Here is a 57,671-nt window from a genome sequence, read left to right as displayed (position 1 = left end):
GTCGCGTTCATTGCGTGGGAACGGTTGTTACCGCTCACCGGGCGCTTGCCAGTAACTTGGCAGACTCGGGACATGTCTATTCTCCAAAAATCAAATCAGCTCGAGCTTCGTATAGGGTATGGCCGCCTCGTCAGGCTTTAGAGCCCATCTCAGCAAACTTCATACTGAGGAGACTCTCGTCATCAGGTCAGAAACCGCACACCAGGTCAGAAACCTGCTGAGATAGGCTCTTAACGCCAAACCCAAGATTCTCAAAGGTGGCGTAGTATACGCTCTGAAGCGTAAGTGCTCAAGTCCCGAACAGCTAAAGATCCCGCAAGGATCGCGAAAAATTTGCCTAAAGCCATCCGCGCTCGGCGAAAGAGACACATTCACCCCGGCCAATCACCAAGTGATCGAGCACTCGGATCTCCAATAATTGACAGGCGTTCGCCACCTGTTCCGTAATCAGACGGTCGGCATGACTGGGTTCGGCCTTACCCGAAGGATGATTATGCGCCAGAATGATCGCGGCCGCATTAGCCTTCAGCGCTTCGCGCACGATTTCCCTCGGGTGGACGACGACGCTGCTGATGGTACCAGTAAACATCTCTTGATGGCGAATGACCCGGTGCTGGTTGTCCAAAAACAACACCAGAAATACTTCGCGCTCGCGGTGAGCCAGCAAACTTTGCAGGTAATGGCGGGTAACCTTTGGGTTCAGCAATGCGTTTTCCTGCGCCAATTGACAGGCAAAACAGCGGAAAGCCAGCTCCGAAATGGCCTGCAGCTGACTGTAAGTGGCGTCACCCACGCCCTTCTGACTGCAAAACTGCGCATAATCCGCGGCAATCAACTGATGCAACGAACCAAACTGGAGCAACATTTGCTCCGCCCGCTGCATCACATGCACCCCGGGCAATCCGGTTCGCAGAAAAATCGCCAACAGCTCGACGTCCGACAAGGCCGCCGCGCCATCACGCAACAGCTTTTCCCTTGGCGCCAGCTCCCCTGGCCATAACGACATATCCTCACAGCTCATCATCGGCCTCCCTGACAGCGCCAAATCATGCCATGCCAACGATGGTGCAACGACAAGTGATTGATAACCTTGCGAGGCAACGCGCAAAGCCAGATGTAACGATTTGCACGCACCGCAGAAGCGCTCACCTGCCCGGCGGTTATGCTAAAATGGCCTATCCTTCGGTTTTCAATCGGACAATGATGATGACGGGACTTTCCGGCAAACGTATTGTACTGGGCATTAGTGGCGGCATCGCTGCCTATAAATGTCCGGAACTGGTACGCCGTCTGCGAGACAGAGGCGCTGAGGTGCGCGTGGTGATGACGCATGCGGCCAAGGCATTTATTACCCCACTGACGCTACAGGCGGTGTCGGGTTATCCGGTGTCGGACGATCTGCTGGATCCCGCCGCGGAAGCCGCCATGGGTCACATCGAACTGGGCAAATGGGCCGATCTGGTGATTCTGGCGCCGGCGACCGCCGATTTGCTGGCGCGCGTTGCCGCCGGTATGGCCAACGATCTGCTGACCACCGTTTGCCTGGCCACCGCCGCACCGATCGCCGCAGCACCGGCCATGAATCAGCAGATGTACCGCGCCGCCGCAACCCAGGCAAACCTGCAAACGCTACAGGCGCGCGGCATGCTGCTGTGGGGGCCGGACAGCGGTAACCAGGCCTGTGGCGACGTCGGCCCGGGCCGCATGCTGGATCCGCTGGATATTATCGATCTGGCGAACGCCTATTTTTCTGCGCCGCAGGATCTGACACATTTAAAGGTTATGATCACCGCTGGCCCTACGCGTGAAGCGCTGGATCCGGTACGGTTTATCACCAACCACAGCTCCGGCAAAATGGGTTTTGCCATTGCCGCCGCTGCCGCCGCGCGTGGCGCGCAGGTCACGCTGATTGCCGGGCCGGTCAGCCAACCGACACCGCCGGGAGTGACGCGCATTGACGTCACCAGCGCGCTGGAAATGGAGCTCGCCGTACAGCAACGTGCGGCAGCACAAAACATTTTCATTGGCTGTGCTGCGGTGGCGGATTACCGCGCCGCCCAGATCGCCGACGAAAAAATAAAAAAACAGGGTGATGACATCACCCTCAAGATGGTAAAAAACCCCGACATTGTCGCCGGCGTTGGCGCAATGAACAAAAATCGGCCTTTTGTCGTTGGGTTTGCCGCCGAAACCCAGAATGTGGAAGAATACGCGCGACAAAAACTGGTGCGCAAGAAACTGGATTTAATCTGCGCCAATGATGTATCGCTTGCAGGGCAGGGTTTCAACAGTGATACCAATGCATTGCATCTTTTTTGGCAGGATGGGGAAAAACGCCTGGCGCTCAGCGATAAGGCACTCCTTGGCCAACGTTTAATAGACGAGATAGTCAGCCGTTATGATGAAAAAAATCGACGTTAAAATTCTCGACCCGCGTATCGGTCAGGATTTCCCATTACCGACCTATGCCACGCCTGGCTCCGCCGGTCTTGATCTGCGCGCCTGCCTGGACAGTGCGGTGGAATTGGCTGCCGGTGAAACCACGCTGCTGCCTACCGGGCTGGCAATTCACATCGCCGACGCCAGCCTGGCTGCGGTGATCCTGCCACGCTCCGGTCTGGGCCATAAGCACGGCGTGGTGCTGGGTAATCTGGTGGGCCTGATTGATTCCGATTATCAGGGTCAACTGATGGTTTCCGTTTGGAACCGCGGGCAGAAATCGTTCACTATTGAACCCGGCGAACGCATCGCGCAGATGGTTTTTGTGCCGGTCGTTCAGGCCGAATTCAACCTGGTGGAAGCGTTCGACGACAGTGAGCGCGGCGAAGGCGGCTTCGGCCATTCCGGGCGCCACTAGGCCCCGTTAGCACGTTACCCGGCAGGGAATGTCGCCAGGAACGTTGGCGTCCAGAGAGTACGATCTCCCTGCGACAGACGTCCTCGACAATGCGGCATCGCATGCCGGGCAACGCGGAGAATACCGGCCCAAAAGGGCCGTTGACCCCACACCGTAAAAAAGCTATCACATAAGCCGCACAGAGTTTGCTCTGGCGCGGCCGGTGCCGGGTTTTCGAAAGTCCAAGCCGTTTTAGCAAGGGTCTAATCAGACATGGCAGAAAAAGAAAATACCAAAAGGAATCGGCGCGAGGAGATTTTGCAGGCGTTAGCCCAGATGCTGGAATCCAGCGATGGCAGTCAGCGCATCACCACGGCAAAGCTGGCAGCAAACGTCGGTGTTTCCGAAGCCGCGCTTTACCGGCATTTTCCCAGCAAGACACGAATGTTTGACAGCCTGATCGAGTTTATTGAAGACAGCCTGATTACGCGCATCAACCTGATTCTTCAGGACGAGAAAGAGACTTTCAGTCGCCTGCGTCTGATTCTGCTGCTGGTTCTCGGGTTTGCCGAACGCAATCCTGGGTTGACGCGCATCATGACCGGTCATGCGCTGATGTTTGAACAGGATCGGCTGCAAGGCCGCATCAATCAGCTGTTTGAACGTATCGAGGCGCAGCTGCGCCAGGTACTTAAAGAGCGCAAGCTGCGGGAAGGCAAAGGGTTTATCGTGGACGAAACGCTACTGGCCAGCCAACTGCTGGCATTTTGCGAAGGCATGCTGTCGCGCTACGTACGTTCCGAATTCCGCTACCGCCCAACGGAAGAGTTTGACGGACGCTGGCCGCTGCTGGCGGCTCAATTGCAATAACACAACGCCGGGCATGCCCGGCGTTTTTTATACCGTCAGCGCCTGAATCAAACGCCGTATTGCTCACGATAGGCGCGTACCGCCGCCAGGTGATCGGCCATTTCCGGTTTTTCTTCCAGATAGGCAATCAAATCCTTCAGCGTAACAATCGAAATCACTTTGCAGTGGTAATCACGTTCAACTTCCTGAATGGCAGAAATGTCGCCACGGCCGCGCTCCTGACGATCCAGCGAAATCAGCACCCCGGACAGGCTGGCGCCGCTGGCGCTGATGATTTCCATCGATTCGCGAATAGCGGTACCGGCGGTGATCACGTCATCCACCAGCATCACCCGACCTTGCAGTGGGCTACCCACCAGCGACCCACCTTCACCATGGGTTTTGGCTTCTTTGCGGTTGAAGCAGTAAGGCACATCGCGCTGGTGGTGTTCAGCCAGCGCCACCGCGGTGGTGGTAGCAATCGGAATGCCCTTGTAGGCCGGGCCAAACAGCAGATCGAAGTCAATCGCGGAATCCACCAGCGCCTCGGCGTAAAAGCGCCCCAACAGCGCCAGATCGCGCCCGGTATTGAACAGGCCGGCGTTAAAGAAATACGGGCTGGTACGGCCGGATTTCAACGTGAACTCACCGAATTTCAATACCTGTTTGTTGAGCGCAAACTCGATAAACTGGCGCTGATAGGCTTTCATTACTGCTTCTCCTCGTTTGGTCTTGATTGATGCTGCGCCCGATCGGCGGGCGTAAAAAAGGCGACCTCTCGGTCGCCTTGAAAATTAGTCTGCCAACGCCGCTTTCTGCGCCTGGAAGATGGTTTCGATGCCTCCTCGAGCCAGCGCCAGCAACGCCAGCAGCTCGTCATGGCTGAACGGCTCGCCCTCGGCGGTGCCCTGCACCTCAATCATACGGCCGTCTTCCATCATCACCACGTTCATGTCGGTTTCGGCGGCGGAATCTTCTACATACTCCAGATCGCACAACGCCTCGCCGTTCACGATACCCACCGACACCGCTGCCACCATGCCTTTCATCGGGTTCGCTTTCAGCTTGCCGGCCGCCACCAGCGCATTCAGCGCATCGGCCAAGGCGACGCAGGCGCCGGTGATCGATGCGGTACGCGTGCCGCCATCCGCCTGCAATACGTCACAGTCGAGGGTAATGGTGAACTCACCGAGCTTTTTCAAATCGACCGCCGCACGCAGCGAACGAGCGATCAGACGCTGGATTTCCAGCGTGCGCCCACCCTGCTTGCCTTTGGCAGCTTCGCGCGCATTACGGCTGTGGGTAGAGCGCGGCAGCATGCCGTATTCCGCGGTGATCCAACCCTGGCCCTGACCTTTCAGAAAGCGCGGAACGCCATCTTCAACCGTGGCGGTGCACAAAACCTTGGTATCGCCAAACTCAACCAGCACTGAACCTTCAGCGTGTTTCGTGTAGTGACGGGTGAGTGTCAGGGGGCGAACGTGTTGTGGTGCTCTGCCAGCAGGACGCATGGGCTTTCTCCGCTTTAATTCATCATTGGCTGCGCATTATACGGGCTTCGTGACGTTATGCCTATCCTGCCTGCGGACGCGACGCTATAATCGATTCATCTTTTCTTCTACGGGTACGCACAAATGATCCGCAGCATGACCGCCTACGCCCGGCGTGAAATCAAGGGTGAATGGGGCAGCGCAGCTTGGGAGCTGCGTTCCGTTAACCAACGCTATCTCGAAACCTATATCCGCTTGCCGGAACAATTTCGCAGCCTGGAGCCAGTGATCCGCGAACGTATTCGCGCCCGGCTGACGCGCGGCAAAGTGGAATGCAACCTGCGTTTTGAACTGGATCCCAGCGCGCAAAGTTCGCTACTGCTCAACGAAAAGCTGGCCAAACAGCTGGTAGAAGCGGCCAACTGGGTAAAAATGCAGAGCGACGAAGGGGAAATCAATCCCATCGACGTACTGCGCTGGCCTGGCGTGATGTCCGCTCAGGAGCAGGATCTGGACGCCATCAGCGCCCAACTGATGCAGGCGCTGGACGGTGCGCTGGATGACTTTATCACCGCACGCGAAAGCGAAGGCACCGCGCTGAAGGCACTGATCGAGCAGCGTCTGGACGGTGTCAGTGGCGAAGTGAGCAAAGTGCGTGCCCAGATGCCCAATATTCTACAATGGCAACGCGAGCGCTTGGTCAGCAAGCTGGAAGAAGCGCAGGTACAGCTGGAAAGCACCCGTCTCGAGCAGGAACTGGTGCTGATGGCACAGCGCATTGACGTCGCCGAAGAGCTGGATCGACTTGACGCGCATGTGAAAGAAACGCACAACATCCTGAAGAAAAAAGAAGCCGTCGGCCGTCGTCTGGACTTTATGATGCAAGAGTTCAACCGCGAATCGAACACCCTGGCGTCTAAATCAATCAATGCCGAGGTCACCACCTCCGCGATTGAACTGAAAGTGCTGATCGAACAGATGCGCGAGCAGATTCAGAACATCGAGTAACCCGCCTCGCGGTTCATATGCCCGCACTGGAAGGTGCGGGCTTTTTATTGCCGCTGGCGCCCCGTCAGAACTCTTGTTGGCTGGGCCGCAATACAATCTCGTTAATATCCACTTCCGCAGGCTGTTCGATCGCATACGCCACGGCACGCGCAACCGAATCCGCCGGGATCGCCTGCTGGTAAAATTCCTGCACGAACTGCGAACTGTCGGCGTCCGAGCTGCCAAACTTCAATTCGGAGTCCACCGCACCCGGGCAAATCGTCGTGGTGCGGATATGCGCTCCTACCTCATGGCGCAACCCTTCAGAAATGGCGCGCACGGCAAATTTGGTGCCGCTGTAAACCGTCCCCCCAGGGCTGAAGACCTTCACGCCGGCCACCGAAGAAACTTTAATGAAATGGCCGCCGTTTTGTCGCTCGAATACCGGCAGCGCCGCCGCGATACCGTACAACACTCCCTTGATGTTGATGGGGATGCCGTTGTCCCTGCCAGGCGGATACCGCGTCGGCTGGGATAAGTGGTTTTATTTATGAAAAACCAAAGAATTCGCACCGGCAATGACAAACGGCGCGGCCTGTGGCCCGGCAATAGTATTTTGTTCTAATTATCACTCAGAGTAATGAAAGGCGGCGCAAGCTGTGGCTAAATATCGTTTTTCTAGCCCGCTTGTTGTACGGACTCTGTATGTCGCAAATTTTGCAATTCCTTTTGGCGCTGGTGGTGATTATTGCCCTGGCGCTGTTGGTCAGTCATGACCGCAGAAAAATTCGCCCACGTTATATTCTGCAATTGTTAGCGATCGAAGGCGCTCTGGCCTATTTCTTCCTGCACTCCGCCAGCGGTTTAAGCGTGATTAAATCCATCGCCGGTTTCTTCGAACTGCTGCTGACCTATGCTGCGCAAGGTTCCGAATTCGTGTTTGGCGGTATGAGCAAGGAAGGACTGTCATTTATCTTCCTGGGCGTGTTGTGCCCAATAATCTTTATTTCCGCACTGATCGGTATTCTGCAGCATTTTCGCATTCTGCCTTTGATTATCCGCCTGGTCGGTACCCTGCTGTCGAAAGTGAACGGCATGGGCAAGTTGGAGTCCTTCAATGCGGTCAGCACCCTGGTGCTAGGCCAGTCGGAAAACTTTATCGCCTATAAAGGCATTATTGGCGATATCTCGCCACGCCGTATGTACACCATGGCCGCCACGGCTATGTCGACGGTGTCGATGTCGATCGTTGGCGCCTATATGGCGATGATCGATGCGCAGTACGTGGTTGCCGCGCTGGTGCTGAACATGTTCAGTACCTTTATTATCCTGTCGATTATCAATCCCTATCAACAGGATGATGAACCCGAACTGAAGCTCAACAAGCTGCATGAAGATCAAAGCTTCTTTGAAATGCTGGGGGAATACATTCTGGCGGGATTCAAGATCGCGATGATTATTGCCGCCATGCTGATCGGCTTTATCGCGCTGATTGCCGCGGTCAACGCCATTTTCGCGGCGATATTCGGCATCAGCTTCCAGCAAATTCTGGGCTATGTGTTCTACCCGTTGGCATGGCTGATTGGCATTCCAGCTCACGACGCCTTACAGGCCGGCAGCATCATGGCGACCAAGCTGGTTGCCAACGAGTTTGTCGCGATGATCGAACTGAAAAAGATTGCGGCGGAAATGAGTCCGCGCGGCGTGGGCATTCTGTCGGTGTTCCTGGTGTCATTTGCCAACTTTGCCTCAATCGGCATCGTCGCCGGCGCCATCAAAGGCCTGAATGAACAGCAGGGCAACGTGGTTTCCCGCTTTGGCCTGAAACTGGTTTATGGCTCTACGCTGGTCAGTCTGCTTTCCGCAGCGATTGCTGGGCTGGTGTTGTAACGCGCAAGTGGCCCGTGAACGATTCACGGGCCAAGCTTGATTAAAATGCCACACAAACCGGCGCATCAACGCGCATAACCGAATCCTGCGAGAATTGCTGTTTATAACTCGTGCGCAGCGCCTCGATATCGCCTTCGCTTACTGTGCCGGGCATATGAATCAACACCAATGCCTTGCTGTTTTCGCGCACCAGTTGTCCCTCGTGACCTAACCATTGACCACGAGCGTCAAATACCGATAACCCCTGCTTGAAGCGCGGCGTCACTTGCCGGTCGACAAAACTCTGCCATTCTTGCCCGCTAAGCGCCGGACCATGCGGTCGGTTGAGACCAAAATACAGCGTGGTTTGCACCATCGGTTCACCCGTTACACAGCGTGCCTGCGAGGAAGGCGCAGACAGCGGCGTGGAGCTGGACGCAACACAGCCAGCAAGTAATAACGCTGCACCGACGGTGGTCAGCCAGGTCAAGGTCTTTACCATCATATTTCCTTATGCGCTAATATTGCTTCACGCGCCATAAAGCACCCTGACAGGGCAGTGCGGCGCAATATAAATAAAATAAACTAATCCGAAATTTAATCAGTTAGAAAAACTCAGTGGCGATATGACGTCGTGCTCGTTACTCTTCAGATTACGACTTACTCTTGTCCTCAGCGAAGCCCTCATGTTATTGAGCATTCTTTATATCATTGGAATCACTGCCGAAGCCATGACCGGTGCACTCGCCGCTGGACGCCGCCAAATGGACATGTTTGGCGTAATCTTTATCGCCTCTGCCACCGCTATCGGCGGCGGTTCGGTACGTGACATGCTGCTCGGTCATTATCCGCTGAGCTGGGTCAAACATCCTGAATACATTGTGATTGTTGCCATCGCCGCGATCGTTACCACCTGGCTTGCCCCGCTGATGCGTCACTTACGCCGCCTGTTCCTGGTGCTGGATGCCGTCGGCTTGATAGTGTTTTCTATCATTGGCGCACAAGTAGCCCTGGATATGGGTCACGGGCCGATCATTGCCGCCATTGCCGCGGTAATCACCGGCGTATTTGGCGGCGTACTGCGTGATATGTTTTGCAATCGCATCCCTTTGGTTTTTCAAAAAGAAATTTATGCCGGCATCGCCTTTGCCGCCGCCTGGCTGTACATCGGCCTGCTTCACCTGAGCCTGCCGCATAATGTGGTGGTGATCATCACGCTGGTCGCCGGTTTAAGCGCCCGTCTGATCGCGCTGCGTTTTCGTCTGGGTCTGCCGGTATTCAATTACCAGCATCACGATCACTGAGGCTGGGAAGAAAAGCCGTCAATCTGCTGTTCGGCCAGCGCGTCGGCCAGTTGCCTGACCGACGGATGCTGGAAGAACGCCCTGATATTATTGGCTCGTTTCGCGCCAATCCCGGCATTTTGCTGCCATGCCTGCGTCGTCAGTTGCAGCGCCGGCACCCAATGCTCAACGCCAAGGCTCTGTGACGGCGTCAAGGGCGCACCCAACGCGATCAGCCAGCGCGCAAAAGGTCGTTGCCGCGCCAGCCTGAATTGTTGATAAATGTCTTGTGCACGTTTGTGGCCGATACCCGGTACCGCCATTAGCTGCTGCGGCGTTAACGTTAACCAGTCCGCCAGATTCTTTACCAGCGATTGTTCAATCAGCGCTCGCCAACTCGCCTCATTCACACCGCGCAGATTTAATCCCTGCGCCCCGCTCAGCCAGACCAGTCGCGCAATCAACTGCTGTCGGCAGCCTGGCTGTAATTCAAAGCAGCTCAAAGCATGGTAACGATTGGCATCGGGTACCGTAAGCGGCTGTCGTTCAACCGCACGCCACACCACGTCGCGCAGATACGGAATACCATGCCCTTGCAGGCTGATGGCGACATGATCGCCAGGCAGCGCGTTCAACTGTTGCCACAACGGCAGGGACCCCACGTTGACTCGGCGAACCCACTTGTCATCCAGACGTATCGGATCCAGCGCCAAAACCACCGCAATCTTGCCGGTGCGACCAATGCGGAAAATAACCTTGTTTACTCGCGCCACCTGCTGCACGGCCGGATACTTCCAGGCTACCGCCCACTCCGCCGGCTTATTACGCCAGTAACGCCCTTGCGGCGGGCTGTCTTGATGAATGACCACGCCATCGGTGACGAAAGGCAGCGGGTTTTGATGCCAGTGACTACGCCAGTGTTCAACGCCGTCGACATCATTGACCGACCGCGTGTAAGCCTGCGCCAGCGGGAAGCCGAGCGTGGCAAGTTGCCGCAGCCGCTCGGCCATGGTTGCCGGGCCATCGGGCCATCCCCAGACAAACAGCCCAATCTGCGCTAATAACGGCGACGGCCGCTGGCGCAACAGCGCACCGGCCACCCTTGAGCGCGCATTCACCCCGCCGGTAAGGTTTTGCTGATGATCGGTCATAATCAGAAACAGCTCTCCCTGCAATACCAACCTTTCCGGCGCATCTGGCAAGCTGGACGGTACCGCAGGGATGGACTTCACTTTTTCCAGCCAGTCTTCACCCTGTTTGCCATCGCCACGGCTAATGGCGCCGATCAGCGTGCCCCGCTGGTACACCAGCGTTACCGCAACGCCGTCCACTTTCGGTTGCACCCAAAGCGCGTCGCGGCCGCGCATCCATTGCACCACTGCCTGACGATCCGCCAGTTTGCGCAACCCGGTATGGGCAACGGGATGTGGCGTCTTCCCCACCGGCAACGCCGGTAATGCGTCGCCGTCACCGCTCCCCGCACAAGATTGCCAAAGACGCAGTTTCTGTCGCAGGCTGTCGTAGAGTTCATCGTCAATCAGCCCCTGTCCCTGCTGATAATAGGCGACATCCCAGCGCGTCAGTTGCTGTTCCAGTGCCGTCATTTCCAACGACAGCCGTTCCTGGCGCCACGCGGGACATGTTTCCGCCCCGGCGGCGGCGCAGCACATTGCCCACCACAACGCGAGGACAAGCCAGGCCCGATATTTCTGCATGCTGCACCTCCCTGATTGACGTCATTAAACCCCCCATGCGCAAACCAGGCCAGCGACCATAAATAACGCTGCAAAATGTCTTCCAAAAGAAATTGTTGTTTGCAGAAAACTACGGAAATATCGCGATACGTTGCGCAGATTTGTTTTTTGCCGACGTTTTCACACAAAGCAATGGGCAAAATGCGCGCAAACGCTGCAACAAGGGCGTTAGCCGTGTATACTGTGCGGAGAAAATACACATCCGCTGTTATTGGCACATCAACCGCTATCAACGAACATCATCATGGCTCAAGGCACGCTTTATATTGTCTCTGCTCCCAGTGGCGCAGGTAAATCAAGTCTGATTCAGGCTTTGTTAAAGACGCAACCGCTGTACGACACACAGGTTTCGGTTTCGCACACCACGCGCGCAAGTCGCCCGGGTGAACAACATGGCGAGCATTATTTCTTTGTCTCGCACGACGAATTCCGTCACATGATCGCGCAGGATGCGTTTCTTGAGCATGCCGAAGTGTTCGGCAATTATTACGGTACCTCACGCGCCGCCATCGAGCAGGTGCTGTCGACCGGCGTCGATGTTTTCCTTGATATCGACTGGCAGGGGGCGCAGCAGATTCGCGCCAAAATGCCGCAGGCGCGCAGCATCTTCATTCTGCCGCCGTCGAAGGAAGAACTGGGGCGCCGCCTGCGCGGACGCGGTCAGGATTCCGAAGACGTGATCGCCAGGCGCATGGCGCAGGCGGTTGCAGAAATGACGCATTATGCGGAGTATGATTATCTGATTGTGAATGATGATTTCGATCTGGCGCTGTCCGATCTGAAAACCATTATTCGCGCTGAGCGCTTGCGTTTAGGCCGGCAAATGCTGCGGCATGACGCTTTAATCAGCAAACTATTGGCAGACTGAAGTCAGTTTCAGTATTATGCCCAGTCTTTTCGTCACCTGTGGAGTAGCACAAATATGGCACGCGTAACTGTTCAAGACGCTGTAGAGAAAATTGGTAACCGTTTTGACCTGGTGTTGGTCGCTGCTCGTCGGGCACGTCAAATCCAGACCGGCGGTAAAGACGCTCTGGTTCCAGAAGAGAACGACAAGTACACCGTGATCGCCCTGCGCGAAATCGAAGAGGGTCTGATCAATAACCAGATCCTGGATGTGCGTGAGCGCCAAGAGCAGCAAGAGCAGGAAGCCGCAGAAATTCAAGCGGTTACCGCGATTGCTGAAGGTCGTCGTTAATTAGACTGCGAGTCTGCCTTTGTACCTGTTTGAAAGCCTGAATCTGCTGATTCAACGTTACCTGCCTGAGGAGCAGATTAAGCGCCTCAAACAGGCATACCTCGTTGCACGTGATGCTCACGAGGGACAGACACGCTCCAGCGGTGAGCCTTATATTACCCACCCGGTCGCCGTGGCCTGCATTCTGGCGGAAATGCGTCTCGATCATGAGACGCTGATGGCCGCGCTGCTGCATGACGTCATCGAAGACACCCCGGCCACCTACCAGGATATGGAACAGCTGTTTGGCAAAAGCGTTGCCGAACTGGTTGAAGGCGTATCCAAGCTCGACAAACTGAAGTTCCAGGACAAAAAAGAAGCGCAGGCGGAAAACTTCCGCAAAATGATCATGGCGATGGTGCAGGACATCCGCGTGGTACTGATCAAACTGGCCGACCGGACGCACAACATGCGCACCCTCGGTTCGCTGCGGCCGGACAAGCGCCGACGCATCGCGCGTGAAACCCTGGAAATCTACAGCCCACTGGCCCACCGCCTGGGTATTCATCACCTAAAAACCGAGCTTGAAGAGCTGGGTTTCGAAGCGCTTTACCCCAATCGCTACCGCGTGATCAAGGAAGTGGTGAAAGCCGCTCGCGGCAACCGCAAAGAGATGATCCAGAAGATTCTTTCCGAGATCGAAGGGCGGCTGACCGAAGCAGGCATCCCCTGCCGCGTCAGCGGGCGAGAAAAGCACCTGTATTCCATTTACCTCAAGATGCACCTCAAGGAACAGCGCTTCCATTCCATTATGGATATCTATGCGTTCCGGGTGATCGTGAAGGAAGTCGATACCTGCTATCGGGTACTTGGCCAGGCACACAGCCTGTATAAACCGCGTCCGGGCCGGGTAAAAGACTATATCGCCATTCCCAAGGCCAACGGCTATCAATCGTTGCACACCTCGTTGATCGGCCCGCATGGCGTACCGGTAGAAGTGCAGATCCGTACCGAAGACATGGATCAGATGGCGGAAATGGGGGTTGCCGCGCACTGGGCTTACAAAGAACAGGGCGAAACCGGCACCACTGCGCAGATCCGCGCCCAGCGCTGGATGCAAAGCCTGCTGGAGTTGCAGCAAAGCGCCGGCAGCTCGTTTGAATTTATCGAGAGCGTCAAATCCGATCTTTTCCCCGATGAGATTTACGTTTTCACCCCGGAAGGGCGCATTGTCGAACTGCCGGCGGGCGCAACGCCGGTCGATTTCGCCTACGCGGTGCATACCGATATTGGCCACGCCTGCGTTGGCGCGCGTGTCGATCGGCAGCCGTATCCGCTGTCACAGTCGCTGAGCAGCGGTCAAACGGTGGAAATCATCACCGCACCGGGCGCGCGGCCGAACGCCGCATGGCTGAACTTTGTCGTCAGCTCCAAAGCACGTGCGAAGATCCGCCAAATGCTGAAGAACCTCAAACGCGATGATTCCGTCAGTCTGGGCCGTCGCCTGCTTAATCATGCGCTGGGCGGCAGCCGCAAGCTGGCTGAAATTCCACAGGAAAACATCCAGCACGAACTCGAGCGCATGAAGCTGACGTCGCTGGACGATCTGCTGGCGGAAATCGGCCTCGGCAACGCCATGAGCGTGGTGGTCGCGAAGAATCTGCAGGGCGATCGTTCCAGCCTTGGCGCCTCTTCCGGCGTGCGCAACCTGGCCATCAAAGGTGCCGACGGCGTGCTGATCACCTTTGCCAAATGCTGCCGACCGATACCGGGCGATCCGATCATTGCCCACGTCAGCCCAGGCAAAGGGCTGGTTATCCACCATGAATCCTGTCGCAATATCCGCGGCTACCAGAAAGAACCGGAAAAGTTCATGGCGGTAGAGTGGGACAAAGAAACCGAACAGGAATTCATTGCCGAAATTAAAGTGGATATGTTCAACCATCAGGGCGCCTTGGCTAACCTGACGGCGGCGATCAATGCGGCCGAATCGAACATTCAAAGCCTGAATACCGAAGAGAAAGATGGCCGGGTTTACAGCGCCTTTATTCGCTTGACCACTCGTGATCGCATTCATTTGGCGAATATAATGCGTAAAATCCGTATCATGCCGGATGTGATTAAAGTTAACCGTAACCGAAATTAGCGCCTATGAGCCCCGAACGCTATGCGCGGATTTGTGAAATGCTCGCAACCCGCCAGCCAGATCTGACGGTCTGCCTGGAACAGGTTCACAAACCGCATAACGTCTCCGCAATTATCCGTACCGCCGACGCCGTCGGCGTGCACCAGGTGCATGCCGTGTGGCCAACCACTCGCATGCGTACGCTGGTTTCTTCCGCCGCCGGCAGCAACAGCTGGGTCAATGTCAAAACGCACCGCACTATCGGCGAAGCGGTCGGTCATCTGAAAAGCCAGGGCATGCAAATTCTGGCGACCAACCTTTCTGCCCGAGCGGTAGATTTCCGAGACATCGACTATACCCGTCCAACCTGTATTCTGCTGGGCCAGGAGAAATCCGGTATCAGCGAAGAAGCGCTGCAATTGGCCGATCGTGACATCATTATTCCGATGATCGGCATGGTGCAGTCGCTCAACGTATCGGTGGCTTCGGCGCTTATCCTGTATGAAGCACAGCGGCAACGGCAAAATGCCGGCATGTATCGTCGCGAAGCCAGCACGCTGGAACAGGAAGAGCAGCAGCGTCTGCTGTTCGAAGGGGGATATCCGGTGCTGGCCAACGTTGCCAAGCGCAAAGGGCTGCCCCGGCCGCAGATCGATCAACAGGGCCAGGTGGTCGCCAGCGCCGAATGGTGGGCAGCCATGCAGGCAACGGTACAAAAATGAAAGGCCGCCTGCTGGACGCCGTCCCACTGACCACGCTTTCTGGGGTTGGAGCCAGCCAGGCGGGAAAACTGGCCAAAATTGGCCTGGAAACCATCCAGGATCTGCTGCTGCATTTGCCGCTGCGCTATGAAGACCGCACTCGGCTATATCCGATTGGCGAGCTGCTGTCAGGTATTTTCGCCACGGTAGAGGGCGAAGTGCTGCGCACCGACATCAGTTTTGGCCGCCGTCGCATGTTGACCTGTCAGATCAGCGATGGCACCGGCATCCTCACCATGCGTTTCTTCAACTTCAATGCGGCGATGAAAAACAGCCTGGCCACCGGCCGGCGCGTTACCGCCTACGGTGAAGTCAAACGCGGCAATCACGGCGCGGAAATCATCCATCCTGAATACCGCATTCAGGGGGAACACAGCGAGGTGGAGCTGCAGGAATCCCTGACACCGGTGTATCCGACCACCGAGGGCATCCGTCAGGCCACGCTGCGCAAGCTGACCGATCAGGCGCTGACCCTGCTGGATACCTGCGCGATTGCCGAACTGCTGCCAACCGAGTTGAGCGGGGGCTTGATGAGCCTGCCGCAGGCGTTACATACCTTGCATCGTCCAGCGCCGGATATCCAGCTGGCCGATCTGGAACAGGGCCGACACCCGGCGCAGAAACGGCTGATCATGGAGGAGCTGCTGGCGCACAATCTCAGTATGCTGGCAGTCCGCGCCGGAGCGCAAAGTTACCACGCGCAGCCGTTGATGCCGGACGATCGATTGAAAAACCAATTTCTCGCCCAGTTGCCCTTTGCGCCTACCGGAGCGCAACGGCGCGTGGTTGCCGATATTGAAGCCGACCTGCAAAAGAATTTCCCGATGATGCGGCTGGTACAGGGTGACGTTGGCTCTGGAAAAACGCTGGTTGCGGCGCTGGCAGCGTTGCGTGCGATTGCGCATGGCAAACAGGTAGCGCTGATGGCGCCCACCGAACTGCTGGCCGAACAGCATGCCAATAACTTCCGCCAGTGGTTTGAACCGCTGGGCATCGAAGTCGGCTGGCTGGCTGGCAAACAGAAAGGAAAAGCGCGGATTGCGCAGCAAGAAGCCATCGCCAGTGGGCAGGTTTCGATGGTGGTCGGTACTCACGCCATGTTCCAGGAACAGGTTCAGTTTAACGGGCTGGCCCTGGTTATCATTGATGAACAGCATCGTTTTGGCGTGCATCAGCGCCTCGCTCTATGGGAAAAGGGCGAAGAGCAAGGCTACCATGCCCATCAGTTGATCATGACCGCCACGCCCATTCCACGCACGCTGGCGATGACCGCCTATGCCGATCTCGATACCTCGGTAATCGATGAGCTGCCCCCCGGCCGTACGCCGGTGACCACCGTCGCCATCCCTGATACCCGTCGCGCCGATATTATCGAACGGGTCAGAAACGCCTGCCTGCAAGAAGGCCGCCAGGCTTATTGGGTCTGTACGCTGATCGAAGAATCCGAACTGCTGGAAGCACAGGCGGCAGAGGCTACCTGGGAAGAACTGAAAACCGCGCTGCCGGAACTGAAGGTCGCGCTGGTACACGGGCGCATGAAAGCCCAGGAAAAGCAGGCGGTAATGCAGTCGTTCAAACAGGGTGAGCTGCAACTGCTGGTAGCCACTACGGTGATTGAAGTCGGCGTGGACGTGCCAAACGCCAGTCTGATGATTATCGACAACCCGGAACGTCTGGGGCTGGCGCAGTTGCACCAGTTGCGCGGTCGTGTTGGCCGGGGCGCAGTAGCCTCGCACTGCGTGCTGTTGTACAAAACGCCGTTGAGCAAAACGGCGCAAAAGCGCTTACAGGTGTTACGCGACAGCAATGACGGCTTCGTTATCGCCCAGCGCGATCTGGAGATTCGCGGCCCCGGCGAGTTGCTGGGCACCCGACAGACCGGCAGCGCCGAATTCAAAGTGGCGGACTTACTGCGCGATCAGGCAATGATCCCGGAGGTGCAGCGCGTCGCACGCCATATTCACCAAAACTATCCTGAACATGCTCACGCCCTGATCGAACGCTGGCTGCCAGAAAAAGCCCGTTACTCCAACGCATAAAAAATGCCGGCCACCCCAAGGTGGCCGGCATGATGCTCATCTGCCCTTCTCTCGCAATTCGCGTTAGCCAACCGCCGGGAAAACAGGCAGCAGCAGATACAGCTTGATGACGATTGCATTGGCGATATCAATGAAGAATGCGCCAACCATCGGCACTACCAGGAAGGCCAGGTGCGACGGACCAAAGCGATCGGTAATCGCCTGCATATTGGCAATCGCCGTTGGCGTTGCGCCCATGCCAAAACCACAGTGCCCGGCAGCCAGTACCGCCGCGTCGTAGTTTTTGCCCATGATACGATAGGTAACGAAAATGGCGTACAGCGCCATTACCAGCGTCTGAACCGCCAGGATAGCCAGCATCGGCAATGCCAGCGAGGCCAGTTCCCACAGTCGCAGACTCATCAGCGCCATCGCCAGGAACAGCGACAGGCTGACGTTGCCCAATACCGACACCGCACGTTCAAATACGGTATAGAAGCCGGTAAACGCCAGGGTATTGCTGAGGATCACGCCGACAAACAGCACGCAGACGAAGGTCGGCAGTTCAAGCACCGAGCCGAGCAACAGACCGGAAATCAACTGTCCCAGACTCAAACAGATGGCGATCATGGCAATGGTTTCAATCATTACCAATGAGGTGATCAGACGGCCGCTTTCCGGCTTTTCAAAACCGCTCGGTTGCTGACTGTCATCCGGCGAACCTTCCGGGGTAGAGGAGTGTTTTACCAGATAGCGCGCTACCGGCCCGCCAATCAGGCCACCCAATACCAGACCAAAGGTCGCACAGGCCATCGCAACTTCCGTTGCGTTTTCAAAGCCATATCGCTCGATAAACAGCTTACTCCAGGCCGCACCGGTACCGTGACCGCCCGACAGGGTGATCGAACCGGCGATCAGACCCATCAACGGATCCAGCCCCAGCATTTTCGCCATGCCAATGCCGATGGCGTTCTGCACCAGCAGCAAGCCCAGCACCACAAACAGGAACACCACCAGCGCCTTGCCGCCAGCGCGCAACCGTGCCAGATTGGCGTTCAGACCGATAGTGGCGAAGAACGCCAGCATTAACGGATCTTTCAGCGACATATCGAAGCTGATTTCCCAGTTAACGGTCTTTTTCATGATCAGCAGCAACAGAGCAACCAGCAGACCACCGGCAACCGGGGCTGGAATGGTGTATTTTCTGAGCAGAGGGATGGTTCTAACGCATTTGCCCCCAAGGAGCAAAACCAGGGTTGCCGCGACTAGCGTGCCATAAGTATCGAGATGAAACATCTAGCTACTCCATGTGAGGGGAAAAGATCCAATTAAAATAATAAGTTATATAAAACCATATCGTTTTTAAACTTGACGAGTGCAGGATTAGAAGAAAATTCCGCTGAAAAAACAAGAAAAAATGAATAAAAATGCGACATAACATAAAAACAGCCTAACATAATATTTAGGCGCAACCGTTTGCTTTTGCTGCCTGGGCGATTAAAATGCGCTCTTTGCCGTTTCTGGAAAATGCCTCACCATGACCATGCCATCCGCCGAGCTTGATGCCGCAAAGTCCGTCTCAACGACTCCCCGCAACAGTGAACTGATTTATCGACTGGAAGATCGCCCACCGCTGCCGCAAACGCTGTTTGCCGCCGGTCAGCATCTGCTGGCGATGTTTGTCGCCGTCATTACTCCGGCGTTGCTGATCTGTCAGGCGCTGGGCCTGCCGGCACAGGACACGCAACACATTATCAGTATGTCGCTGTTTGCCTCCGGATTGGCATCCATTCTGCAAATCAAAACCTGGGGTCCGGTCGGATCCGGCCTGCTGTCGATTCAGGGCACCAGTTTCAATTTTGTCTCGCCGCTGATTATGGGCGGCCTGGCGCTGAAAAATGGCGGCGCCGATGTGCCGACCATGATGGCTGCGCTGTTCGGTACCCTGATGGTCGCCTCCTGTACCGAAATTCTACTGTCGCGCGTATTGCATCTGGCACGGCGCATTATTACGCCGCTGGTATCCGGTATCGTGGTGATGATTATCGGGCTGTCGCTGATCCAGGTCGGCCTGACGTCGATCGGCGGCGGCTATGCCGCGATGAACGATCACACCTTCGGGACGCCAAAAAATCTGCTCCTGGCCGGCGCGGTACTGGCGGTGATTATCCTGCTTAACCGCCAACGCAACCCGTATCTGCGCGTCGCATCGCTGGTGATCGCCATGGCGGTCGGCTATTTGCTGGCCTGGGCGCTCGACATGTTGCCAGCAACCCAGCCGGTGCCGCCGGGCTCACCGATCACCATCCCGACGCCGCTGTATTATGGATTGGGCTTCGACTGGAACCTGCTGCTGCCGCTAATGCTGATCTTTATGGTCACCTCATTGGAAACCATCGGCGATATCACCGCCACCTCTGACGTCTCCGAGCAGCCGGTCAGTGGCCCGCTGTACATGAAGCGTCTGAAAGGCGGGGTGTTGGCCAATGGCCTGAACTCGATGCTCTCGGCGGTGTTCAATACCTTCCCGAACTCCTGTTTCGGCCAGAACAACGGCGTCATCCAACTGACCGGCGTCGCCAGCCGCTACGTCGGCTTCGTGGTCGCGCTGATGCTGATTGTGCTTGGCCTATTCCCGGCGGTAGCCGGATTCGTACAGCACATTCCCGAACCGGTGCTGGGTGGTGCGACCATCGTCATGTTCGGCACCATCGCCGCGTCGGGCGTACGCATCGTTTCACGTGAAAAGCTCAATCGTCGCGCCATCATGATCATGGCCCTGTCGCTGGCGGTAGGCATGGGGGTTTCACAGCAACCGCTGATTTTGCAGTTTGCGCCAGACTGGCTGAAGACCCTGCTGTCTTCCGGCATCGCCGCCGGCGGCATTACCGCTATCGTGCTGAATCTGCTGTTCCCACAAGAAAAAGAATAATCTCCGCGCGATGTGACAAAACGGCCTCCATCGGCCGTTTTTTTATTGCCTATCAGACCATTGCCCTTGAGATGATGGGCCAATTACGGCATAAACAGGGTATCTTTTTTGACCGACGCAGGTATAGGCGATGAAATTTATCGGGAAACTGTTGCTGACGTTGCTGCTGTTGGTAGTGCTCGCGCTAGTGCTGCTGTATGTCATCGGGCAAACGCGTTGGGCCGCCGAGCGGCTCGGCAACTGGGTAAGCGATAACAGCGACTATCGGCTCAGCATAGGCAAAATCAGCCATGCCTGGCGTCAGCCGGCTCAAATCAGCCTGGAAGAGGTGACGCTGACGCGCCGCAACCAGCCGCAGTCGCTGGCCGCCAAACGGATCGATCTCGGCTTGAGTCTGCGCCAAATTACCAACCCGCGCTATTTCCACAGCGTCACGCTGCGCGACGGTACGCTGAACTTGCAGCCGCAGGCCGCGCTGCCATTGCAGGCGGACGTGCTGCAATTGAGCAATATGGCGCTGCAATCCAGCGATACCGATTGGCAGCTCAACGCGCAGAAGGTTAATGCCGGCATTACGCCATGGCAGCCAAAAGCCGGCCATGTACTGGGTGAAAACAACCAGTTCCAGTTCAGCGCCGGTTCACTGTCGCTGAACGGTATCCCCGCCTCCCAGGTGCTGGTACAGGGAGAAATCAAACAAAATCGGCTGTTGCTGAACGATTTCGGCGCCGACCTGGCGCAGGGTGATCTGACCGGCAAGGCCAGCCGCGCCGCCGATGGCAGTTGGCTGGTGGAACGTCTGCGGTTGAGTAATGTACGGCTGCAAACGCCGCAGACGCTGACCCAGTTTTGGCAACGTTTTACCGCCCTGCCGCCGGTCACCGTAAAACGTTTCGATCTGATTGATGCGCGGCTGGAAGGCAAAGAGTGGGCATTTAACGATCTCGATCTGTCGCTGCAAAACGTCAGCTTCCATCAGGGGGACTGGAGCAGCCAGGACGGCTCACTGAACTTCAACGCCGGCGATATGATCAACGGCCGTGTCCACCTGATCGATCCGATCATCAATATGCGACTGTCGCCAGCGGGCATTGCCATCGAGCAGTTCACTTCGCGCTGGGAAGGCGGGCTGCTGCGCGCCTCCGGCAGTTGGCTGCGCGCCAATCATCGCCTGCAGCTGGACGATGTCGCCGTGGTGGCGCTGGAATACACTCTGCCGCAAAACTGGCGCGAACTGTGGCTGCAACCGCTGCCGGACTGGCTGGCGCAGGTGTACGTCACCAAATTGACCACCAACCGCAACCTGATCATTGATATCAATCCCGAATTCCCATTCCAGCTGACATCGCTGGACGGTTATGGCAGCAATTTGCTGCTGGCGAACGATCATCACTGGGGCATTGGTTCAGGCTCGCTGACCCTGAATGCCAGTGAAGCCACCTTTAACAAGATCGACGTCAGGCGCCCTTCTCTGGCGCTAACGGCAGATCCGCAGCAGATTGCCGTTACCGAACTCAGTGCGTTTATGCCGAATGGCTTGCTGGACGCCAAAGCCAGCGTGTCGCAACTGCCGGGCAAGCCGTTCACCCTGGCACTGAATGGCCGTTCGATACCGTTGAATACCTTGCAGCAATGGGGATGGCAGCCGGTACCGCTGGAGGGCGATGGCAATCTGCAACTGCAATTGAAAGGCTTGTTGAACAGCGATGGGCCGTTTAAGGCGTCTTTGAAGGGCCAGTTGCAGGCTACCAGCAAGAATGGGCAGACTCTGGAGCAGCAGGTGCCGTGATAAGAAGGACCGGATACTCCATCAGGGGGGAGATCAAAGCCAGCAGCGGCAGGATTTGGGAGCGGATTGGGTACGGCAGAACGGCGAGGTGATCATCGGTGGGGACTGGATCATAGAGTCCGGGATCACCGATGTGGCACAACTGGAGATCACCGCCGCACCCGGAGTGATCCGGTTACAACGGCGGGAAGTTGAGGGATTTCTGGCGTAGAAGCAAAGATCCCGGCCAGTTGGCCGGGATCTTTTTATCTAACTAAAGAGCTACTGCTTACTGATATATATGGCCTTACACGTATTACGACTTTCGTAACTAACTCATCGGTAATAATTTCAGAGTATAGATACTCGCCTGTAGCATCCTTTTGCAACTTTATCTCGCTAACATTTTCGGAAAGGTACCTAGACACTTCTTTCCCATTAAACGAGATGACCGTTTGTATCCAGCCAGCCGTGGCGCAGAATGAAAAAATAATCTCTAACCCATTATCATCATTGGTTTGATATGCAAAATGTAAATCAGCAACTTCACTAGTTGCCATGGGCAGTGACTCAAAAAAGCCCAATAAATCAATTTCATCTGGGAATGATTTAATAAACATTACTTTTTACCGTCTTTAGGAATAGTTGTGACAAATCTACGAGAGCCATCAGGCATGATCTCAAAAGCAGTTTCTAATTTAGCCGCCTTTCCTGAAGGACCAATAAGCAATGACTCCCGAACTTCAAAGGCTTGATTTCCTTTCGTATAGGTATCTACAACATTACCTTTCGTATTTGCTACCTGCTTTAAGTGTTCGGTAAGTACACTGGCCCCTTTCTCATTGGTTTCTAATCCCAAACGGTTCATTGTCTGAGCTAACTGGGTAGAGCGATCAGCGTTATGCTCACTACTTTTCACATTACCAAAGAGATAATCAAACTTCTTGGGATCAATAACTGTTTTGGTCGCATTTTCAGCGGCATTTGTAGAGCCCGTACTTAATGTCTTCGTTACCGCCAGAACAGCTTTCGCCGCCACATACTGAACTAACTTAGCTTCACTCGTCGGCACACCGCTTGCCACGATCTCCGCCGCTCTTTGCGGCGTCATTTCTCCATCAGCAGTTAATGCACTGACCGGCACCCCAAAGAACTCTCCCCATGCAGTCAACAGACCTTTAACCGCATCTTGGCCTTCCGGCATATCTCCCTGAGAGTTCTTGACTAGCGCTGCTATGATTTCATCCGGTGAAGCACCACCTTGCAGCATGGAGGCACCGAGCGAGGTTTGCGACATGCCGTAATCCGCCATGCCCTTACCGAAGCTACTTCCATTCAGCGCATTATTCTCCACCGCATTCTTGCCGGCCTGAGCACCCGCCAGAGCGTTAGCGGTGCTGTCACCCGTTACACCACCCACCAAGCCTGCCGCCAGCGTCGACAGCGCACTGAGACTCTGCTTCTGCTCCTCACTCAGTTTAGCAATTTTTCCTGGCGTGTCTGCTCCATATAACTTCTCTGCCAGATAACGCGCGGCCAATTCACCACCAGCAGCACCCGCTGCCCCTGCCGCAGCGCTGTTGCCGCTCACCTGCGCCGCTATCGCGCCCCACACCGCGTGGGCAAGCGCGTTGGCCGTTTCATTCGTGCCGGTATACTTCTTGATTTGCTCTGCCGCGTACGGGCTCAAACCACCAGCAAGTGCCTGGGAGATATTTCCTCCTGCCAGCCCCTGCAACGCCGCCGTCACGGCTTGTGCCGCTTTCTGCACGTCACTGCCCGTACCATACTGCTTCATGGCCCCTTTATACGCAGCGGTGTCTTTCAGGATGTTGACGTACCGGTCAATCTCTTCCTGCTTGGCATTTTTTCCCGGCTCCGGCGGCAGTTTGCCATCTTTCGCCAGATCGGCCTTCGCCGCATTCAGCCCGTTTATCTCACCCTGTGTGCGGATGATATCCGCTGCCTGCCCACCGATCTCACCGATCAACTGCGCCTGTTTCAACCGTTTCTGCTCTTTCTCCTTGTCAAAGATCGGCGCAATGCTGCCGTTGGCATTCGCTGTATCCCGGCTCAGGTCGGCGACATTTTGTTGCTGCTTGTCCTGGTCACGAACAGTGATGTTACCTTCGCTCACCGCCGCCTGCGTGGTGCCGCTGGCATGGCCGCTGCCGTTCAGGCCCGATAGCATCCCGCCCGCCAGGTTGCCCTGGAACGCCTTACCACCAAAGTCGCCACCGCCGCTTATCCCGACCCCGACATGTTCAACGTTGTAGTCCGCCTTATTGTGCAGGTCACTGAAGCCCAGCGTCCCGGTATCCAGGCTGTTTTTGTCCGCCGTGCCCGTTGAACTGATTACCGCGCCATCCAGTTGGGTATGCTCGCCGACCTTAACGTCAAAGCCGCCCTTGCCTGCAAAGATCCCGGTCTGCTCCTGCACCGAGTCGTAGTTGCTGTGCATCTTGTCCTGGCTCAGGTTCAGGTAGCCGGAACCGCTCATCGAGCCCCAGGTGAAGCTGCCACCCGCACTGGCGTTCTGCTGCTTCATGTCGTAGAGATCGCTGTCCTGCTGGCTGGAGAGCGTCAGATTACGTCCGACGTCAACATCCACCTTGTCACCGCTGACCTGTGCACCGGCCAGGGTGGTATCGCGCCCGCTGTTCATGGCAAGCGTCTTACCGCTGTCGATGGTTGTCTCTGTCCACTGCGTACCGGTGCCTTTCTCGCTGCCTTTGCCAGCGTTGACGTTGGCGAACACCTTGATACCCGTGTCTTTACCCAGGCTCAGGCCGATACCGATTTCACCGCCGATGCTCTTGTTGCTCCCCGTCTGCTGCTGGGAATTGGCAGCCCCGGCCAGCAAAATGTCGCGAGAGGCATCGATGGTGGTATCGCCACCCGCCTTCAACTGACTACCCGCAATCACCACATCGCCACTGTTGGCACCGCTGCCTTTGCCGCTTGCGGTCACCGACAGATTATTACCCGTCGTCAACGTCGAACCGGTGACATTGTCAGAGACCTGTTTTTGCGTGGATGACGACTTTTGGGCCCCCAGGGAAAGGCTGATACCAATCGCATTACCCGCATCGCCCTTGGTATTATCCAACACTGCGGCCTGCCCTGCCTGCACCCCAGACAACGCGGCTTTGGTGCCTTGCAGGGCGGCCAAACGGCCATCGCTTTCATTTTTGGTACTCTGCGCTGCCGCTATTGCTGAGTTGGCCGCTGCACCTGCCGCACCGGACAACGCCACCGTCAGGCCACTCTGCTTCTGCTCAAACCGCTCTTCTACCGTACGCAGGTCATGCCCCGGTTCGATAACGACGCTGTCGCCAGTAACGCTGAGATTTTTACCGGCAATCAGATCCGCACCGTCGATATGTGCCTTGCCGCCCGCAACGATATTCACATCGCCACCGGTCGAGCCGATAGTGCTGACACTCTGGCTCTGCGTGGTACCGCCTTCGTTCACCTGATGGCGAGAGCTGGAGCTACCAATCGTCACCCCGATACCACCGGTGCCCATCAGCCCGCTCTTTTTCTTCTCATCCAACCGGTAGCTGGACTGCTCTTCCGTCGCCGCCACGATCTCGACGTTGTTACCCGCTTGCAGGTTAACCTTGCCGTCACCCACAACCGAAGACCCCTTCACCGTCAGATCGTTACCCGCAGACAGCGACACGTTGTCGCCGCTCAGCAGCGTGCCTTTTTCCTGCGTGGCGTAATCTTCCCGCACCGTGTGGGTGGTGGTCTTTGACAGGAACCTTTTCTTGGTTTTGGTTTCTTCGAAGAAGGAGTAGTCGCTTTCGGTGGCGCTGTTGAGCGTCAGATCGCGCCCGGCGCTTACCGCCACATCACCGCTGGCCTGCACCTGTGCCGCATTCAAGGTGGTATCTCGATCGGCGCGAATGGTGGTGTTGCCCCCGCTGGCGATCTCCGTTCCTTGCTGACGTATAGACTCATCCACCTGCTGGCGTTTACCTTCCTTGCTTTCGCGGTATTCACTGGTTTGCTGGGTGTTGAGGTTCACGTCACGCCCGGCGTTCAGGTTGACGTTGTTATCCGCCACTATCGCCGCTGCCTGCGAGTTCACATCCCGGCCTGCATCCAGCGTTAAATCGCCGCCGCTAGTGAGGGTAGTGCGCGTGGCATCGTTACTGCGCTGTTCGGTGCCGTTATCTTTCTGCCGGGTGCTCGCTTCCTGCGTTTGCAGGTTGATATCGCGCCCAGCCATCAGGGCAGTATCACTCTGGCTGCCAACCTGGCTGGCCTTCACGTTGACATCACGGCCTGCATCGGCCGTCAGCGGCCCACCAGCGCTAATTTCGCTGCCCTGGCTGCTGTGAGTTTCGCTCTCTCTTACGTTCCGCCAGCCCTGATATTTATCGGCTCTGTAGGTGGTGTTGGCCAGGACGTTGATATCGCCCCCCGCCAGCAGATCCATTGCACCGCCGGAAGTCAATTTGGCTCCCAGAATATCGATGTTGTTGCCAGCGCTCAGGCTCAAGCTGTCCAAGGCCTGGATGGTGCCGATATCACCGATTTCCGTGCGTGACAGCGACAGGCTTTGTGGCATCCAGCCGCCCAGAGAACCCTGGGTATTCCACTGATTCGTCAGCGTCTGGTTGATGATGCTGCCATCAAGGCTTTCCAACCGTACCGTTTTGCCGCTGATGATTGAGCCGATATTGTTGATATCGCCAATCGCGCTCAGTTGCAGGTTACCGCCCGTATTGAGCAGGCCTGCATTGAGGTTGCTGATGCTGTTCTGGCTATCGAGCGTCAGCGCGTTCTGTGCGGTCAGCGTGCTGCCACTGTTGGTGATGTTACCGGCGGTGAGCGAGACATTTTTCCCTGAAATCACGCTGCCGTTATTGATCGTCACATCTTTTGGTGACAGGTAGAGCTTCGGCACCATCACCGTCTGGCCATTGATGCTGGTCGCTTCCCACCACAAGATGCTGTGATCCAACGAGGCGATCTGCTCCGCCGTTAACGCGACCCCGAACTTCAGTCCCAGCGACTGTTGCGCCCTGGCGGCGTTGTCCATCAGGGTTTGCATCTGCTCCAGATCTGAACCCACGCCGTTCAGATAACGGCTCCCCGTTTGATTGAGCATGGCATTGCTGACGTAACGGGTATCAAAGGCCGCATCCCCCAGGAAACGGTAGTCGTAATCCGGGTGGAGGTTCAGGCGGTCCAGGAAATAGGAGGAGCCGATAAATTTGTCTTCTACCGTGAACTGTTCGTTGGTTTCACGTGGGCTCTGACCTGGGTTGCTCCCCAGTAACGCGTAGAGATCGCCAAACAGGTTCGGATCGAGTTGCCCCAGGCCGTTCAGTTTCGGGTTGGTGGCGATCAGATACGGGCTGTCCGGATCGGTGGACGCCACAAAATAGCCGTTCTCGCCCGTAGGCAGAGGATACGCGCTGGTATCGACCGTTTTGCCTTGATACCGGTTTAAGCCTTTGCCATCCGTGCCGACCAGATCTTGGCCATCGGTGGCAGTATTTTGTAACTGGGTTCCATCCCCCAGATTGGCACTGCCCTGGCCAGCGTCGCTATATTTTTCTAATCCGGTGAGCTCAGGCGTGACGCTATCCAGGCCGCTGCCCCCGTTAATCTGCTGCAGGGCATTCTGTAGGCTGTCTTGCCATTCAGGGGAATTGACCGCCGCTTTATCACCGGCTGACAGCGACTGTTTCTCTACGGCACCGCCAATAGTCTGTTGGCTCAGGGTACTGAGCGTCGGGGCATTGAGAGTGTGACTTACACCACCTGCGTTGGGTGAGGTGGTGGTATTACTCAGATCGTTGGCAAAGTTGGCCACAACGTTACCACCCGCCTGAATAACAGCGCGGTAGAGTGTGATATCACGGCTCTCATACTCCGGCTGTCCGGTTAAGTAATATTGAACAATCGTGTCCACGTCCTGTCGTATATAACCGTTTTTATGTGGCTTCTTAAAGAAATCCAAGCCTAGTGTCTTGCTAAATTCTCCCTTTGCCGTTTTACCATCATAATGATAAGTAAGATATTTTCCCTGAGTCCCTGCCGTTGCACTGACGTTATTGAGCGTTTCACCCGTCAGCGACACATTGCCACCAGCCAGAATATTGCTGGCAATATTATCCAACCGAGCAATTCCCCCTGTCATATCACGCCCAGCAGCAATCTGGCCCGCACCACCACCAGCACTTACGGTTACAGTAGAGGATGAAACCAGGATCTTTTTGTCGACTGCAGAAACCTTGGGAGCCAGATAGTAGTAATTATCAATTGAGCCGTTACCGTGCCCAAAACTGCCGCCAGTCCGTACCGTCTTTACGTAATATCCCAGCTCATCCACTGGCAAGTCACCCAGTTTAAGTGCGACAACCGAACGGCCATTCCAAAGCGTATCCTGCGTTACGGCCTGTTGTTCTTCATTGACCAACCACCCATCGCGCTGATTCAGCAAATGGGCGGTGTTAATGGTGATATCACCATTTTGTGTCTCGATAGTGCCGGAACTGTTCACCACTTCAGCGTTGGCATTGCCTGCCATATCACGCTGCATCCACAGGCTGTTGCCCGCCAGGATGTCACCGCGCAGGTTTGTGATGCTGTTGGCCAGCAGGTACAGGTTGTTACCGGCATACAGCAAGGCAGTATTAATCAGGCTGCCAGCCGCATTCAGCGTCATTGAGCCCAGCGTGCCGGTAAACCCGTCAACGGTGATATCGCTCTGGCTGTTCAGGGTCACGTCGCCCCCTGATTGCAGGGTTCCGGCCGCGTTCATGGCAATGGCGTTGCCACTGAGGATGCTGGCCCCACTTCCGCCGGTGATTTGCCCGTTGTTGGTCAAGATGCCGTACGCCGTGAGGTTGATGCTCTGCCCCTGCAGAGTGCCTTGGTTGGTCAACGCCCCTTGGCTGTCAAGGTTCAGGCTCTGGCCTGCGGCAATCACGTTCTGGTTAGTAAAGGCGTTCACCAGTTGCAGCGTCAGGTTGCCCAACGCCACGACCTGGCCACGCTGGTCAAAATCGCCACTGCTCAGCAGTAAATCGCCCCCGCTGAACATTTTCCCTGTCTCTTGAAGCGCCACCTGACCGGCATTGATGCCAAGCCCGGAGGTACCAAGCAGCGTGCCACCGTTAGTCAGTTGCTGGGTATTCAACGCCAGGTTGTTTCCCTGGATCGTGCCCTGAGTGTTCAGGCTACCTGCGGTCAAGGTTCCCTGCAGTTCTGCCAGCAAGGTACCGCTGTTGTCCAACGCATCCGCATTCAGTAACAGGGATCCTGCCTGTAGCCAACCGGTGTTGGTAAATTGCGAGCCATGGAGTGACAGATCGGAACCAGCAAGCAGGCTACCGTCATTACGCCCTGATATCGTCCCTTTGAACCGGGTGTCAGCACCGCTTTGCATCAAGCCGCTGTTGATCCAGTACGGCGAGGTAATGGTGAGTGCGTTCTGGCTGAGAAGGGTACCCGTGGCGTTATTGGTCAACCCACCGCTAAGGTTCAGCGCTAAGCCTGTTTCACCTTGTACGCGTCCGCTGTTGGTTAGCGTACCGCTGTTAACCCATACGCCGTTCCCCTGGATACGCCCAAGGTTGGTGACCGAGGCCGCATCCAGTTTCAGGTCCCCCGCCGTCAGCAGGGTTTTATCTTGCTGCTGGGTGAAATCTCCGGTTAGCTCGACCATCAGGCCGTCAACGCCGCTGATTTCGCCCTGATTATTCAGGGTGTCAGCGCGTAGGGTGAGATTTTTTGCCAGCCACTGCCCGGCGTTGGTCAACGACTTTGCCTGTAAAACAGCTGCACCATTGGCGGTAATTTTGCTGCCAGCCGTCGAACTCAACGCCCCAGACAGAGCCATTTGCAGCGCATCCGCACTGTGGATTGAGCCGCTGTTATTCAACGTCTGAGCATTCAGCAGAACCTGTTGCCCCTGCCAGCGACCGTCATTGGTCACCGTTCTGCCATTAACAGAAAGCGTTCCCTGCGTCAGAAGTGAGCCCTGACTGCGGTTCACCAGCGTCAACAACGGGACGGAGAATGCCTGAATGCCTAACGTCAGCGACTGCAGGCCGATCAGCGTACCGGCGTTATTCACCAAGTTCTGCGTCAGGTTGAGGATGTTACCCTGTACGGCACCTTGGTTGTTCAACGTAGCGCCCACCAAAGACAGATTTCCATCGCTCAGAACGGCACCGTCATTGGTCAGCGTCTGCGTCTGTATTTCACTGTTACCCTGGCTAAGCAGTGACCCTTCATTCACCAGTTCATCGGTGACGTTGACGGCCAGAGAATCACTCCCCAGCAGGCTGCCACTGTTCATCCAGCCCGTGGCCGTGACGTGGGTTTGTCCCCCCTGAACCAACCCTTCTGAGGTCAGTTGCCCAGCATTCAGCGACAACGCGCCCCCTGCCAACGTACGGCTTGACGCCCCCAGCGTCAGCGCATCACCGTGGGCATTCAGCCACTCGCTACCTTGCCATAATCCCGTGTTATTCAGCGTGGCGGCATCCAGCGTCAACCGGTTGGCAACCAGCTTGCCGCTGTTGGTTAGATAGTCGCCGCTCAGGTTCAGCGTCCCCAGGCTGCCCATCTGCCCGCTATTTTGCATCGTGTTAGCCACGGTGCCGGTCAGGCCCGTAACCGCGTTTATCGATCCGCTGTTATCCAAGCTATCGACGCCAAAGGTCAGGCTATTCCCCTGCCAGGATCCAGCGTTGGTAACTGCGCCACCGTTGAGTGTCAGTTCACCACCGCTCAACAGTTGTGCACCGGCCAGCACGTTCAGCGCGGTGCTGTTCAGAGTCAGCCCGGCATTGCCCTGCATGATGCCGCTGTGAGTCACGGTGCCGCTGTCCACCGCCAGCGTATTACCCGCCAACACCCCGGCATTGTTCACCGATTGGCTGCGGAAGGTGGCATTTTCACGGGCCACCAGTTGGCCGCCTTGCTGGTTTACCAAGCCTCCCTGTACATCAAGGTTCAGGTTGTTCGCCAGGATGCTGCCCTGGTTGGTGAATTGCAGGCCGGTGAGAGACAAATCATCATTCACCTGCAATAGGCCAGCGTTATCCAGTTGTTCGAGCGCCAGCTTCAGCGCACCTCCGCTGACTAGCTTCCCGCTGGCAAGGTTACTGATATTGGGGATAGCCAGTTGCAGATGGCTGTTGCCCTGTAGCAAACCACTGTTGGTCAGCTGTGGCGCGGTCAATACCACCTTGTCTGCCGCCAGAGTGCCCTGATTGAGAATCTGGGCCGCCGTGAGATCAAAACGATCCTGGCTCAGTAACTGGCCACTGTTGAGCATGTCCCCGATCAGGTCTGCCGTCAGGCGATCTTGCGCCTGGGCACTGCCCCTGTTCTGCCAGGTCTGGGCTTTCACCGCCAGTTGTTGCCCCTGCAGAGCACCCTGGTTGACCAACTGTTGGCCTTCAAGGTGCAACGTCCCACTCGATAACATCTGGCCTGTGGCTGCATTATTGAGATGAGTGCCGGAAAGTTGCAGGGATTGGCTACCCTGCACCAGCCCCTTGTTGATAACGTCGCCCACGACGGCGAGCAGGTTGGCCGCCAGCCATCCCGTGTTGTCCACTGAGCCCGCAGAGACGGTCATCTCTTGCTGGCCGAGGATCTTCCCTTGGTTGGTCAACGTATTGGCGACTGTCAGGCTCGCCGTTTGTTCACTCAGCGCATTGCCGTTGTTAAGCCATTCTTGGGTGGACAGATCCAGTGTCTGGCCCTGAAGCAATCCGCTATTGGTCAGCGAATCTGTCCGTAATGTCAGTGCTCCGCCACTGAGTAAAGCGCCACCGAGCTGGTTGTCTAACGTGGAGGTGCCGAGATTGAGTTGACGGCTGCCTTGCAGAGTTCCCGTATTGAACAGGGTCGTGGTATCCAAGGTCAGCGTCGTTGCAGCCAGCAGGCCGTCATTACTAAACTGAGGGGTGGTCAGCACCAGGGAGCCGCTCGCGTTGACGGAGCCGTTTTGCTGGTTGCTGAACTGTTTGGCCAGTGACAGGACCATCATGACCGCCTGCATCGTCCCGGCGTTAGTCAAGGTGTCTGCAATCAGGTTTAGTGAACCGCCGGTGAGTACACGCCCACGGTTGGTGGCTTCCGCAGCCTTGATAGCAAGAGTGCTGTCGCCCTGCACCGTGCCGCTATTGGCGATGCTGTTGGTGTTCAGGGTCAGTTGATCGGCAGCCAGTTGCCCGGCATTGGACAACCCCATACCGTTTAGTGAAAGCTTATCTTTCGCCAGCAGTAAACCGCTCTGCTGGTTATCGACCCGCTGGATTTTGGCCGTCAGGTTCACGGCATTGATTTCACCGCTGTTGAGCAGTTGATCGCCACTGAGCACCAAATCCCGATCGGTGGTGATCAGTCCGGCGTTTTTCAGCATCGGGATGGCCAGCGACAGGGCGTTGGCCGTATACACGGTGCCGCCCTTCTGGTTGTCCATCAGGCGGGCAATAAGCTCCAGGGTCTGGCTGCCTTGTAGCAAGCCGCTGTTGGTCAGCGTCTGGCTGTTAATCTTCAAGACGGGAGCGACCAGCGTGCCCTGGTTGGTCAGGGTGTCCGCCTTCAGGGCCAGGGTTGCGGCATGGCTTTTACCCCTGTGCAGCAGTGAGCCAGCCTCTACCGTTAATGCCCCTTTCGCCGTTTGGGTACCCGCCAGCGTGGCTTGTTGTGCCTGGAGGGTGAGATTGCCCCCGCTTTGTATCTGAGTACCCGGCTGCGTGTTCAACGTCGTGCCATGCCAGGCCAGATCGCCACCCGCATTCCATTCCCCGCCTAACGTGGCGTTACCCGCGTTAACCGCGATCCTGCCTTGGCTGGTGGTGAGGGAATCTGCCGCCGTGGCCAGCGTATCGCTGTTGAGGGTTAACCCCGTCGCGCCGGAGATCAGGCCATTCTGTTGCAGGGTTCCAGCCCACAGCATCAGGCTGTCGTCGCTCAGCAACTCGCCGTAGCGGCCATTTCGCAACGTATCTTTAACGGTAAGATCGGCTTTGCCTTTGGCGCTCAAGGTGCCGTCTTGATCCAACGTCTGGCTGGTAAGGGCCAGCGCTCCTCCACTCAGTATCCTGCCGCCGTTGGCGAGTGACTGGCCGCTCAACGACAGGTTGCCCTGGCTCTGAACGGTTCCACTGTTTGCCAGGTTGGAAAGGGTGCTTTGTATCGCCCCATTGGCCGCCAGCGTGCCGCTGTTGACCAAGCTAGTGCCGCTGAGGGTGAGGTTTTGCCCGGCGGTCACTTGCCCCTGCGTCATACCGCTGTTGAACAACGTCATGTCGACATGGCGGGCAGCATCAATCTGGCTCGAACTGTCCACCCGCGCGTCACGAGCCCGCAGGCTGACATCGTTGCCAGAGATCAGCTTGCCGCTGCTCATCTGCAACGTACCACCGCTGGTGAGAGCGATATTCTGGTCACTGACCAGCCTCCCCCCCTGCTGGGAAAGGTCCCCCTGGCTGTTTAACGTGATGGAGCCGGTGGCCTTGTGGTCACCCAACATGCTGATACTTTGCCCTGTCGCCGTTAATGTACCGCCTTGCGCCAGCGAATTATTGAGCGTCAATTTGCCGTTGGCATCCAGGGTGATATCCCCGGCACGGGCATTGAGGTTACCGAGGTTGACGCCTACGCCTTTGTCGCTGGAAACCAGATGAATACGGTTGGCATACATGCCGCCCAGCGCACCGGCATCGACCGCCACTTTAGGCTCCTCTCCCTGGCCCGCGATCGGGGTCGCATTGCCCTGCGCATCCACACGGTTGGCCCCCAGCGTGAGGGTGGCATCCTGGGCATACAGCTGGGCGTTGATCTCGGTAGCACGGGCGATCAGGGCAAATTTCCCGCTCTGGCTGGCATCCAGTCCTTTGCCCTGAATGCTGATGGCCCCTTGCGTGACTTCCAGCGCCTGCAGTTTGCCGTCCGGCCCTAACACCGGTTTACCGGTGGTCAGCGTCGCATTCGGGGTGTTGATGAAGCCGCAGCCGGCGCAGGTGATGCCGTAAGGGTTGGCAACCATCACGTTGGCCTGTTTGCCCGCCACCTCCATATAGCCTTGCAGCTGGGAGCGGTTCGGGGCGACAACCTCGTTGATGATGCCTTGGGCTTCCTGCCCGGCCTTCAGATTGGGGTTGTTCTGGATCAGGCCGCCAAGCTGGGTCTGATTGAGCTGCCCGGTGGCGTTGTTGAGGATTAGCCCCTGTTTGCCCACGTTGAATTCATTGTATTTATTGTGGGAAATGCCCGCCTGATTAGGCGTGGCGATGTTGACCACCGGCACACCATTACCAGCCTGATCGAGTCGGGTATTCCCTTCGGCAACGTTAACACCGTTCGCCAAGGCGGGCAGCAACGGCTGCCAGGCCAACAGGCTGCACAGGGTATAGCTCAGCCAACGCTGGCCAGCATGAACGGGTCTATCCTCTTTCATCGTCATCCTTGAAATCCTTCCCTGTGAATTAAAGAACGATGTTAATACGGTAGTAAATCGATACCCGATCCGGCTCTAACCAGCTCGGATGCGCCAGCGGCCAGCCAACGGTAAATTGGCTGCTGAAATAGCGATTGCGGCTGCCCAGTCCCACCGCGCCGCCCCATAACGTGCCGGAAGCGTAGGTATCCACAGAGTCGTGGCGCAGATAACCGCCATCTACGGCAGCCAATACGGAAATATCGCCCAGATACGGCAGGCTGAACGGCGACCAGTTGACCTCGTTACGCCAGTAGCCGCCTTTATCGCCGGAGAGATACTGTTCCTTGAAGCCACGCACCGAACTTTCGCCACCGAGGGTCAGGCGTTCACTGCCGTAAAGGCGATCGGGTGTCCACTGGCCGTACAGGCTGGTGAGGTAGTTCCAGTTTGGTGTCAACGGCAGATAATAGCTGCCGGAGAGAGTGTATTTATTAAACTCCGCCCTAGGTGCTTCGCTGGCTTTACCGCTGTCATCTTCCGCGCCTAACCAGGGAACGCCACGGCTGTAGGAAGGATTGAGCGTGGCAAACCCTCCCCACAGTTTTTGGCTATGGCTCATACCCAGAGATACGCTGGTCAGTTTGCGGCTGCTACTGTTCAACCGGGTGTCATTAAGATAGTTGCGGTTGATGCGGTGGGTCAGGCCCAGCGCCAGGCCGGTTTTCATGTCACTGTTACGGAACAATACGCGCGAAACGTTGAAGCGATGGGTTTGACTGTCGCCGGTGGATCGCCAATCAAAGCCCTGATTGTCGATCGTCGAGAGATAGTCGCTGTAAGAGTAGTTGTAATCCACCAGCCAATAACCATAAGGCAGGCTGACACCGGCCTGTACGCTGCGGGCATCGTGATCGTTGGCGAAATCGCTGCTGCGCGCGCCGGTCACAAACCACTGATCCGCCAGCCCCAGCAGGTTATTGCCGGTCAATGAGCCGTTGATCTGCCCGGTGCCGGTACTCTTTTGCCCGCTATTATCAAAACCCAGCCCCAGCATCACCGGGAACTCGGGTTTGGCGGTCAAATTGACCACCGAATAACCCGGTTGGCTGCCGGGCAGGATTTCAATCTGCACCGGTTGTTGGCGCAGGCGGTTGATCTGCTCCATGCCCTGTTCGATATCGCGCAGATTAAGGATGTGGCCCACCAGGCCTGGGAACGCCATCTTCAGCATTCGGTCATCCCGTTGGTCCAGCCAGATCTTCTCCAGTTGCCCTTCCAGTACCAGCAGCTTCAGTTCCCCATGGGACAGGTCTTGCTCGGTCAGGAAAGCGCGGCTGGTGATATAGCCCCGTTCGATATACCAGTCGGAAACCTGCTGCACCAGGGTGTTGATCTGGGCCAGATTCAGGCAGCGTTGCAGATAGGGCTGCGTCAAGGCTTGCCGCGCACGGGCGGGCAGATGGCTGGCACCTTCAAGGTGAATGGTCGTAATGGTGAAGCACGGCCCGCCGGGGGCTGTGGCTGCTGGCGTTTGTGGCAGCACCGGGGACAGGCTGCGTTGCAACTCCTGTCGTTGCTGTTGGTTTTGCTGCAACAATTCGCGTTGTTGCTGTTGGATAGTATCTCGATCCGCCGGGCTGAGCATATTGGCGCCAGCAGCCGAACTGAGGGAAAGAAATAACAATGATACTGCCAATCGCTGAGTTACTGAGTCCATTCAGATAAACCGCCTTAATGATTTTGCGGCATTCTAACGACAGGATTCAGCATCAGACAAGCAGGAGATCGTGACTTTGCGGGACCTGATGTCATCAATATTAGGATAAATCTCAAGATTAGACGGGGTAAATATCCTTAACCCGATTTAATCCATTCAATTTATTTGTTGAGTGCAAATTAAATAGTCAATTATGCCAATTAAGCAAAGATATTTCTGATTAAACAAAAAATCGGCAACTACGTCACATATCTACGATAGATTAAGCCATCAATTAAGCCCAACCCGTTAAGTGGGCGCAGCATGCAGCACCCATCTGGCCAGATGCCCTATGCTGCGCTTGATGCTCAGTTCGCTAACGCCTCTGAACCGCCTTTGTCCAACGGCTCTTCCGGTTCGGCTGGCAGCACCATATAGGTGCCCTCAAATACGGCCCCTTTGTCATCGTCACCGAATAAATGTACTTCTGCCTGCACGCGCGCCCGGCGGCCACGTGCCAAACGGGCCAGATCGCCACTCAGTGAACTCAGATCGGCAACGGCTCTCGGCCTGCCGGTGATCGGTTTACTGTAGCGGATATGCGCATCCGCCAGAATGATGGTGCCGCCCAGATGACGCTCACGCAACAGCAGCCAGATCAATCCCCAGGCCGTCAGCGTGGCCAGCGAAAACAGGCTACCGGCAAACAGCGTATGGTGCGGATTCTGGTTGCCGACTTCCGGCATGGTGGTCACAAAACGCTGGCCGGTATATTGGCTGATGCGTACGCCCATCTTTTCGCTCAGCGGAATATGATCGTACCACGCCTGCTGCAATTGCCCGCACCAGTCAGGGCGGTGCAAAATATCGTCCAGCGTCGCTACCGGCTTGATCATCAGGAAGTGGCGTATCGGCGTGGTTTGCGGCGCGGTGATCTCCCCCTGGCTTTCAAACCCCAGCTTGGCGAAGAATTCGACCGCATCCTCACGCGCGCTGCACACGACGCGCTTGACGCCTTCCTGTCGCGCCACCGATTCCAGCGTCATCGCCACCAGCGTCCCCAGCCCTTTATCCTGCACTGAAGGGTCAACCGCCAGAAAACGTATCGCGGCCTCGTTGTCGGCATTGATATACAGTCGCCCGATAGCGACGATATTGCCACTCTCGTCCACCACCATCTGGTGATGGGCCATGGCGTCATAGGCATCCTTTTCCGAACCCACCGGCTGGTGCAGCGGTTTGCGCAGCATTTCCCAGCGAAACTGGTAATAATCCTTCAGTTCTTGCTCTGTTACGGGTACTCGTAGGTGATACATAGACGCCTTCTCTCCAAATCATGTTTCCTGCGGAGCCATTCAATAGGCGTGCCGTTGCCGTCAATTCGGGCCGGGTTGTGACTGGCCCCACGCCTCGGTGGGATGAGCACGGCTTCGGCCCAACAGGGCAAGTCAGTTAGCCTATTGGGTGGTTCCTAAACTTGCAGCCAGAAAGTCACCGGCCCATCGTTCACCAGCGCCACTTTCATGTCCGCAGCGAACTGTCCGGTCTGCGTTTCCACGCCGCGTTTACGGCACTGCTCGGCAAAATAGTGATATAGCCGCTCAGCCTCGAGGGGCGAGGCTCCGCGCGAAAAACCCGGCCGCATGCCTTTTTGCGTATCCGCCGCCAGGGTAAACTGTGAAACTACCAGTACGCTACCGCCGGCCTGTTGCACGTTGAGGTTCATCTTGTCGTTCTCGTCGCCGAAAATGCGGTATCCCAATACCCGCTCACACAGGCGGTCGGCTTTCTTTTGGTCATCGTCTTGTTCTACGCCCAATAACACTAACAAACCCGGGCCAATTTTGCCTATCGTCTCGCCGTCAACCGTGACGCTGGCGTTTGATACCCGTTGAATCAATGCAATCATGACTGCCCTTCCTGCTGATTATCCTGTTGTTGCTGCTCGACTTTATGTTGCCGGTACGCGCGATATTCTCCCAGAGTGACGGTGATCTCGGCACCCAATAACACGATACACCAGCTCCAGTAGACCCACAGAAATAAAATCGGGATCACCGCCAGCACGCCGTAAATCAGCTGGTATGACGGAAACATGGTGACGTACAACGCAAACCCCTTCTTGCCCAGTTCAAACAGCAGGCCAGCCACCAGCGCGCCGATCAACGCATCTTTCGACGGTACGCGCACCGTCGGTACCACGCTATACAGCAGCCAGAATGAAACCCACGACAGTATCAACGGGAAGATGCGCAGAAGCTGCTCGACCAGACTGTTGACGCCGGTTTGCGCCAACCAGTTCAACGACAGCAAATAGGAACTGATCGCCATGCTGGCACCCACCAGCAGCGGCCCCAGCGTCAGTACCATCCAGTACACTGCGAATGAATACACCATCGGCCGCTTGTTTTTGCTGCGCCAAATGGTGTTCAGCACGCTGTCCACCGACGACATCAGTAACAGCGCGGTGACTATCAGGCCGCAGGTACCGACGGCGGTCATTTTGTTGGAGTTGGCGACGAACTGTTCCAGATAGCGCTGGATGACATTGCCGGCAGCCGGCATGAAGTTGTTAAAGATAAAGCTCTTAAGCTGCATGCTGACGTCGGAAAACATCGGGAAGACCGAAAACAGCGCAAATACCACGGTGATCAGCGGCACCAGAGACAGTAGGGAAACGTAAGCCAGGTGGCCTGCCAGCATGGTCAGGCCATCGCTGTCGATGCGCTTTATCAGCAGGCGGCTAAAGGTCACGCCCGGTTTGATCGATGACGGCAGCGCCTTGCTGCGGAATAACGACATACTCACTCCTTGTCAGTTCGTATGCCTTGAGCTTAACCTGCCTGACTCAACCGGCAAAATAGGCCGGCACCACGTCGCGGTCGGTGACGTGCACCGCCTTGATGCCCACCGCCTGCGCTGCGCTGACGTTAGCGGGATGATCGTCAAAAAATACCGCCTGCTCGGCCGGGGTGTGTTCCGCCTCCAGTACGTATTGGTAAATAGCCGGATCCGGTTTGCGCAGGCCGATGTCCTGCGACAGATACATCGCGTCAGCCGCCGTCGCCACTTCAGGATAATGCTGCGGCCAGTAGTTGCAGTGCAAGCGGTTGGTATTGGACAGCACCACGACGCGGTGTCCTTCATTGCGCAGCCGCTGCATGATGGCGATCACTTCCGGGCGCAGAGCCACGAAAACCGCCTGCCAGCCGGTAGAAAACTGTTCAAAGCTGAGGGCAATGCCCATTTCTTCACACAGGCTGGCGGCAAATTGCTGGTCGCTGATTTCCCCGCGCTCATGCTGCTGGAACACGTCGCCCATGGTGAAACGTTCATTCAGCACCGCCAGTGGCGTGCCGCTCAAATTGCTCCATACACCCAGTACGCGTTTGAAATCGATATCGACGATCACATTACCTAAATCAAAGATGTACAGCATAGTCCTCTCCTGGCGGGCCGGTGAGAGTTCACTGTAGCGGGAAAAGTAAAGGCTGAACAGAGAGCGAACGGAAAAGCGCATAGCGCGCCGCAGAAACGGGGGAAAGCAGAGGAAAAAACTCAGGGCGCCGAACGCGCCCTGGGAATGCGGCATCGATACCGGTCAGCGCTCAGGCCGCAGCCTGACGCTCACCGGATATCAATAGGCAATTACACGTCTTTAGGACCGCGGCTTGCACGCTTACGATCGTTTTCCGTCAGGTGACGCTTACGGATACGGACCGAGGTTGGTGTCACTTCTACCAGCTCGTCATCATCGATGAATTCCAGCGCTTGTTCCAGAGTCATCTTGATGGCCGGAACCAGGGTAGTCGCTTCGTCAGTACCGGAAGCTCGCATGTTGGTCAGCTTCTTACCGGTCAGGCAGTTCACGGTCAGGTCGTTGGAACGTGAGTGAATACCGATAATCTGGCCTTCGTACACTTCCGCACCGTGGCCCAGGAACAGCTTGCCGCGATCCTGCAGACCGTACAGGGCGAACGCTACCGCCTTGCCCTGACCGTTGGAGATCAGCACGCCGTTCTGACGCTGGCCGACTTCGCCCGGACGCACGTCGTCGTAGTGGCTGAAGGTGGAGTACAGCAAACCGGTACCCGAGGTCATGGTCATGAACTCGTTACGGAAACCGATCAAGCCACGGCTTGGGATCACGTAGTCGAGACGCACACGACCTTTACCGTCTGGATCCATGTTTTTCAGGTCAGCTTTACGCTCACCCATGGCTTGCATCACGGAACCCTGGTGCTGTTCTTCGATGTCCAGCGTAACGTTTTCGAATGGCTCTTGTTTACGGCCATCGATTTCACGGAAGATAACTTTCGGACGGGATACCGCCAGTTCGAAACCTTCACGACGCATGTTTTCGATCAGTACCGACAGGTGAAGCTCACCACGGCCAGATACGCGGAATGCGTCAGCATCTTCGGTTTCTTCAACGCGCAGTGCCACGTTGTGCACCAGTTCCTTGTTCAGACGCTCAAGGATTTGACGCGAAGTCACGAACTTACCTTCTTTACCACAGAATGGTGAGGTGTTGACGTTGAAGAACATGGTGACGGTCGGCTCATCAACAGACAGCGCCGGCAGTGCTTCCACCGCAGAGGTGTCACAGATGGTGTCGGAGATGTTCAGTTCGCCCAAACCGGTGATAGCGATGATGTCGCCCGCTTCAGCCAGGGTGGACTCGATACGCTCCAGACCCATATGGCCCAGCACTTTGCCCACTTTACCGTTGCGAGTTTTACCTTCGCTATCGATGATGGTGACCTGCTGGTTTGGCTTCACTTTGCCACGCTTGATACGGCCGATACCGATTACGCCCAGGTAGTTGTTGTAGTCCAACTGGGAGATTTGCATCTGGAACGGTGCTTCCAGCTCAACCTGCGGTGCAGACACGTGGTCGACGATAGCCTGATACAGCGGGGTCATGTCTTCCGCCATGTCGTTGTGGTCAGTACCGGCGATCCCCATCAATGCAGAAGCATAGATGATTGGGAAGTCGAGCTGCTCGTCGGTAGCGTCGAGGTTAACGAACAGGTCGAAGACCTGATCAACAACCCAATCTGGACGCGCGCCAGGGCGGTCAACCTTGTTGATTACCACGATCGGCTTCAGACCGTTGGCAAATGCCTTTTTGGTCACGAAGCGGGTTTGCGGCATTGGGCCATCCATTGCATCCACAACCAGCAGCACCGAGTCAACCATTGACATCACACGCTCAACCTCGCCGCCGAAGTCGGCGTGTCCTGGGGTATCCACGATGTTGATGCGGTAGTCTTTCCAATTAATGGCGGTGTTTTTTGCGAGGATGGTAATCCCACGCTCTTTCTCCAAATCGTTGGAGTCCATTACGCGTTCGGTGGCTTCTACACGCTCTCCGAAAGTACCGGATTGTTGCAGCAGTTTGTCAACCAGGGTGGTCTTACCATGGTCAACGTGGGCAATAATGGCGATGTTACGCAAATTTTCGATCACAGCTTTGCCTCAGGCATTAGAAATAGCGCGCTATTGTACACGTATTAAGCGAGGTACTAAACAAGATCACAACCATCTCTTATAAACAACTGTGTCCAGGTCAGTTTGTGATCCCTTTCACGGTGCAAAAAGCACCAGCAGGTGCACTTTTGCACCATCTTGGTGCTTAACGGCGCTACTTTTGCACTTAAATGGTGCAATGCATCACTAATGGTGCATACTCAGATTGGGTAAAAGCCGCACAGAATGGTGATTACCCCGCTTTTATAAAGTTGGCACAGTTTTCGCTTTAGTCTATACAGGGCGAAAAAAAGCCAGAACCACAGATTCGTTCCACGACGACGACAATGATAAATCCGGGAGAGTTAAGTATGTCCGCTGAACACGTTTTGACGATGCTGAATGAGCATGAAGTGAAATTCGTAGACCTGCGTTTCACTGACACCAAGGGTAAAGAACAGCACGTCACCATTCCTGCGCATCAGGTAAATGCCGACTTCTTCGAAGAAGGCAAGATGTTTGACGGCTCCTCGATCGGCGGCTGGAAAGGCATTAACGAATCTGACATGGTACTGATGCCAGACGCCAGCACCGCGGTGCTGGATCCGTTCTACGAAGAATCCACGCTGATTATTCGCTGCGACATTCTTGAGCCAGGCACCATGCAGGGCTACGATCGCGACCCGCGTTCCATTTCCAAGCGTGCAGAAGATTTCCTGCGCTCTTCCGGCATTGCCGACACCGTACTGTTCGGGCCAGAACCTGAGTTCTTCCTGTTTGACGATATCCGTTTCGGCAGCAGCATCCGCGGTTCCCACGTTGCCATCGACGACATCGAAGGCGCATGGAACTCCGGCACCAAATACGAAGGCGGCAACAAAGGCCACCGTCCAGCGGTGAAGGGCGGCTACTTCCCGGTTCCACCGGTCGACTCATCACAGGATCTGCGTTCAACCATGTGTCTGACCATGGAAGAAATGGGTCTGGTGGTTGAAGCGCACCACCATGAAGTGGCAACCGCCGGTCAGAACGAAGTGGCAACCCGCTTCAACACCATGACCAAGAAAGCCGACGAAATCCAGATTTACAAATACGTGGTGCACAACGTGGCTCACGCATTTGGCAAAACCGCGACCTTTATGCCAAAACCTATGTTCGGCGACAACGGTTCCGGCATGCACTGCCACATGTCGCTGTCCAAGAACGGCACCAACCTGTTCGCTGGCGACAAATACGGCGGCCTGTCCGAAACTGCCCTGTTCTACATTGGCGGCATCATCAAGCACGCAAAAGCCATCAACGCCCTGGCCAACCCGACCACCAACTCTTACAAGCGTCTGGTCCCAGGCTACGAAGCACCGGTTATGCTGGCTTATTCTGCCCGTAACCGCTCCGCATCCATCCGTATTCCAGTGGTTGCCAGCCCGAAAGCGCGCCGTATCGAAGCTCGCTTCCCGGATCCGGCTGCCAACCCGTACCTGTGCTTCGCTGCCCTGCTGATGGCAGGCCTGGACGGTATCATCAACAAGATCCACCCTGGTGATGCCATGGATAAAAACCTGTACGACCTGCCGCCGGAAGAAGAAGCCGAGATTCCAAAAGTGGCCGGTTCACTGGACGAAGCGCTGGCTGCACTGAGCGAAGACCGCGAGTTCCTGACCCGTGGCGGCGTGTTCACCGACGATGCGATCGATGCCTACATCGATTTGCGTAAAGAAGAAATGGACCGCGTGCGCATGACGCCACACCCGGTTGAGTTCGAACTGTACTACAGCGTTTAAAGCATCATCTGCGCCACCGCGCGTGGCGCAACCAATTTTAGTTGTCGTTTTTTTGTTGCCGTGGAAACTTTCAGCCCATCTTCGGATGGGCTTTTTTCACCACGCTATTATCGGTAACACTACGCCATTCCGTGCTTATCAAGGATGGAGTAGGATAGATGCACCAAAAAAGTGCAGAGCGTCTGCTATACCCACAAGATCTCAAGGTGCAGCGAGACGGCAACCGTGCCGATACGGCGGGGTCTGCCAGATGACCGGGTAAGCAAGGACAGCCATTGCCGCTGTACCTTGAAAGATGAAGGGCATATATGGCAACTGACAAATTGCCCGACGCAGGGCAAATCCTCAATTCACTGATCAACAGCATTCTGCTGTTGGATGACTCACTGGCGGTACACTACGCCAACCCAGCGGCTCAACAACTGCTGGCGCAAAGCTCCCGTAAACTTTTCGGCACGCCGCTGCCCGATTTGCTCGGCTATTTTTCGCTGAACGTCGATCTGATGCGAGAAAGCCTCAAGGCCGGCCAGGGTTTCACCGACAACGAAGTGACGCTGGTGGTCGACGGGCGGGCGCATATCCTTTCCCTGACCGCTCAGGCGCTGCCTGAAGGCTTTATTCTGCTGGAGCTGGCGCCGATGGATAATCAGCGCCGTCTCAGCCAGGAACAGTTGCAGCACGCCCAGCAAGTCGCAGCACGCGATCTGGTGCGCGGCCTGGCGCATGAAATCAAGAACCCGCTCGGCGGTCTGCGTGGCGCGGCGCAGCTGCTGGCCAAGGCGCTGCCCGATCCGTCGCTGACCGAATACACCAAAGTGATCATCGAACAGGCCGATCGCCTGCGCAATCTGGTCGATCGCCTGCTGGGGCCACAGCGGCCAGGCCAGCACATTACGCAGAGCATCCATCAGGTGGCTGAACGGGTTTGTCAGTTGGTGTCGCTGGAAATGCCAGACAACGTCACGCTGGTGCGCGATTACGATCCCAGCCTGCCGGAACTGGCACACGATCCGGACCAAATCGAGCAGGTACTACTGAACATCACCCGCAATGCGCTACAGGCATTGGGGGAAGCCGGCGGCACCATCACGCTGCGCACCCGTACCGCGTTCCAAATCACGCTGCATGGCACCCGCTATCGGCTGGCGGCGCGTATCGATATTGAAGATGACGGCCCTGGCGTGCCGGCGCAGCTGCAAGACACATTATTCTACCCGATGGTCAGTGGTCGCGAAGGCGGCACCGGCCTGGGACTATCCATTGCCCGCAATCTGATCGATCAGCATTGCGGTAAAATTGAATTCAACAGTTGGCCGGGACATACCGAATTTTCGGTTTACCTGCCCATTCGCAAGTCGAGGTAGCTATGCAACGAGGGATAGTCTGGATCGTCGATGACGATAGCTCCATCCGCTGGGTGCTTGAACGCGCGCTTACCGGAGCGGGCATGAGCTGCGCCACCTTCGACAGCGGTAACGACGTGCTGGAAGCGTTATCGACGCAAACGCCAGACGTGTTGCTGTCTGATATTCGCATGCCGGGTATGGACGGTTTGGCGCTGCTCAAACAAATTAAACAGCGTCATCCGATGCTGCCGGTCATCATCATGACCGCCCATTCGGATCTCGACGCGGCGGTCAGCGCCTATCAACAGGGGGCGTTCGATTATTTGCCGAAGCCTTTCGATATTGATGAAGCGGTGGCACTGGTGGAACGCGCCATCAGCCATTATCAGGAACAGCAGCAACCGGCACGCAGCCAACCGGCCAGTGGCCCAACCGCCGACATTATCGGCGAAGCGCCGGCGATGCAGGACGTGTTCCGCATCATCGGTCGCCTGTCGCGTTCGTCGATAAGCGTCCTGATCAACGGCGAATCCGGCACCGGCAAGGAGCTGGTGGCACATGCCTTGCACCGGCACAGCCCACGCGTCAAATCGCCGTTTATCGCGTTGAACATGGCCGCGATCCCGAAAGACCTGATCGAGTCCGAGCTGTTTGGCCACGAAAAAGGCGCATTTACCGGCGCCAACCAGATCCGCCAGGGCCGTTTTGAACAGGCCGACGGTGGCACCCTGTTCCTGGATGAAATTGGCGATATGCCACTGGATGTTCAGACTCGCTTACTGCGCGTACTGGCGGATGGCCAATTCTATCGGGTCGGTGGCTATGCGCCGGTGAAGGTCGACGTGCGGATTATCGCCGCCACGCACCAGAACCTGGAACTGCGCGTGCAGGAAGGCAAATTCCGTGAGGATCTGTTTCACCGTCTGAACGTCATCCGCGTCCATCTGCCGCCGCTGCGCGAGCGCCGTGAAGATATCCCGCGCCTGGCGCGTTATTTCCTGCAGGTGGCGGCCAAAGAGCTGGGGGTGGAAGCAAAGAATCTGCATCCGGAAACGGAAACCGCCCTGACGCGCCTGCCCTGGCCGGGCAACGTACGTCAGTTGGAAAATACCTGCCGCTGGCTGACGGTGATGGCTGCCGGACAGGAAGTGTTGATCCAGGATTTGCCCGGCGAACTGTTCGAAACCGCCGCGCCAGAAACCGGCGGACACAGTTTGCCGGACAGCTGGGCGACGCTGCTGGCACAATGGGCCGACCGCGCGCTACGTTCCGGTCATCAAAATCTGCTGTCGGAAGCCCAGCCGGAAATGGAGCGCACCCTGCTCACCACCGCGCTGCGCCATACCCAAGGGCACAAGCAGGAAGCCGCCCGTCTGTTGGGATGGGGACGCAATACGCTGACGCGCAAGTTGAAAGAGCTGGGAATGGAATAATTGCCGCGTTGAGACAACTAACAGCCGCCACGCCTGGCGGCCGTTTTTTTTACGCTAGATAACCCGCGAAAATTGCTGGGTGCGCGCCTGTTTGCGCAGGTAGACATCAAAGCACATGCAAATGTTGCGGATCAGCAGGCGGCCACGCGGCGTCACGCGAATCCCCAGCGCATCCCTCTCCACCAGCCCGTCACGCTCAAATGGCGCCAACAGGTGCAGATCTTCCGCAAAGTAATCCGTAAAATCAATCCCATACCGTTGCTCAATCGGCTGATAAGCCAACTGGAAATTGCAGATTAGCGTTTTGATGACATCGCGACGCAGGCAGTCATCTTCGCTCATCGCCAAACCGCGCCACAGCGCGCTACCCTGCTGTTCAACGCTGCCGTAATAGGTCTTCAGCAGTTTCTGGTTTTGTGCATAGCTGTCACCCAACATGCTGATAGCGGAAACGCCCAACCCCAGCAGATCGCTATCGCCCTGAGTGGTGTAACCCTGGAAATTGCGGTGCAGCTTGCCTTCGCGCTGCGCCACCGCCAGTTCATCCTCTGGTCGGGCAAAGTGGTCCATGCCGATAAACTGATAACCGGATTGTGTTAACGAGGCGATGGTCTGTTGCAGGATATCCAGCTTCTGCTGCGCATCGGGCAAGTCAGCATCCTTGATTTTACGCTGGGCGGCGAACAGATCGGGCAGATGGGCATAGTTGAACACGCTGAGCCGGTCCGGGTTCAGCTCAGCCACTCGAGCCAAGGTGAAAGCAAAGCTTTCTGGCGTTTGTCTGGGCAGACCATAAATAAGATCAATATTGGTGGAGTTAAAACCCAGCGCCTTGGCGCGCGCTATCAAGGCGAAAATAAAATCTTCATCCTGCTCGCGGTTAACCAGCCGCTGCACGTCCTTGTTGAAATCCTGTACGCCCATGCTCAGGCGATTGAAGCCTTCGTGGCGTAAATGATCGAGCACGTCCAGCTCAATTTCGCGCGGATCGACCTCGATCGACATTTCCGCGTCGGGCAGGAAATCAAAATGCTGGCGCAGCATCGCCACCAGCCGGCTGATCTGCGCTTTGTCGAGGTAGGTAGGCGTACCGCCACCCCAATGCATCTGGCTGACCTGACGCCCGGCAAACAGTGGCGCCCGTGCGGCGATCTCACGCGCCAGCGCCACCAGATAATCATCCGCCTTGTGGGTCTGCCGCGTCACCAGCTTGTTGCAGCCGCAGAAATAGCAGAGCTTGTGGCAAAACGGAATATGCACGTACAGCGACAGCGGTCGCTCGGGATAGCGCGCAGCAGCGCGTTGGAACGCCGCTTCGTCATAGCTCTGGTTGAATTCCAGCGCAGTGGGGTATGAGGTGTAACGTGGCCCTGAGTAATTGTACTTTTGGATCAGGGCCAAATCCCAGACAATCGCCTGTTCTGACATTGCTTACTCCTTTTCCGTACTCGTTTCTGCCGGGGCCGGGAAAGGGGCATTGCTCTACGCTGTCTGGCCACGGAAGCGCTGCGCAAGCGCGCTTTGCGCCGCGACAGCCGCCATAGTTTACCGAATAACCACAGCAGATAACATGTTAACAGTAAGGTTATTGCCAGAATCGGCCACATGACGCGTTAAAATACGTCTTTCGGGTTACCGCTCTTGAGCAACTTCAGGATATCTTCCTGCTTTTCTTCTTCTTCGTCGTCATCGCCCAGCTCAATGCCTAGCTGTTCCATCAACGCATCGATACGATCCAGCGTTTGGTCGACGTAAGCCTGATCTTCAGCGCTCAGCGTTTCACCATCGTCGATACGATCCAGCAACGCATCCAGACGTTCGTCGTTTTCCAGCTTCGCCAGTTCTTCTTCCGGCGTCAGGCGCGGCTTGGCGACGGCTTTTGGCTTGATCTGCGGCTTGGCCTTCACCTTGCCTTCCACCAGCAATGGTACCGGCGTTTTGCTACCGATACGTGGGTCTTTCGCCTCGCCTGACGCTGAGTGTTTCTGTTTGCCGCTCTCTACCTGAGTACGAGAACCGGAGGCCAGGCCACGGCGCTTTTTCAAACGCTTGCGCTCGCGGGCTTCCTGATCGAGTTCCACACGACTTTTCTTTTTGGTTTTTGGCGTCGCCGCTTTACCGCGGGGCGCTTTTGAAGGCTGGTTCATAGCGTTATGCTCTTGAGTATTAGATTCTTCAGTATAGAGGAGCTATACGATTGGGCGGAATCTAGCAGAAAGCAGACAAATAAAAAAGGCGACAGGTTAAACCTGCCGCCTTTTTCAGTCCTTCGTTTGAAGGATATGGCTGCTACGCGCTCCATGCGCACATTCAACATCCCAGTTTTTCCATCTGCTATAAATGCAATCCCTGCCACTACGTCCTTCATCCTGAAAGAAAAATCATCCTTGGGCGCAATCCATTCGCTACCACTCATCCTGAGTGCGCTTCCCGCCAGCATCCAATTGCAAATACTTCACCATCCGTGTGCTGCCAACCCTTCCGCGGTTAACAGGCCAATTCCATCTGAAAACATCCTGGCACTCATTGCACATCCGGTGCGTTCCCTGAGATTTATCGTTCTTCCCGAACGTTCCTGATCCTTCGCGTCCTGCGATGAAGCTACTTTACGCGTATTCAACTCTCGCTCAAGGTACTTACTGACGCCAGGTGGTAATATTATGCAGTTCGAAGAATTAACACATTGTTTTAACTAAAAAAGAACAATAAGCACTTTCGAATAAAGCGACATATCCCCATGTTCGAATGGTCAATGTCTTACACCAAGCCGCCGGGCAAAGGGCAAAAAACCGCACGCCAAGCGGTTAAAAATCAGAAAGCGGCCCATTTTCGCGCTGATGCAGTTATAATCGCCCCCCAGAAAGCCATGCTCATTCGGAGACGAAAAATTTTGACCAGCAAGAATTACAATTATCATATGACCCATTTCGTCACCAGCGCGCCCGATATCCGCCATTTGCCGGCAGATGCGGGTATTGAGGTGGCGTTTGCCGGCCGCTCCAATGCCGGTAAATCTAGTGCACTGAATACGCTAACCAATCAGAAAAGCCTGGCGCGTACCAGTAAAACACCGGGTCGCACCCAGCTGATTAACCTGTTCGAAGTGGAAGACGGCATTCGCCTGGTCGACCTGCCGGGTTACGGCTACGCCGAAGTTCCTGAAGAAATGAAACGCAAGTGGCAACGCGCCCTGGGCGAATATTTGCAAATGCGCAACTGCCTGAAGGGATTGGTGGTGTTGATGGACATCCGCCATCCGCTGAAAGATCTCGATCAGCAAATGATCCAATGGGCGGTCGACGTGGGCACGCCGGTATTGGTGTTGCTGACCAAGGCCGACAAACTGGCGTCAGGTGCGCGCAAGGCTCAGGTTAATATGGTGCGCGAGGCAGTATTGGCATTTATGGGTGACATTCAGGTTGAACCGTTCTCTTCACCGAAGAAAATCGGCGTCGACAAGCTGAGCCAAAAGCTGAATACCTGGTTCAATGAAATCCCACCGGAAGTGCTGCCAGAAGAAGATGACATCGGCGGTGAATAACGCCCGCGCAGCGTGCCGTCGGTCAGGGTCCATGCAAATGGGCCCTTTTTTCTGTCTGTTGCCTGGCGTTTTGTTATCTAATTACAGTTTTGACAAGAAACCATCATAAACACTTATGGCCAAGTCATGCCCGAGCGAGCGAATATGTGAATGTATCAAGGAAATAACGTGCTGGCACCGCTGACGAGGTGATAGGAAAAACTGATGTTTTGTTTTTGTTTTTACAATAAAAAACGCCCCAGTCAATACTGACTGGGGCGGCTAATATTCAGCCAAATCCGATTACGTGAAGTAAAAGGTCTGAAAGATAGAACATCTTACCTCTGTACCCTACATCTGTAACTCTACATCATTTTTTCGCAGGGCAAAAGAATTTTTTGTTGTTTACTTACACAGTTTGCACCGCTATTAGCGTAATATTGCGGAAACAATCACCGCTTGATGTAGCTAAATTACGAAAAAAGCTTGGTTTTTCGCCTGTTACCGTTAACAGCGAGCAGCAAAGGCTGAAGCGGCGCCGATCAATGCGCCTCATCCCAGTTCTTACCCACACCGATATCCACCTTCAACGGTACCGCCAACTCCATGCTCCCTTCCATCAAGCTACGGATACGCAGGCAGGCGTCGTCCATCGCCGACTCATGCACCTCAAACACCAATTCATCGTGAACCTGCATGATCATGCGCACCAGCGGCTGTTGTTGGCCTTGTAACCAGGCATCGACGGCAATCATTGCCCGCTTGATAATATCCGCCGCCGTGCCCTGCATCGGCGCATTAATTGCCGCACGCTCTGCCGCCTTGCGACGCATACCATTACTGGAGCGAACGTCTGGCAGATACAGACGACGCCCATCCAGGGTGCTGACATACCCCTGCTCCGACGCCTGCTGGCGAGTACGTTCCATATATTCCAGCACGCCCGGATAACGTTCAAAATACAGATCCATATAACGCTGTGCTTCACCACGCGGGATCCCCAACTGACGAGCCAGACCAAAGGCGCTCATGCCGTAAATCAGGCCGAAGTTGATCGCCTTGGCACTGCGACGCTGTTCGTTGGTGACTTTGTCCAGCGGCAGGCCAAAGACTTCGCCAGCGGTGGCGCGGTGAATGTCTTTGCCGGCGGCAAACGCGTTAAGCAGGCCCCGATCTTGCGACAGGTGTGCCATGATACGTAATTCAATCTGCGAGTAGTCGGCCGCCACAATACGGTAACCAGCCGGCGCGATAAACGCCTGACGAATACGCCGCCCTTCATCATTGCGAACCGGAATGTTTTGCAGGTTAGGATCGCTGGAAGACAAGCGACCGGTCGCCGTGACCGCCTGATGATAAGAGGTATGCACACGCCCGCTGACCGGATTGATCATCAGCGGCAGCTTGTCGGTGTAGGTGGTTTTCAGCTTCGCCAAGCCGCGATATTCAAGGATCACTTTTGGCAATGGATAGTCCAGTGCCAGCTCCGCCAACACTTCTTCGTTGGTCGACGGCGCGCCGCCCGGCGTCTTCTTCAATACCGGCAGCTTTTGTTTTTCATACAGAATTGCCTGCAACTGCTTGGTGGACGCCAGATTGAACGGCTCTTCGGCCAGCTCATGCGCCTGAATTTCCAGTTCGCCAAGCCGTTTGCTCAGCTCTTTGGAGTGCGCCGCCAGAATATGCTGATCGATCAACACCCCGGTGCGCTCAATGTGCGACAGCACGGGCAGCAGTGGCATTTCGATCTCGTTGAACACCTTCAACTGCCCAGTGCTTTCCTTTAGCTTCGGCCACATCGCCAGGTGTAACTGTAGCGTCACGTCGGCGTCTTCCGCCGCATAAGGTGCGGCCTGCTCCAAGGCAATCTGGTTGAACGTCAGCTGGTTTTTCCCTTTGCCGGCGATTTCTTCAAAGGTGATGGTTTTATGATCGAGATAGCGATCGGACAGGCTATCCATATCATGGCGGCCGCTGACGCTGTCGAGCACATACGATTCCAGCATGGTGTCATAGGCAATGCCGCGCAGGTCAATGTCGTAACGCGCCAGCAGGCTTTTATCAAACTTAAGGTTCTGGCCCACCTTCAGGGCTTTTTCGTCTTCCAGCAGCGGTTTCAGCGTTTCCAGCACGTATGCGCGATCCAGCTGTACCGGCGCATCCAGGTAGTCATGCGCGACCGGCAAATAGGCGGCAACCCCAGGTTCGATGGCAAAAGACAGGCCGATCAGATTGGCGGTCAGCGTATCCAGCCCGTCGGTTTCGGTGTCAAAGGCAAAAACATCGGCCTTTTTCAGACGTTCAAGCCACTCGGCAAAGGTGCTTTCTTCCAGAATGGTGACATACCCCTCCTGCGACAGTTTGGCTTCCGCCACCGCTTTGGGGGTTTCAGCCGTCACGCTGGACGGTTTTGGCCCATTGGCCACTTTGGCACCGTTACCCTTTTTGTTCTGCAACCAGGTGCCGGCCTCGACGTCTGCCAGCCAGCGTTTGAATTCATAATGCTTGAACAGCTGTTGCAGTTGATCGGCATCTTGTTCGGCAACGGTAAGATCGGCGCAGGTGATCTCCAGTTCGACGTCGGTTTTAATGGTGGCCAGCTGATAAGACAGGTACGCCACCTCTTTATTCTGTTCCAGCTTGGCCGCCATGGTCTTGGCGCCGCGGAAACTCAGAGCCGCAATGCCGTCAAGATTGCCATACAGAGTATCCAGGCCACCCAAGCCTTGCAGCAACGCCTGTGCGGTCTTCTCACCGACACCAGGCACGCCCGGAATGTTATCTGAAGAATCGCCCATCAGCGCCAGAAAATCGATGATAAGCTCCGGCGGCACGCCGTACTTGTCACACACTTCCTGTGGACCGAGGATGGTGTTGTTCATGGTATTTATCAGGGTGATATTCGGCGTTACCAACTGCGCCATGTCTTTATCACCGGTGCTGATCAATACCGCATGACCGGCCTTTTCCGCCTCTTGCGCCAGCGTGCCGATAACGTCATCGGCCTCAACGCCCGGCGTAACCAGCAGCGGCAGCCCCATCGCCTTCACCATGCGATGCAGCGGCTCGATCTGCGCACGCAAATCGTCGGGCATCGGAGGCCGGTGGGACTTATATTCTGCAAACAGTTCATCACGGAAGGTTTTGCCTTTGGCGTCAAAAACCACCGCCACATGGCTCGGCTGGTACTGCAACAGCAGGCTGCGCAACATGTTCAGCACACCGTACATCGCCCCGGTAGGTTCACCTGCCGAGTTGGTCAGCGGCGGGAAGGCGTGATAGGCGCGATAGAGGTAAGAGGAACCGTCTACCAGGATCAATGGGTTTTCTGCAATCTGGGCCATAGCGTTTCTTTTTTCGTGAGAAGACTACGCTAAGGATGCCATAGCTGGCCGTCAGAGACGAACCTTAGCGTGCATTACGGCTAAAAATGATCGGATTTTGCTAAGCGATCCGCACGATCCTGCCTGTGGATAACTTTGTGTATAGAAAAAAGAATGGATTATAAAATAGAAGGCAGGCCGTTAAATGAAGATAAAATCCCCAGACAAATCATTGCACTAGAATTTATCCTAATGGCTAAGCGTATTAATTGGCGTTTTTTGATTTTGTGGATATTACTGGCGCGCAATTTTAATCGCACAATAAATCAAATTTGGCGCCTCAATTACCATAGCACAAGATAAGAGAGTTGCACGAAATCCCACCAAATAATCCGTGGTGCCGAGAAAAAAACAGCTACTTTTTGGTAACGCTTTCTCTAGGTGGTTTCTGGTAAAATCTGTCTTCGCGCCTACCCCGGCATACCTAATCCTGTTTTTTCAAGCACCAGCCTATAACCATGCCAAAAGTGTTAGCCCCTGTTGTTTTCATCATTTCTACGCTATTGACCATACTGCTGACGGTATTATGCTCAATCCCTATCGCTGCGGCCGGTATCGTCAAGCTGCTGGTGCCCATTCCTGTTATATGGCGACGTATTTCCGCCTTTGCCGATGCCATGATGTGGTGCTGGTGCCAGGGATTGGCGGTGCTATTACGCCTTAACCGGCAATTAGAATGGGATATTGAAGGACTTGCCGGGCTGGAGCGTAAAAATTGGTACCTGCTGATCAGTAATCATGAAAGCTGGTCGGATATTGTGGTGCTGTGCGTATTGTTCCGTAACCGTATTCCCATGAACAAGTATTTTCTGAAACAACAGCTCGCCTGGGTCCCTTTTGTCGGCCTGGCTTGCTGGGCGCTCGACATGCCGTTCATGAAACGCTATTCGCGTGCCTATTTGCTTAAGCATCCGGAAAAACGCGGCAAGGATATTGAAACCACCCGCCGTTCCTGTGAGAAGTTTCGCCAGCGCCCCACGACCATCGTCAATTTCGTTGAAGGCTCACGCTTCACCGAAAGCAAAAAGATAAAAACCCATTCGCCCTATCGCAATTTACTGGCACCAAAGGCCGCGGGTATTGCTTTTACACTCAGTGCATTAGGTAACCAATTTGACCGTGTATTGAATGTTACGCTGCATTATCCCGATAATAACCAACGGCCATTCCTGGATATGTTGTGCGGGCGGTTAAAACGCGTGGTGGTACGTATCGATATGCTGCCTATCGATGAAACACTGCACGGCGATTACTTTAACGACAAGCATTTCAAACGGCAGTTTCAACTATGGCTGAATGCGCTGTGGCAGGAAAAAGATCGCTTGCTGGATAAAATCAAACGACAATACCAATAAAAAACGCCGGTTATCCCGGCGTTTTTATCTGCAATGGTACTTACTTTTGCTGGCTGAGGAATTTAACCACGTCAGCAAATTGTTTCACGTACGCGTCCATTGAGCTGGTGTCCAGGCCGTCGTTTTTCACCATGTATTTGCCATTAACAAATACCGCTGGCACACCGCGCAGCTGAAGATCTTCTGCCGCCTTTTCCTGCTGAACAACCAGCGATTTAACCACGAAGCTGTTCAACGCAGCATCGTAATCTTCCGCTTTCACCCCGGCCTTAATAAAGACGTTGCGAATGTCATCCGGCGTTTGAACGGTTTGAGTTTTCTGTACCGCTTCAAACATTGGCTGCGTGATTTTATCTTCCACGCCCAGCGCCATGGCGACAGCCCATGCCTGCGTCAGTTGCTTGCCCATCGGACCCAGGAATTCAACGTGATATTTGGTCATTTTGGTTCCGACCGGCAACGCTTTTTTCACCGCGTCAGAAACGTGATAAACCTCTTCGAACTGATAGCAATGCGGGCAGTAGAAGGAGAAGAACTCCAGCACCTGCGGTTCGCCGGTCACCGGTTTGTCTAACGTAACATATTGGGATCCATCGCTATACTGTGCGGCTGAGGCACCGAATGCCATCATCATGCCAACAAGTGCCAACCATACTTTCTTCATAAGAATAAACTCTCCGTTGTGTTAAAGCTTCAATACATTGGCATCAGCTGCAGAGGAGGTTCCTGCAACAGCTTAACCTGTTCAGTAAATGCCGCGGTCTGAGACAGCCAGAAATCAGACTCTGCCATCCAGGGAAAACTTCGCGGAAATGCCGGATCCTGCCAACGGCGTGCTACCCAGGCGAGGTAATACACCATGCGCATTGCGCGTAGCGGTTCGATAAGCGCCAATTCCCCCTGATCGAACTCGGTAAATTCGCCGTAGGCTTCCAGCAAAATATCCAACTGCATTAATTGATCATGACGTTCACCGTGCAACAGCATCCAGAAATCCTGCACCGCCGGCCCATTACGTGCGTCATCAAGATCGACGAATAACGGTCCGTCACGCCACAGGATATTGCCTGGATGGCAGTCACCGTGCAGGCGCAGCGGTTGCCAATCGAGATGCCAACGGGGTTTTATCGCCTCAATCAGCCTATCCGTCGCCGCCAGGAAGCCCGCCCGCTGGGCCTTGGGCACCAGATCGCAGTTTGCCAGCACGGTTCGCGGTGCGGTGAGATATTCATCGATACCGATAGTGGGACGTTCAATAAAGCGCTTCTCAGCACCAACCTGATGTATGCGTCCCAGAAAACGACCGACCCACTCCAGGTGATCCAGATTGTCTATTTCGTATTGCCGTCCCCCGACGCTCGGGAATACGGTAAAGAAAAAGCCGCCGTGCTGATGCAGCGTTTTACCTTGCAACATCAAGGGCGCTACCGCAGGAATTTCAGCGTCGGCCAAATCATGCGCAAATTGATGTTCTTCACCAATCTGTGCCGCACTCCAACGTTCAGGGCGGTAAAACTTCACCACATAGCGCTGACGGGCTTCATCCATAAACTGGTAGACGCGGTTTTCGTAACTGTTTAATGCCGTCAGGCCAGAATCGACGCGCAGGCCAACCCCTTCCAGCGCATCCATAATCAGGTCGGGGGAAAGGGTGTCAAAATTAAACGCAGAGTTGTTCATAACAACATTCATTTTAGCTTGGCGACAACACTGTGCCGGGAATGAAAATAGTAGCATCGATCGTGCACAGGCTCATATTGCTCACCCGAACTAGTCTTTTATCACGCCACGCGCACGCAACAGCGCCGTTTTGAAGTCTTCTTCATAGTCTTTCTTCAAACCCGGGATTTGTTCTGTACCGGCAGTGCCGCGCATCTTCAAATGGTAGATCAGAACATCATCGCTCAGTTCGGTGAGCTCGCCTTTAAAACCCGCTTCCTGCGCCAGCTTGTGTAAAAACTGCACCAGATTAAGATCGGGATCTTGCTGCCAGGCTGGCTGCAGTAGCTCAATCAGCTCGTTGACACGATGCGTTTTCATTTTAGATTCGTCCAGTGAAATACATAAACCCACAAAGTAACAGGCTTGACTACTCAGTGAAAGAAGCAGCTTGTCAATAAAGGTAAATCCTGATGTCTGGGTAGCTTTAGCGCTACAATCAGGGCGTTAGCCTTTAGTGGAATGACGATTATGCATGCAGAAATTACCGGTGTGATCCTGGCCGGCGGCCGGGCGCGCCGAATGGGTGGCGAAGACAAGGGATTGGTGCAAATAGGCGACAAGGCGTTGTATCAGTATACGCTGGCGCGTTTGCAGCCCCAGGTGGGCAAGGTATTGATCAGCGCCAACCGTAACCTGGCGCAGTACCAGCGCAGCGGTTGGCCGGTGATCGGCGATCTGCAGCCTGGTTTTGCCGGGCCGTTGGCGGGAATGCTGGCGGGATTGCAACATGCCACCACCGAGTGGGTGGTGTTCGTTCCTTGTGATGTTCCAGATTTCCCTGAGTCGCTGGTAGAAGCGCTATGGCAAGGCAGACAAGGTGCGCTGGCGGTCTATGCCAGTGATGATCAACGCGCGCATCCCACGCTGGCATTACTGCATAACAGCCTGGCAGCGCGTTTGGCGCAATATCTGGCCCAGGGCGAACGCAAGTTAATGCTGTTTTTAGACGCCGTTGGCGCAAAAGAGGTGGTGTTCAGCAATCAATCGTCCGCTTTTCATAATTTGAATACCCGAGAAGATTGCCTGTCATGGCAACGAGCAAGAGGAATCAGCCAATGAGTAGCCGTTTACCCCCAATGCTGGCCATTGCCGCCTATAGTGGTACAGGTAAAACCACGCTACTCAAGCAGGTGATTCCTGCTTTAAGGCAGCAGCAGATACGCGTAGGTCTGATTAAGCATACGCATCATGATATGGATGTGGATACGCCGGGCAAAGACAGCTACGAACTGCGTAAAGCGGGAGCTGACCAGACGCTGGTCGCCAGCGATCGCCGTTGGGCATTGATGACGGAAACACCGGAGCAGCAACCGTTGGATCTGGCCTTTCTGGCAAGCCGTTTTGACACCGCCAACGTGGATATTATTTTGGTGGAAGGCTTTAAACATGAGCGGATCGACAAAATCATTCTTTATCGTGCCAGCGTCGGCAGGCCGTTGGAGGAAATATTGGATGAATACGTTATTGCGGTTGCCAGCGATCGGCCCGTGGGCTATCCCGGCCTGCAACTAGATATCAACGATCCGCAGGCGGTTGCTGATTTTATTGCCGGTTGGCTGAAGCAGTAATGAACAAGCGGTAGAAATACCGCTTTATTTTCGTCATCCCAAAACAAAAAGCCCTACGTTTTCACGTAGGGCTTGTTGCTTTATTTGATGCCTGGCAGTGTCCTACTCTCGCATGG

43 protein-coding genes (1 of these 43 running past the window's edge) are annotated in these 57,671 nt (G+C 55.6%); 20 read left to right on the top strand and 23 right to left on the bottom strand.

Going from position 1 to position 57,671, the window contains the following annotated elements:
• Nucleotides 1–74, bottom strand: the start of a protein-coding gene (gene rpmB, locus ACCC84_RS19470) for a 50S ribosomal protein L28 (protein ID WP_004931195.1). Its footprint begins 163 nt before the window's first position; the window shows 74 of its 237 coding nt (coding positions 1–74); its start codon is at nucleotides 72–74; the stop codon falls past the left edge of the window.
• A gap of 263 nt (nucleotides 75–337) precedes the next feature.
• A complete protein-coding gene (gene radC / locus ACCC84_RS19465; RefSeq protein WP_039992473.1) occupies nucleotides 338–1,006 on the bottom strand; it encodes a RadC family protein in 669 nt (222 codons plus the stop codon).
• Nucleotides 1,007–1,203: 197 nt separating this feature from the next.
• Here radC and coaBC point away from each other — a divergent pair, with 197 nt between their 5' ends.
• The 3 genes from coaBC to slmA all read left to right on the top strand — a co-directional run bounded on the left by coaBC (nucleotide 1,204) and on the right by slmA (nucleotide 3,706).
• The gene (gene coaBC, locus ACCC84_RS19460; RefSeq protein WP_182646430.1) at nucleotides 1,204–2,421 is read left to right on the top strand and encodes a bifunctional phosphopantothenoylcysteine decarboxylase/phosphopantothenate--cysteine ligase CoaBC; all 1,218 of its coding nucleotides are present in this window, start codon (nucleotides 1,204–1,206) and stop codon (nucleotides 2,419–2,421) included.
• The gene (gene dut, locus ACCC84_RS19455; protein WP_004956733.1) at nucleotides 2,399–2,857 is read left to right on the top strand and encodes a dUTP diphosphatase; all 459 of its coding nucleotides are present in this window, start codon (nucleotides 2,399–2,401) and stop codon (nucleotides 2,855–2,857) included. The genes coaBC and dut overlap by 23 nt, the downstream gene beginning before the upstream one ends.
• A gap of 252 nt (nucleotides 2,858–3,109) precedes the next feature.
• Nucleotides 3,110–3,706: a nucleoid occlusion factor SlmA gene (slmA, locus tag ACCC84_RS19450; protein WP_004956735.1), complete on the top strand. Its 597-nt coding sequence runs from the start codon at nucleotides 3,110–3,112 to the stop codon at nucleotides 3,704–3,706.
• A gap of 47 nt (nucleotides 3,707–3,753) precedes the next feature.
• Here the strand turns inward: slmA and pyrE are convergent, their stop codons facing one another.
• The gene (pyrE, locus tag ACCC84_RS19445) at nucleotides 3,754–4,395 is read right to left on the bottom strand and encodes an orotate phosphoribosyltransferase (protein ID WP_004956738.1); all 642 of its coding nucleotides are present in this window, start codon (nucleotides 4,393–4,395) and stop codon (nucleotides 3,754–3,756) included.
• 84 nt (nucleotides 4,396–4,479) lie between these two features.
• The gene (gene rph / locus ACCC84_RS19440; protein WP_039991437.1) at nucleotides 4,480–5,196 is read right to left on the bottom strand and encodes a ribonuclease PH; all 717 of its coding nucleotides are present in this window, start codon (nucleotides 5,194–5,196) and stop codon (nucleotides 4,480–4,482) included.
• Nucleotides 5,197–5,319: 123 nt separating this feature from the next.
• Between rph and ACCC84_RS19435 the strand changes: the two genes are divergently transcribed.
• On the top strand, nucleotides 5,320–6,183 hold the full coding sequence (locus ACCC84_RS19435; RefSeq protein WP_198773847.1) for a YicC/YloC family endoribonuclease: 864 nt from the start codon (nucleotides 5,320–5,322) through the stop codon (nucleotides 6,181–6,183).
• Nucleotides 6,184–6,247: 64 nt separating this feature from the next.
• On the opposite strand, the gene ACCC84_RS19430 is transcribed toward ACCC84_RS19435, so the two are convergent.
• Complete coding sequence (locus tag ACCC84_RS19430) at nucleotides 6,248–6,646, bottom strand: SDR family oxidoreductase (RefSeq protein ID WP_081445061.1); 399 nt, start codon at nucleotides 6,644–6,646, stop codon at nucleotides 6,248–6,250.
• A gap of 221 nt (nucleotides 6,647–6,867) precedes the next feature.
• Between ACCC84_RS19430 and ACCC84_RS19425 the strand changes: the two genes are divergently transcribed.
• On the top strand, nucleotides 6,868–8,052 hold the full coding sequence (locus ACCC84_RS19425; RefSeq protein ID WP_004956749.1) for a NupC/NupG family nucleoside CNT transporter: 1,185 nt from the start codon (nucleotides 6,868–6,870) through the stop codon (nucleotides 8,050–8,052).
• A 40-nt stretch (nucleotides 8,053–8,092) separates the two neighbouring features.
• Here the strand turns inward: ACCC84_RS19425 and ACCC84_RS19420 are convergent, their stop codons facing one another.
• On the bottom strand, nucleotides 8,093–8,533 hold the full coding sequence (locus ACCC84_RS19420; RefSeq protein ID WP_371902190.1) for a DUF3574 domain-containing protein: 441 nt from the start codon (nucleotides 8,531–8,533) through the stop codon (nucleotides 8,093–8,095).
• Nucleotides 8,534–8,717: 184 nt separating this feature from the next.
• On the opposite strand from ACCC84_RS19420, the gene ACCC84_RS19415 reads away from it, so the two are divergent.
• Nucleotides 8,718–9,335 carry a trimeric intracellular cation channel family protein gene (locus ACCC84_RS19415; RefSeq protein ID WP_039991440.1) on the top strand — a complete coding sequence of 206 codons (618 nt, stop codon included), beginning with the start codon at nucleotides 8,718–8,720 and terminating at the stop codon, nucleotides 9,333–9,335.
• Here ACCC84_RS19415 and ligB read toward each other — a convergent pair.
• Complete coding sequence (gene ligB, locus ACCC84_RS19410) at nucleotides 9,329–11,029, bottom strand: NAD-dependent DNA ligase LigB (RefSeq protein WP_371902179.1); 1,701 nt, start codon at nucleotides 11,027–11,029, stop codon at nucleotides 9,329–9,331. The two genes, ACCC84_RS19415 and ligB, sit on opposite strands and share 7 nt — an antisense overlap.
• A gap of 283 nt (nucleotides 11,030–11,312) precedes the next feature.
• Here ligB and gmk point away from each other — a divergent pair, with 283 nt between their 5' ends.
• The 5 genes from gmk to recG are packed head-to-tail and all read left to right on the top strand — an operon-like array spanning nucleotide 11,313 to nucleotide 17,170.
• Nucleotides 11,313–11,936: a guanylate kinase gene (gmk, locus tag ACCC84_RS19405; protein WP_004956760.1), complete on the top strand. Its 624-nt coding sequence runs from the start codon at nucleotides 11,313–11,315 to the stop codon at nucleotides 11,934–11,936.
• Nucleotides 11,937–11,990: 54 nt separating this feature from the next.
• Entirely contained in the window at nucleotides 11,991–12,266 is a 276-nt protein-coding gene (rpoZ, locus tag ACCC84_RS19400; RefSeq protein ID WP_004956763.1) for a DNA-directed RNA polymerase subunit omega, read from the top strand.
• A 19-nt stretch (nucleotides 12,267–12,285) separates the two neighbouring features.
• A complete protein-coding gene (gene spoT, locus ACCC84_RS19395; protein ID WP_004956765.1) occupies nucleotides 12,286–14,391 on the top strand; it encodes a bifunctional GTP diphosphokinase/guanosine-3',5'-bis pyrophosphate 3'-pyrophosphohydrolase in 2,106 nt (701 codons plus the stop codon).
• Between the two features lie 5 nt (nucleotides 14,392–14,396).
• Complete coding sequence (gene trmH / locus ACCC84_RS19390; RefSeq protein ID WP_039991442.1) at nucleotides 14,397–15,092, top strand: tRNA (guanosine(18)-2'-O)-methyltransferase TrmH; 696 nt, start codon at nucleotides 14,397–14,399, stop codon at nucleotides 15,090–15,092.
• A complete protein-coding gene (gene recG, locus ACCC84_RS19385) occupies nucleotides 15,089–17,170 on the top strand; it encodes an ATP-dependent DNA helicase RecG (protein WP_371902178.1) in 2,082 nt (693 codons plus the stop codon). The genes trmH and recG overlap by 4 nt, the downstream gene beginning before the upstream one ends.
• Nucleotides 17,171–17,233: 63 nt before the next feature.
• On the opposite strand, the gene gltS is transcribed toward recG, so the two are convergent.
• A complete protein-coding gene (gene gltS / locus ACCC84_RS19380; RefSeq protein WP_004956770.1) occupies nucleotides 17,234–18,445 on the bottom strand; it encodes a sodium/glutamate symporter in 1,212 nt (403 codons plus the stop codon).
• Between the two features lie 241 nt (nucleotides 18,446–18,686).
• Between gltS and ACCC84_RS19375 the strand changes: the two genes are divergently transcribed.
• The gene (locus tag ACCC84_RS19375) at nucleotides 18,687–20,081 is read left to right on the top strand and encodes a nucleobase:cation symporter-2 family protein (RefSeq protein ID WP_198773849.1); all 1,395 of its coding nucleotides are present in this window, start codon (nucleotides 18,687–18,689) and stop codon (nucleotides 20,079–20,081) included.
• A 130-nt stretch (nucleotides 20,082–20,211) separates the two neighbouring features.
• Nucleotides 20,212–21,870, top strand: a complete 1,659-nt coding sequence (locus ACCC84_RS19370; protein ID WP_198773850.1) for an AsmA family protein — start codon at nucleotides 20,212–20,214, stop codon at nucleotides 21,868–21,870.
• A gap of 245 nt (nucleotides 21,871–22,115) precedes the next feature.
• Here the strand turns inward: ACCC84_RS19370 and ACCC84_RS19365 are convergent, their stop codons facing one another.
• The 8 genes from ACCC84_RS19365 to typA form a co-directional block, all read right to left on the bottom strand.
• A complete protein-coding gene (locus ACCC84_RS19365) occupies nucleotides 22,116–22,469 on the bottom strand; it encodes a hypothetical protein (protein ID WP_371902177.1) in 354 nt (117 codons plus the stop codon).
• A complete protein-coding gene (locus ACCC84_RS19360; RefSeq protein WP_371902189.1) occupies nucleotides 22,469–34,297 on the bottom strand; it encodes a hemagglutinin repeat-containing protein in 11,829 nt (3,942 codons plus the stop codon). The genes ACCC84_RS19365 and ACCC84_RS19360 overlap by 1 nt, the downstream gene beginning before the upstream one ends.
• A 28-nt stretch (nucleotides 34,298–34,325) precedes the next feature.
• A complete protein-coding gene (locus ACCC84_RS19355) occupies nucleotides 34,326–35,996 on the bottom strand; it encodes a ShlB/FhaC/HecB family hemolysin secretion/activation protein (RefSeq protein WP_371902176.1) in 1,671 nt (556 codons plus the stop codon).
• 347 nt (nucleotides 35,997–36,343) lie between these two features.
• Nucleotides 36,344–37,291 (bottom strand): fatty acid biosynthesis protein FabY, encoded by a 948-nt coding sequence (gene fabY, locus ACCC84_RS19350; protein WP_004956792.1) that lies wholly within the window; start codon nucleotides 37,289–37,291, stop codon nucleotides 36,344–36,346.
• Between the two features lie 155 nt (nucleotides 37,292–37,446).
• The gene (gene dtd, locus ACCC84_RS19345) at nucleotides 37,447–37,884 is read right to left on the bottom strand and encodes a D-aminoacyl-tRNA deacylase (protein ID WP_004956796.1); all 438 of its coding nucleotides are present in this window, start codon (nucleotides 37,882–37,884) and stop codon (nucleotides 37,447–37,449) included.
• Nucleotides 37,881–38,777: a virulence factor BrkB family protein gene (locus tag ACCC84_RS19340; protein WP_004956799.1), complete on the bottom strand. Its 897-nt coding sequence runs from the start codon at nucleotides 38,775–38,777 to the stop codon at nucleotides 37,881–37,883. The genes dtd and ACCC84_RS19340 overlap by 4 nt, the downstream gene beginning before the upstream one ends.
• A 46-nt stretch (nucleotides 38,778–38,823) precedes the next feature.
• Nucleotides 38,824–39,414, bottom strand: coding sequence for a glucose-1-phosphatase (gene yihX, locus ACCC84_RS19335; protein WP_371902175.1), 591 nt, complete (start codon nucleotides 39,412–39,414; stop codon nucleotides 38,824–38,826).
• 209 nt (nucleotides 39,415–39,623) lie between these two features.
• A complete protein-coding gene (typA, locus tag ACCC84_RS19330; protein ID WP_004956806.1) occupies nucleotides 39,624–41,447 on the bottom strand; it encodes a ribosome-dependent GTPase TypA in 1,824 nt (607 codons plus the stop codon).
• Between the two features lie 371 nt (nucleotides 41,448–41,818).
• Between typA and glnA the strand changes: the two genes are divergently transcribed.
• The 3 genes from glnA (at nucleotide 41,819) to glnG (ending at nucleotide 46,007) form a co-directional block, all read left to right on the top strand.
• Complete coding sequence (gene glnA, locus ACCC84_RS19325; protein WP_039991450.1) at nucleotides 41,819–43,228, top strand: glutamate--ammonia ligase; 1,410 nt, start codon at nucleotides 41,819–41,821, stop codon at nucleotides 43,226–43,228.
• Nucleotides 43,229–43,536: 308 nt separating this feature from the next.
• On the top strand, nucleotides 43,537–44,592 hold the full coding sequence (gene glnL, locus ACCC84_RS19320; protein ID WP_004956811.1) for a nitrogen regulation protein NR(II): 1,056 nt from the start codon (nucleotides 43,537–43,539) through the stop codon (nucleotides 44,590–44,592).
• Between the two features lie 2 nt (nucleotides 44,593–44,594).
• The gene (gene glnG / locus ACCC84_RS19315; protein WP_004956815.1) at nucleotides 44,595–46,007 is read left to right on the top strand and encodes a nitrogen regulation protein NR(I); all 1,413 of its coding nucleotides are present in this window, start codon (nucleotides 44,595–44,597) and stop codon (nucleotides 46,005–46,007) included.
• Nucleotides 46,008–46,061: 54 nt separating this feature from the next.
• On the opposite strand, the gene hemN is transcribed toward glnG, so the two are convergent.
• Both hemN and yihI read right to left on the bottom strand, forming a co-directional pair.
• Nucleotides 46,062–47,435, bottom strand: coding sequence for an oxygen-independent coproporphyrinogen III oxidase (hemN, locus tag ACCC84_RS19310; RefSeq protein WP_371902174.1), 1,374 nt, complete (start codon nucleotides 47,433–47,435; stop codon nucleotides 46,062–46,064).
• A gap of 185 nt (nucleotides 47,436–47,620) precedes the next feature.
• A complete protein-coding gene (gene yihI, locus ACCC84_RS19305) occupies nucleotides 47,621–48,154 on the bottom strand; it encodes a Der GTPase-activating protein YihI (RefSeq protein ID WP_371902173.1) in 534 nt (177 codons plus the stop codon).
• A gap of 743 nt (nucleotides 48,155–48,897) precedes the next feature.
• On the opposite strand from yihI, the gene yihA reads away from it, so the two are divergent.
• Nucleotides 48,898–49,548, top strand: coding sequence for a ribosome biogenesis GTP-binding protein YihA/YsxC (gene yihA / locus ACCC84_RS19300; protein WP_039992483.1), 651 nt, complete (start codon nucleotides 48,898–48,900; stop codon nucleotides 49,546–49,548).
• 268 nt (nucleotides 49,549–49,816) lie between these two features.
• On the opposite strand, the gene spfP is transcribed toward yihA, so the two are convergent.
• Nucleotides 49,817–49,864 carry a small protein SpfP gene (gene spfP / locus ACCC84_RS23770; RefSeq protein ID WP_071892919.1) on the bottom strand — a complete coding sequence of 16 codons (48 nt, stop codon included), beginning with the start codon at nucleotides 49,862–49,864 and terminating at the stop codon, nucleotides 49,817–49,819.
• A gap of 205 nt (nucleotides 49,865–50,069) precedes the next feature.
• Nucleotides 50,070–52,871 carry a DNA polymerase I gene (gene polA / locus ACCC84_RS19295; protein ID WP_371902172.1) on the bottom strand — a complete coding sequence of 934 codons (2,802 nt, stop codon included), beginning with the start codon at nucleotides 52,869–52,871 and terminating at the stop codon, nucleotides 50,070–50,072.
• Between the two features lie 497 nt (nucleotides 52,872–53,368).
• Between polA and yihG the strand changes: the two genes are divergently transcribed.
• The gene (yihG, locus tag ACCC84_RS19290) at nucleotides 53,369–54,265 is read left to right on the top strand and encodes a 1-acylglycerol-3-phosphate O-acyltransferase, YihG family (RefSeq protein ID WP_004956828.1); all 897 of its coding nucleotides are present in this window, start codon (nucleotides 53,369–53,371) and stop codon (nucleotides 54,263–54,265) included.
• A gap of 40 nt (nucleotides 54,266–54,305) precedes the next feature.
• Here yihG and dsbA read toward each other — a convergent pair whose 3' ends face one another.
• The 3 genes from dsbA to ACCC84_RS19275 all read right to left on the bottom strand — a co-directional run bounded on the left by dsbA (nucleotide 54,306) and on the right by ACCC84_RS19275 (nucleotide 56,305).
• The gene (dsbA, locus tag ACCC84_RS19285) at nucleotides 54,306–54,929 is read right to left on the bottom strand and encodes a thiol:disulfide interchange protein DsbA (protein ID WP_004956830.1); all 624 of its coding nucleotides are present in this window, start codon (nucleotides 54,927–54,929) and stop codon (nucleotides 54,306–54,308) included.
• A 29-nt stretch (nucleotides 54,930–54,958) separates the two neighbouring features.
• Nucleotides 54,959–55,945, bottom strand: a complete 987-nt coding sequence (locus ACCC84_RS19280; protein ID WP_371902171.1) for a serine/threonine protein kinase — start codon at nucleotides 55,943–55,945, stop codon at nucleotides 54,959–54,961.
• A 90-nt stretch (nucleotides 55,946–56,035) separates the two neighbouring features.
• Nucleotides 56,036–56,305 (bottom strand): YihD family protein, encoded by a 270-nt coding sequence (locus ACCC84_RS19275; RefSeq protein WP_004956836.1) that lies wholly within the window; start codon nucleotides 56,303–56,305, stop codon nucleotides 56,036–56,038.
• Nucleotides 56,306–56,455: 150 nt separating this feature from the next.
• Here ACCC84_RS19275 and mobA point away from each other — a divergent pair, with 150 nt between their 5' ends.
• Both mobA and mobB read left to right on the top strand, forming a co-directional pair.
• Complete coding sequence (mobA, locus tag ACCC84_RS19270) at nucleotides 56,456–57,046, top strand: molybdenum cofactor guanylyltransferase MobA (protein WP_039991454.1); 591 nt, start codon at nucleotides 56,456–56,458, stop codon at nucleotides 57,044–57,046.
• Complete coding sequence (gene mobB / locus ACCC84_RS19265; RefSeq protein ID WP_039991455.1) at nucleotides 57,043–57,555, top strand: molybdopterin-guanine dinucleotide biosynthesis protein MobB; 513 nt, start codon at nucleotides 57,043–57,045, stop codon at nucleotides 57,553–57,555. The genes mobA and mobB overlap by 4 nt, the downstream gene beginning before the upstream one ends.
• Nucleotides 57,556–57,671 lie beyond the last annotated feature (116 nt).

Source organism: Serratia odorifera, assembly GCF_041448735.1.
GTDB lineage: Bacteria > Pseudomonadota > Gammaproteobacteria > Enterobacterales > Enterobacteriaceae > Serratia_F > Serratia_F odorifera.
Note: the sequence above shows the minus strand (reverse complement) of the source record. Positions and strands in the feature narration are given on the sequence as shown.

Bases quoted from the DNA above. Each gene is read 5' to 3' on its own strand.
- radC (WP_039992473.1), bottom strand. From the start codon at position 1,006: ATGTCGTTATGGCCAGGGGAGCTGGCGCCAAGGGAAAAGCTGTTGCGT.
- coaBC (WP_182646430.1), top strand. From the start codon at position 1,204: ATGATGACGGGACTTTCCGGCAAACGTATTGTACTGGGCATTAGTGGC.
- dut (WP_004956733.1), top strand. From the start codon at position 2,399: ATGATGAAAAAAATCGACGTTAAAATTCTCGACCCGCGTATCGGTCAG.
- slmA (WP_004956735.1), top strand. From the start codon at position 3,110: ATGGCAGAAAAAGAAAATACCAAAAGGAATCGGCGCGAGGAGATTTTG.
- pyrE (WP_004956738.1), bottom strand. From the start codon at position 4,395: ATGAAAGCCTATCAGCGCCAGTTTATCGAGTTTGCGCTCAACAAACAG.
- rph (WP_039991437.1), bottom strand. From the start codon at position 5,196: ATGCGTCCTGCTGGCAGAGCACCACAACACGTTCGCCCCCTGACACTC.
- ACCC84_RS19435 (WP_198773847.1), top strand. From the start codon at position 5,320: ATGATCCGCAGCATGACCGCCTACGCCCGGCGTGAAATCAAGGGTGAA.
- ACCC84_RS19425 (WP_004956749.1), top strand. From the start codon at position 6,868: ATGTCGCAAATTTTGCAATTCCTTTTGGCGCTGGTGGTGATTATTGCC.
- ACCC84_RS19420 (WP_371902190.1), bottom strand. From the start codon at position 8,533: ATGGTAAAGACCTTGACCTGGCTGACCACCGTCGGTGCAGCGTTATTA.
- ACCC84_RS19415 (WP_039991440.1), top strand. From the start codon at position 8,718: ATGTTATTGAGCATTCTTTATATCATTGGAATCACTGCCGAAGCCATG.
- ligB (WP_371902179.1), bottom strand. From the start codon at position 11,029: ATGCAGAAATATCGGGCCTGGCTTGTCCTCGCGTTGTGGTGGGCAATG.
- gmk (WP_004956760.1), top strand. From the start codon at position 11,313: ATGGCTCAAGGCACGCTTTATATTGTCTCTGCTCCCAGTGGCGCAGGT.
- rpoZ (WP_004956763.1), top strand. From the start codon at position 11,991: ATGGCACGCGTAACTGTTCAAGACGCTGTAGAGAAAATTGGTAACCGT.
- trmH (WP_039991442.1), top strand. From the start codon at position 14,397: ATGAGCCCCGAACGCTATGCGCGGATTTGTGAAATGCTCGCAACCCGC.
- recG (WP_371902178.1), top strand. From the start codon at position 15,089: ATGAAAGGCCGCCTGCTGGACGCCGTCCCACTGACCACGCTTTCTGGG.
- gltS (WP_004956770.1), bottom strand. From the start codon at position 18,445: ATGTTTCATCTCGATACTTATGGCACGCTAGTCGCGGCAACCCTGGTT.
- ACCC84_RS19375 (WP_198773849.1), top strand. From the start codon at position 18,687: ATGACCATGCCATCCGCCGAGCTTGATGCCGCAAAGTCCGTCTCAACG.
- ACCC84_RS19370 (WP_198773850.1), top strand. From the start codon at position 20,212: ATGAAATTTATCGGGAAACTGTTGCTGACGTTGCTGCTGTTGGTAGTG.
- ACCC84_RS19365 (WP_371902177.1), bottom strand. From the start codon at position 22,469: ATGTTTATTAAATCATTCCCAGATGAAATTGATTTATTGGGCTTTTTT.
- ACCC84_RS19360 (WP_371902189.1), bottom strand. From the start codon at position 34,297: ATGAAAGAGGATAGACCCGTTCATGCTGGCCAGCGTTGGCTGAGCTAT.
- ACCC84_RS19355 (WP_371902176.1), bottom strand. From the start codon at position 35,996: ATGGACTCAGTAACTCAGCGATTGGCAGTATCATTGTTATTTCTTTCC.
- fabY (WP_004956792.1), bottom strand. From the start codon at position 37,291: ATGTATCACCTACGAGTACCCGTAACAGAGCAAGAACTGAAGGATTAT.
- dtd (WP_004956796.1), bottom strand. From the start codon at position 37,884: ATGATTGCATTGATTCAACGGGTATCAAACGCCAGCGTCACGGTTGAC.
- ACCC84_RS19340 (WP_004956799.1), bottom strand. From the start codon at position 38,777: ATGTCGTTATTCCGCAGCAAGGCGCTGCCGTCATCGATCAAACCGGGC.
- yihX (WP_371902175.1), bottom strand. From the start codon at position 39,414: ATGCTGTACATCTTTGATTTAGGTAATGTGATCGTCGATATCGATTTC.
- glnA (WP_039991450.1), top strand. From the start codon at position 41,819: ATGTCCGCTGAACACGTTTTGACGATGCTGAATGAGCATGAAGTGAAA.
- glnL (WP_004956811.1), top strand. From the start codon at position 43,537: ATGGCAACTGACAAATTGCCCGACGCAGGGCAAATCCTCAATTCACTG.
- glnG (WP_004956815.1), top strand. From the start codon at position 44,595: ATGCAACGAGGGATAGTCTGGATCGTCGATGACGATAGCTCCATCCGC.
- hemN (WP_371902174.1), bottom strand. From the start codon at position 47,435: ATGTCAGAACAGGCGATTGTCTGGGATTTGGCCCTGATCCAAAAGTAC.
- yihI (WP_371902173.1), bottom strand. From the start codon at position 48,154: ATGAACCAGCCTTCAAAAGCGCCCCGCGGTAAAGCGGCGACGCCAAAA.
- polA (WP_371902172.1), bottom strand. From the start codon at position 52,871: ATGGCCCAGATTGCAGAAAACCCATTGATCCTGGTAGACGGTTCCTCT.
- yihG (WP_004956828.1), top strand. From the start codon at position 53,369: ATGCCAAAAGTGTTAGCCCCTGTTGTTTTCATCATTTCTACGCTATTG.
- dsbA (WP_004956830.1), bottom strand. From the start codon at position 54,929: ATGAAGAAAGTATGGTTGGCACTTGTTGGCATGATGATGGCATTCGGT.
- ACCC84_RS19280 (WP_371902171.1), bottom strand. From the start codon at position 55,945: ATGAACAACTCTGCGTTTAATTTTGACACCCTTTCCCCCGACCTGATT.
- ACCC84_RS19275 (WP_004956836.1), bottom strand. From the start codon at position 56,305: ATGAAAACGCATCGTGTCAACGAGCTGATTGAGCTACTGCAGCCAGCC.
- mobA (WP_039991454.1), top strand. From the start codon at position 56,456: ATGCATGCAGAAATTACCGGTGTGATCCTGGCCGGCGGCCGGGCGCGC.
- mobB (WP_039991455.1), top strand. From the start codon at position 57,043: ATGAGTAGCCGTTTACCCCCAATGCTGGCCATTGCCGCCTATAGTGGT.